Origin of the sequence: Pseudomonas sp. CBS (assembly GCF_024734645.1) — a bacterium.
GTDB lineage: Bacteria > Pseudomonadota > Gammaproteobacteria > Pseudomonadales > Pseudomonadaceae > Aquipseudomonas.
The window spans coordinates 5711263-5767993 of record NZ_CP102929.1; the positions used below are offsets into that span (position 1 = coordinate 5711263).

General features: G+C 60.9%; 52 protein-coding genes and 1 pseudogene (2 of these 53 running past the window's edge). 33 read left to right on the forward strand and 20 right to left on the reverse strand.

All coding sequences use genetic code 11. The features are described from left to right. From NVB75_RS26005 to NVB75_RS26070, 14 genes are all read left to right on the forward strand, one after another. Nucleotides 1–940 carry the 3' portion of a CheR family methyltransferase gene (locus NVB75_RS26005; RefSeq protein WP_258343950.1) on the forward strand. It extends 311 nt beyond the left edge of the window, so only the last 940 of its 1251 coding nucleotides appear in the window; its start codon lies off the left edge, out of view; its stop codon occupies nucleotides 938–940. Then, entirely contained in the window at nucleotides 937–1623 is a 687-nt protein-coding gene (locus tag NVB75_RS26010) for a chemotaxis protein CheW (RefSeq protein WP_258343952.1), read from the forward strand. The genes NVB75_RS26005 and NVB75_RS26010 overlap by 4 nt, the downstream gene beginning before the upstream one ends. After that, nucleotides 1620–3911, forward strand: coding sequence for a hybrid sensor histidine kinase/response regulator (locus NVB75_RS26015; protein ID WP_258343953.1), 2292 nt, complete (start codon nucleotides 1620–1622; stop codon nucleotides 3909–3911). The genes NVB75_RS26010 and NVB75_RS26015 overlap by 4 nt, the downstream gene beginning before the upstream one ends. Beyond that, a complete protein-coding gene (locus NVB75_RS26020) occupies nucleotides 3908–4918 on the forward strand; it encodes a chemotaxis response regulator protein-glutamate methylesterase (RefSeq protein ID WP_017479456.1) in 1011 nt (336 codons plus the stop codon). The genes NVB75_RS26015 and NVB75_RS26020 overlap by 4 nt, the downstream gene beginning before the upstream one ends. 51 nt (nucleotides 4919–4969) lie before the next feature. After that, nucleotides 4970–5971: a diguanylate cyclase domain-containing protein gene (locus tag NVB75_RS26025; RefSeq protein WP_258343956.1), complete on the forward strand. Its 1002-nt coding sequence runs from the start codon at nucleotides 4970–4972 to the stop codon at nucleotides 5969–5971. 309 nt (nucleotides 5972–6280) lie between these two features. After that, a protein-coding gene (gene prfB / locus NVB75_RS26030) for a peptide chain release factor 2 (protein ID WP_258343958.1) occupies nucleotides 6281–7376 on the forward strand; the annotation gives its coding sequence in 2 pieces (ribosomal slippage) (nucleotides 6281–6352 and nucleotides 6354–7376; 1095 coding nt in all). An 80-nt stretch (nucleotides 7377–7456) separates the two neighbouring features. Beyond that, the gene (gene lysS / locus NVB75_RS26035) at nucleotides 7457–8959 is read left to right on the forward strand and encodes a lysine--tRNA ligase (protein ID WP_258343960.1); all 1503 of its coding nucleotides are present in this window, start codon (nucleotides 7457–7459) and stop codon (nucleotides 8957–8959) included. Between the two features lie 151 nt (nucleotides 8960–9110). After that, on the forward strand, nucleotides 9111–9827 hold the full coding sequence (locus tag NVB75_RS26040) for a TetR/AcrR family transcriptional regulator (RefSeq protein WP_177047402.1): 717 nt from the start codon (nucleotides 9111–9113) through the stop codon (nucleotides 9825–9827). 16 nt (nucleotides 9828–9843) lie between these two features. Beyond that, nucleotides 9844–10392 carry a hypothetical protein gene (locus NVB75_RS26045; protein WP_258343962.1) on the forward strand — a complete coding sequence of 183 codons (549 nt, stop codon included), beginning with the start codon at nucleotides 9844–9846 and terminating at the stop codon, nucleotides 10390–10392. 21 nt (nucleotides 10393–10413) lie between these two features. Further along, on the forward strand, nucleotides 10414–11691 hold the full coding sequence (locus NVB75_RS26050; RefSeq protein ID WP_076017484.1) for a flavohemoglobin expression-modulating QEGLA motif protein: 1278 nt from the start codon (nucleotides 10414–10416) through the stop codon (nucleotides 11689–11691). Between the two features lie 172 nt (nucleotides 11692–11863). Continuing rightward, nucleotides 11864–12769: an alpha/beta hydrolase gene (locus NVB75_RS26055; RefSeq protein WP_258343963.1), complete on the forward strand. Its 906-nt coding sequence runs from the start codon at nucleotides 11864–11866 to the stop codon at nucleotides 12767–12769. After that, nucleotides 12766–13092 carry a hypothetical protein gene (locus NVB75_RS26060; RefSeq protein WP_003219233.1) on the forward strand — a complete coding sequence of 109 codons (327 nt, stop codon included), beginning with the start codon at nucleotides 12766–12768 and terminating at the stop codon, nucleotides 13090–13092. Before NVB75_RS26055 ends, NVB75_RS26060 begins: the two co-directional genes overlap by 4 nt. A 111-nt stretch (nucleotides 13093–13203) precedes the next feature. Further along, a complete protein-coding gene (locus NVB75_RS26065) occupies nucleotides 13204–13503 on the forward strand; it encodes a hypothetical protein (protein WP_258343964.1) in 300 nt (99 codons plus the stop codon). 220 nt (nucleotides 13504–13723) lie between these two features. Next, a complete protein-coding gene (locus NVB75_RS26070; RefSeq protein WP_167664205.1) occupies nucleotides 13724–13891 on the forward strand; it encodes a hypothetical protein in 168 nt (55 codons plus the stop codon). Nucleotides 13892–13920: 29 nt separating this feature from the next. Here NVB75_RS26070 and NVB75_RS26075 read toward each other — a convergent pair whose 3' ends face one another. The 3 genes from NVB75_RS26075 to NVB75_RS26085 all read right to left on the reverse strand — a co-directional run bounded on the left by NVB75_RS26075 (nucleotide 13921) and on the right by NVB75_RS26085 (nucleotide 15819). Then, nucleotides 13921–14706 (reverse strand): OmpA family protein, encoded by a 786-nt coding sequence (locus tag NVB75_RS26075; RefSeq protein ID WP_258343965.1) that lies wholly within the window; start codon nucleotides 14704–14706, stop codon nucleotides 13921–13923. A gap of 55 nt (nucleotides 14707–14761) precedes the next feature. Beyond that, the gene (locus tag NVB75_RS26080) at nucleotides 14762–15190 is read right to left on the reverse strand and encodes a DUF4398 domain-containing protein (RefSeq protein ID WP_010176788.1); all 429 of its coding nucleotides are present in this window, start codon (nucleotides 15188–15190) and stop codon (nucleotides 14762–14764) included. Between the two features lie 284 nt (nucleotides 15191–15474). Next, nucleotides 15475–15819 (reverse strand): hypothetical protein, encoded by a 345-nt coding sequence (locus NVB75_RS26085; RefSeq protein ID WP_010176787.1) that lies wholly within the window; start codon nucleotides 15817–15819, stop codon nucleotides 15475–15477. 187 nt (nucleotides 15820–16006) lie between these two features. Between NVB75_RS26085 and ppc the strand changes: the two genes are divergently transcribed. The 7 genes from ppc to NVB75_RS26120 all read left to right on the forward strand — a co-directional run bounded on the left by ppc (nucleotide 16007) and on the right by NVB75_RS26120 (nucleotide 23236). Beyond that, nucleotides 16007–18652, forward strand: coding sequence for a phosphoenolpyruvate carboxylase (ppc, locus tag NVB75_RS26090; protein WP_258343967.1), 2646 nt, complete (start codon nucleotides 16007–16009; stop codon nucleotides 18650–18652). 268 nt (nucleotides 18653–18920) lie between these two features. Continuing rightward, the gene (adk, locus tag NVB75_RS26095; RefSeq protein WP_258343968.1) at nucleotides 18921–19568 is read left to right on the forward strand and encodes an adenylate kinase; all 648 of its coding nucleotides are present in this window, start codon (nucleotides 18921–18923) and stop codon (nucleotides 19566–19568) included. Between the two features lie 89 nt (nucleotides 19569–19657). Beyond that, nucleotides 19658–20344: a tRNA (adenosine(37)-N6)-threonylcarbamoyltransferase complex dimerization subunit type 1 TsaB gene (gene tsaB, locus NVB75_RS26100; RefSeq protein ID WP_258343970.1), complete on the forward strand. Its 687-nt coding sequence runs from the start codon at nucleotides 19658–19660 to the stop codon at nucleotides 20342–20344. A 160-nt stretch (nucleotides 20345–20504) separates the two neighbouring features. After that, nucleotides 20505–20816 carry a hypothetical protein gene (locus NVB75_RS26105; RefSeq protein WP_258343972.1) on the forward strand — a complete coding sequence of 104 codons (312 nt, stop codon included), beginning with the start codon at nucleotides 20505–20507 and terminating at the stop codon, nucleotides 20814–20816. Further along, the gene (locus NVB75_RS26110; RefSeq protein WP_258343974.1) at nucleotides 20816–21676 is read left to right on the forward strand and encodes a DUF72 domain-containing protein; all 861 of its coding nucleotides are present in this window, start codon (nucleotides 20816–20818) and stop codon (nucleotides 21674–21676) included. The genes NVB75_RS26105 and NVB75_RS26110 overlap by 1 nt, the downstream gene beginning before the upstream one ends. Before the next feature lie 27 nt (nucleotides 21677–21703). Further along, on the forward strand, nucleotides 21704–22531 hold the full coding sequence (locus NVB75_RS26115; protein ID WP_258343975.1) for an oxaloacetate decarboxylase: 828 nt from the start codon (nucleotides 21704–21706) through the stop codon (nucleotides 22529–22531). 6 nt (nucleotides 22532–22537) lie between these two features. Further along, the gene (locus NVB75_RS26120) at nucleotides 22538–23236 is read left to right on the forward strand and encodes an extensin family protein (protein WP_258343977.1); all 699 of its coding nucleotides are present in this window, start codon (nucleotides 22538–22540) and stop codon (nucleotides 23234–23236) included. 3 nt (nucleotides 23237–23239) lie between these two features. Here NVB75_RS26120 and NVB75_RS26125 read toward each other — a convergent pair whose 3' ends face one another. After that, entirely contained in the window at nucleotides 23240–23860 is a 621-nt protein-coding gene (locus NVB75_RS26125; protein ID WP_258343979.1) for an energy transducer TonB, read from the reverse strand. Between the two features lie 96 nt (nucleotides 23861–23956). Here NVB75_RS26125 and NVB75_RS26130 point away from each other — a divergent pair, with 96 nt between their 5' ends. Then, nucleotides 23957–24739, forward strand: coding sequence for a class I SAM-dependent methyltransferase (locus NVB75_RS26130; RefSeq protein WP_258343980.1), 783 nt, complete (start codon nucleotides 23957–23959; stop codon nucleotides 24737–24739). Nucleotides 24740–25570: 831 nt separating this feature from the next. Here the strand turns inward: NVB75_RS26130 and NVB75_RS26135 are convergent. Further along, a complete protein-coding gene (locus NVB75_RS26135; RefSeq protein WP_093201173.1) occupies nucleotides 25571–26209 on the reverse strand; it encodes a TetR/AcrR family transcriptional regulator in 639 nt (212 codons plus the stop codon). Between the two features lie 92 nt (nucleotides 26210–26301). Here NVB75_RS26135 and NVB75_RS26140 point away from each other — a divergent pair, with 92 nt between their 5' ends. Beyond that, nucleotides 26302–27402, forward strand: coding sequence for an efflux RND transporter periplasmic adaptor subunit (locus tag NVB75_RS26140; RefSeq protein ID WP_258343981.1), 1101 nt, complete (start codon nucleotides 26302–26304; stop codon nucleotides 27400–27402). A 6-nt stretch (nucleotides 27403–27408) separates the two neighbouring features. Beyond that, complete coding sequence (locus tag NVB75_RS26145) at nucleotides 27409–30474, forward strand: efflux RND transporter permease subunit (RefSeq protein WP_258343982.1); 3066 nt, start codon at nucleotides 27409–27411, stop codon at nucleotides 30472–30474. Between the two features lie 409 nt (nucleotides 30475–30883). Here the strand turns inward: NVB75_RS26145 and NVB75_RS26150 are convergent, their stop codons facing one another. The 3 genes from NVB75_RS26150 to plsB are packed head-to-tail and all read right to left on the reverse strand — an operon-like array spanning nucleotide 30884 to nucleotide 34559. Then, complete coding sequence (locus NVB75_RS26150) at nucleotides 30884–31573, reverse strand: DUF4197 domain-containing protein (RefSeq protein WP_093201165.1); 690 nt, start codon at nucleotides 31571–31573, stop codon at nucleotides 30884–30886. 28 nt (nucleotides 31574–31601) lie between these two features. Continuing rightward, complete coding sequence (locus NVB75_RS26155; RefSeq protein WP_017479432.1) at nucleotides 31602–32003, reverse strand: YbaY family lipoprotein; 402 nt, start codon at nucleotides 32001–32003, stop codon at nucleotides 31602–31604. Nucleotides 32004–32054: 51 nt separating this feature from the next. Further along, on the reverse strand, nucleotides 32055–34559 hold the full coding sequence (gene plsB, locus NVB75_RS26160) for a glycerol-3-phosphate 1-O-acyltransferase PlsB (protein ID WP_258343983.1): 2505 nt from the start codon (nucleotides 34557–34559) through the stop codon (nucleotides 32055–32057). 193 nt (nucleotides 34560–34752) lie between these two features. On the opposite strand from plsB, the gene NVB75_RS26165 reads away from it, so the two are divergent. Then, on the forward strand, nucleotides 34753–34962 hold the full coding sequence (locus tag NVB75_RS26165; protein WP_017479430.1) for a cold-shock protein: 210 nt from the start codon (nucleotides 34753–34755) through the stop codon (nucleotides 34960–34962). Nucleotides 34963–35084: 122 nt separating this feature from the next. Here NVB75_RS26165 and NVB75_RS26170 read toward each other — a convergent pair whose 3' ends face one another. From NVB75_RS26170 to NVB75_RS26190, 4 genes are all read right to left on the reverse strand, one after another. After that, nucleotides 35085–35462, reverse strand: coding sequence for a hypothetical protein (locus NVB75_RS26170; protein WP_258343984.1), 378 nt, complete (start codon nucleotides 35460–35462; stop codon nucleotides 35085–35087). Nucleotides 35463–35539: 77 nt separating this feature from the next. Continuing rightward, the gene (locus NVB75_RS26175; protein ID WP_063032925.1) at nucleotides 35540–36349 is read right to left on the reverse strand and encodes a putative RNA methyltransferase; all 810 of its coding nucleotides are present in this window, start codon (nucleotides 36347–36349) and stop codon (nucleotides 35540–35542) included. Beyond that, nucleotides 36349–37500 (reverse strand): succinyl-diaminopimelate desuccinylase, encoded by a 1152-nt coding sequence (dapE, locus tag NVB75_RS26180; protein ID WP_167665520.1) that lies wholly within the window; start codon nucleotides 37498–37500, stop codon nucleotides 36349–36351. Before dapE ends, NVB75_RS26175 begins: the two co-directional genes overlap by 1 nt. 217 nt (nucleotides 37501–37717) lie before the next feature. Then, on the reverse strand, nucleotides 37718–40309 hold the full coding sequence (locus NVB75_RS26190) for a glycosyltransferase (protein WP_258343985.1): 2592 nt from the start codon (nucleotides 40307–40309) through the stop codon (nucleotides 37718–37720). Nucleotides 40310–40528: 219 nt separating this feature from the next. On the opposite strand from NVB75_RS26190, the gene tcdA reads away from it, so the two are divergent. Then, a complete protein-coding gene (gene tcdA, locus NVB75_RS26195) occupies nucleotides 40529–41353 on the forward strand; it encodes a tRNA cyclic N6-threonylcarbamoyladenosine(37) synthase TcdA (RefSeq protein WP_167665521.1) in 825 nt (274 codons plus the stop codon). 102 nt (nucleotides 41354–41455) lie between these two features. On the opposite strand, the gene NVB75_RS26200 is transcribed toward tcdA, so the two are convergent. The 4 genes from NVB75_RS26200 to NVB75_RS26215 all read right to left on the reverse strand — a co-directional run bounded on the left by NVB75_RS26200 (nucleotide 41456) and on the right by NVB75_RS26215 (nucleotide 44571). Beyond that, nucleotides 41456–41869, reverse strand: a complete 414-nt coding sequence (locus NVB75_RS26200; RefSeq protein WP_258343986.1) for a SufE family protein — start codon at nucleotides 41867–41869, stop codon at nucleotides 41456–41458. Beyond that, nucleotides 41866–43071 (reverse strand): aminotransferase class V-fold PLP-dependent enzyme, encoded by a 1206-nt coding sequence (locus NVB75_RS26205; protein ID WP_258343987.1) that lies wholly within the window; start codon nucleotides 43069–43071, stop codon nucleotides 41866–41868. The genes NVB75_RS26200 and NVB75_RS26205 overlap by 4 nt, the downstream gene beginning before the upstream one ends. Nucleotides 43072–43140: 69 nt before the next feature. Beyond that, complete coding sequence (gene dapD, locus NVB75_RS26210) at nucleotides 43141–44175, reverse strand: 2,3,4,5-tetrahydropyridine-2,6-dicarboxylate N-succinyltransferase (protein WP_258343988.1); 1035 nt, start codon at nucleotides 44173–44175, stop codon at nucleotides 43141–43143. 33 nt (nucleotides 44176–44208) lie between these two features. Continuing rightward, nucleotides 44209–44571 (reverse strand): ArsC family reductase, encoded by a 363-nt coding sequence (locus tag NVB75_RS26215; protein WP_330208626.1) that lies wholly within the window; start codon nucleotides 44569–44571, stop codon nucleotides 44209–44211. A 213-nt stretch (nucleotides 44572–44784) separates the two neighbouring features. Here NVB75_RS26215 and NVB75_RS26220 point away from each other — a divergent pair, with 213 nt between their 5' ends. Beyond that, complete coding sequence (locus tag NVB75_RS26220) at nucleotides 44785–46428, forward strand: Na+/H+ antiporter (RefSeq protein ID WP_258343989.1); 1644 nt, start codon at nucleotides 44785–44787, stop codon at nucleotides 46426–46428. A 109-nt stretch (nucleotides 46429–46537) separates the two neighbouring features. Here the strand turns inward: NVB75_RS26220 and NVB75_RS26225 are convergent. From NVB75_RS26225 to map, 4 genes and pseudogenes are all read right to left on the reverse strand, one after another. Then, a pseudogene (locus tag NVB75_RS26225) lies at nucleotides 46538–47131 on the reverse strand (peptidase M12); the annotation flags it as partial. 133 nt (nucleotides 47132–47264) lie between these two features. After that, a complete protein-coding gene (gene dapC / locus NVB75_RS26230) occupies nucleotides 47265–48464 on the reverse strand; it encodes a succinyldiaminopimelate transaminase (protein WP_258343990.1) in 1200 nt (399 codons plus the stop codon). Nucleotides 48465–48509: 45 nt separating this feature from the next. After that, complete coding sequence (locus tag NVB75_RS26235; protein ID WP_258343991.1) at nucleotides 48510–51212, reverse strand: [protein-PII] uridylyltransferase; 2703 nt, start codon at nucleotides 51210–51212, stop codon at nucleotides 48510–48512. 61 nt (nucleotides 51213–51273) lie between these two features. Then, nucleotides 51274–52056 carry a type I methionyl aminopeptidase gene (map, locus tag NVB75_RS26240; RefSeq protein ID WP_258343993.1) on the reverse strand — a complete coding sequence of 261 codons (783 nt, stop codon included), beginning with the start codon at nucleotides 52054–52056 and terminating at the stop codon, nucleotides 51274–51276. Between the two features lie 385 nt (nucleotides 52057–52441). Here map and rpsB point away from each other — a divergent pair, with 385 nt between their 5' ends. The 6 genes from rpsB to NVB75_RS26270 form a co-directional block, all read left to right on the forward strand. Further along, nucleotides 52442–53179, forward strand: a complete 738-nt coding sequence (gene rpsB / locus NVB75_RS26245; RefSeq protein WP_003219330.1) for a 30S ribosomal protein S2 — start codon at nucleotides 52442–52444, stop codon at nucleotides 53177–53179. A 192-nt stretch (nucleotides 53180–53371) separates the two neighbouring features. Then, nucleotides 53372–54235 (forward strand): translation elongation factor Ts, encoded by an 864-nt coding sequence (gene tsf / locus NVB75_RS26250; RefSeq protein WP_008432237.1) that lies wholly within the window; start codon nucleotides 53372–53374, stop codon nucleotides 54233–54235. 211 nt (nucleotides 54236–54446) lie between these two features. Then, on the forward strand, nucleotides 54447–55190 hold the full coding sequence (pyrH, locus tag NVB75_RS26255) for a UMP kinase (RefSeq protein WP_003219327.1): 744 nt from the start codon (nucleotides 54447–54449) through the stop codon (nucleotides 55188–55190). Continuing rightward, nucleotides 55187–55744: a ribosome recycling factor gene (gene frr / locus NVB75_RS26260; RefSeq protein ID WP_010176756.1), complete on the forward strand. Its 558-nt coding sequence runs from the start codon at nucleotides 55187–55189 to the stop codon at nucleotides 55742–55744. The genes pyrH and frr overlap by 4 nt, the downstream gene beginning before the upstream one ends. 17 nt (nucleotides 55745–55761) lie before the next feature. Continuing rightward, the gene (gene uppS / locus NVB75_RS26265; protein WP_003219323.1) at nucleotides 55762–56517 is read left to right on the forward strand and encodes a polyprenyl diphosphate synthase; all 756 of its coding nucleotides are present in this window, start codon (nucleotides 55762–55764) and stop codon (nucleotides 56515–56517) included. After that, a protein-coding gene (locus NVB75_RS26270; protein ID WP_258343994.1) for a phosphatidate cytidylyltransferase crosses the window boundary here: on the forward strand, nucleotides 56517–56731 show its beginning. The gene runs 592 nt beyond the window's last position; 215 of the gene's 807 nt are visible here — the first part of the coding sequence; its start codon is at nucleotides 56517–56519; its stop codon lies off the right edge, out of view. Before uppS ends, NVB75_RS26270 begins: the two co-directional genes overlap by 1 nt.

Here is a 56731-nt window from a genome sequence, read left to right on the forward strand (position 1 = left end):
ATGTTCCACCGGCGAAGAACCCTATTCGATTGCCATGGCCTTGCTCGACGTCGGGCTGGCGCCGCATCAGTTCAAGGTTCAGGGCATGGACGTCAGCCCGCTGTCGGTGGAGCGCGCCCGCCGTGGGGTGTACGGCAAGAATTCGTTTCGCGGCCAGGACATCGAGTTCCGCGATCGCCACTTCACCGAGCAAACCGACGGCTACCGAATTGCCGACCGGGTACGTGAGCAAGTGCGCCTGCAAGTGGGCAACTTGCTGGACCCCACACTGCTGGCCAATGAGCCCAGCTACGATTTCGTGTTCTGCCGCAACCTGCTGATCTACTTCGACCAGCCCACCCAGAAGCAGGTGTTTGAAGTGCTCAAGGGCCTGACCCACGTCGACGGCGTGCTGTTTATCGGGCCTGCCGAAGGCAGCCTGCTGGGGCGCCTGGGCATGCGCTCGATGGGTGTGCCGCAGTCGTTTGCCTTCAGTCGCCACGCTGAACCTGCGCCGGAACCGGTATTTGTGCCGATGCCTGCGCCGATCCCCCAGCGCAGTGCCGCGCCTATCCCGACCAAGCCCCGGCCGTTCAGCACGATCAGCGCGCAACCCGTCGTTCCGATCAAACCGCCGCCCGCGCAGTCGGACGCTGCCGATCTGCTCAGTCAGATTGCAACCCTGGCCAATGAAGGCAAAAGCCTTGAGGCCCGTGCCGCCTGCGAGCGTTATCTGCAAACGCACCCGCCAGCAGCCCAGGTGTTTTACTGGCTGGGCCTGCTCAGCGATGTGGCCGGCAGCGCCCTGGAAGCCCAGGGTTATTATCGAAAAGCCTTGTACCTGGAACCCCAGCACCCGCAGGCTTTGATGCACCTGGCGGCGTTGCTCGAATCCCAGGGCGATGTCGCCGGCGCACGCCGTTTGCAGGCCCGTGCCGCCCGCAGTGAGCGTAAACAATGACCCTGGATACCGCGCTGAACCTGGCCCTGGCCGACACCCAAGCCATCGACGACTGCTGGAACCGTATCGGCATTCACGGCGACAAGTCTTGCCCGTTGCTGGCCGAACACATCCATTGTCGCAACTGCTCGGTGTATTCCGCCGCCGCCACGCGCCTGCTCGACCGCTACGCCTTGCAGCAGGACGATCATCGTCACGTAGCGGCGCCGGAAGTCGAAGGCGATGTGGTCACCCGTTCGCTGTTGATGTTCCGCCTCGGTGAAGAATGGCTGGGCATCGCCACCCGCTGTCTGGTGGAAGTGGCGCCGCTGCAACCGATTCACTCCTTGCCACATCAGCGTTCGCGCGCCCTGTTGGGCGTGGCCAATGTGCGCGGCGCGCTGGTGGCGTGCCTGTCCCTGGTGGAATTGCTCGGGCTGGACGACGCCAGCAACGGCCCCAGTGGCGGGCGAATCATGCCGCGCATGCTGATCATCGCGGCGCAGGACGGGCCGGTGGTGGTGCCGGTGGACGAAGTGGACGGCATCCATGCCATTGATGAACGCACCTTGAACGCGGCGTCTGCCTCGGGCACCCAGGCCAGCGCCCGCTATACCCAAGGCGTGTTGCAGTGGAAAGGCCGCAGCCTGCGCTGGCTGGACGAGGCGCAATTGTTGTCTGCCGTGACCCGGAGCCTCACATGACCCCCGACCAGATGCGCGACGCCTCGCTGCTGGAACTGTTCAGCCTGGAAGCAGACGCCCAGACCCAGGTGCTCAGCGCCGGCCTGCTGGCCCTGGAGCGCAACCCGACTCAGGCCGACCAGCTCGAAGCCTGCATGCGCGCCGCCCATTCCCTGAAGGGCGCGGCGCGGATTGTCGGGGTGGACGCCGGTGTCAGCGTCGCCCACGTGATGGAAGATTGCCTGGTCAGCGCCCAGGAAAGCCGGCTGTACCTGCTGCCGGAACATATCGACGCGCTGCTGCAAGGCACCGATTTGCTGATGCGCATCGCCACGCCGGGCAACACCGTGGGCGCGGCGGACATCGAGTCCTACGTGGCGCTGATGGAGCGTTTGCTCGACCCGTCGCAAAAAGTCGCGCCGCCCGTTGCGCCACCGCCAGCACCCGCGCCGGAACCTGAATTGTCGATGGAAGCGCTGCTGACCCTGCCGCCGGAGCCCGAACCCGCGCCGCCCGTCAGTGCCGAGCTGCCTCGCCAGAACAAGCGCATGACCGAAGGCGGCGAGCGGGTGCTGCGGGTCACCGCCGAACGCTTGAACAGCCTGTTGGACCTGTCCAGCAAATCCCTGGTGGAAACCCAGCGGCTCAAGCCTTACCTGGCCAGTTTGCAACGCCTCAAGCGCATCCAGAGCAACAGTGCCCGGGCTCTGGATAACCTCGACGGCCACCTCAAGACCGTCGACCTGAGCCTGGAAGCCCAGGAAGCCCTGGCCGACACCCGCCGCCTGTTGAGCGAGGCCCAGGCGTTGCTCGCGGAAAAAACCGCCGAAATCGATGAGTTCGGCTGGCAGGCCGGGCAGCGCGCCCAAGTCTTGTACGACACCGCGCTGGCATGCCGCATGCGACCGTTTGCCGACGTGCTGGCCGGGCAGGTGCGCATGGTGCGTGACCTCGGCCGCAGCCTCGGCAAACAGGTGCGCCTGGAAATCGAAGGCGAGAAGACCCAGGTCGACCGCGACGTACTGGAAAAGCTTGAAGCGCCGCTGACTCATTTATTACGCAATGCCGTCGACCACGGCATCGAAATGCCCGAGCAACGCTTGTTGGCCGGCAAACCCGCCGAAGGCTTGATCCGCCTGCGAGCGTCCCACCAGGCGGGCCTGCTGGTGCTGGAACTGAGTGACGACGGCAACGGTGTCGACCTGGAGCGCCTGCGGGGCACCATCGTCGACCGGCATTTGTCGCCGCTGGAAACCGCCCTGCGCCTGAGCGAAGAGGAACTGCTGACGTTCCTGTTCCTGCCGGGGTTCAGCCTGCGGGACAAAGTCACCGAGGTTTCCGGGCGCGGGGTCGGTCTGGATGCGGTGCAGCATATGGTTCGCCAGTTGCGCGGCGCGGTGGTGCTGGAGCAAACGGCGGGGCAGGGCAGTCGCTTCCATCTTGAAGTGCCGTTGACCCTGTCGGTGGTGCGCAGCCTGGTGGTGGAAGTCGGCGAAGAGGCCTACGCCTTCCCGCTGGCCCACATCGAACGCATGTGTGACCTGGCCCCCGACGACATCGTGCAACTGGAAGGTCGCCAGCATTTCTGGCACGAAGGCCGGCATGTCGGCCTGGTCGCCGCCAGCCAGTTGCTGCAGCGCCCGCCCGGGCAGGGCAATCAGGAAACCCTCAAGGTCGTGGTGATCCGCGAGCGCGATGCCGTCTACGGGATTGCCGTGGAGCGTTTTATCGGCGAGCGCACGCTGGTGGTGCTGCCCCTGGATGCCCGGTTGGGCAAGGTCCAGGACATCTCCGCCGGTGCCCTGCTCGATGACGGCTCGGTGGTGTTGATCGTCGACGTTGAAGACATGCTGCGTTCAGTGGACAAGCTGCTCAATACCGGTCGTCTGGAGCGCATCGCCCGGCGTACCCAGCAAACCCAGGAAGCAGCGCGCAAGCGTATTCTGGTGGTGGATGACTCACTGACCGTGCGCGAGCTGCAACGCAAACTGTTACTTAATCGCGGTTACGAAGTTGCCGTGGCGGTCGATGGCATGGATGGCTGGAACGCGCTGCGCTCCGAAGACTTCGACCTGTTGATCACTGACATTGATATGCCTCGCATGGATGGTATTGAATTGGTCACACTCTTGCGCCGTGATACTCGCCTGCAATCCCTGCCGGTGATGGTTGTTTCCTACAAAGATCGGGAAGAAGACCGCCGCCGTGGACTGGACGCCGGCGCCGACTATTATCTAGCCAAGGCCAGCTTCCATGACGACGCGTTGTTGGACGCGGTGGTGGAGCTGATTGGAGGAGCCCGGGCATGAGGATTGCGATCGTCAATGACATGCCCATGGCTGTGGAAGCCTTGCGCCGGGCGCTGAGTCTTGAGCCGGCCCATGAAGTGGTGTGGGTCGCCAACAATGGCCTGGAGGCGGTGCAGCGCTGCGCCGAGCTGACGCCGGACCTGATTCTGATGGACCTGATCATGCCGGTGATGGACGGCGTGGAAGCCACCCGGCAGATCATGGCCGAGAGCCCTTGTGCGATTCTTATCGTCACTGTCGACCGGCAGGCCAACGTCAGCCGTGTGTTTGAAGCCATGGGTCATGGCGCCCTGGATGTGGTCGACACCCCAGCGCTGGGTGTGGGTAACCCGAAGGACGCCGCGGCGCCGCTGTTGCGCAAGATCCTCAACATCGGCTGGCTGATCGGCCAGCGTGGCAGCCGCGTGCGGGCCGAACCTGCGCCCCAGCGCACCATGGGCAAACGCCAGAGCCTGGTGGCCATTGGTTCGTCCGCCGGTGGCCCGGCTGCCCTGGAATCCCTGCTCAAGGGCTTGCCCCGGGACTTTTCGCCGGCCATTGTGCTGGTGCAGCATGTGGACCAGGTGTTCGCCGCCGGCATGGCCGAATGGCTGAGCAGCGCCTCTGGCCTGCCGGTACGCCTGGCCCGGGAAGGCGAGCCGCCCCAAAGTGGTGTCGTGTTGCTGGCGGGCACCAACCATCATATTCGGCTGCTGAAGAACGGCACGCTGGCCTATACCGCAGAGCCGGTGAACGAGATTTATCGGCCGTCCATCGACGTGTTTTTCGAGAGCGTCGCCAGCCACTGGAATGGCGATGCCGTCGGCGTGTTGCTGACGGGGATGGGGCGTGATGGCGCCCAGGGACTTAAACTGATGCGTCAGCAAGGCTACCTGACCATCGCGCAGGACCAGCAAAGCTGTGCTGTTTACGGCATGCCCAAAGCGGCAGCGGCGATCGACGCGGCTGTTGAAATTCGCCCATTGGACAGAATTGCGCCACGATTGCTGGAAGTATTCGCAAAATGACCGATATCACACGCTGTCCTGGCCTGCAGGTAGTAATTCAGGTGACCGTAAATGAATGATTTACAGCTCGACGACTTCAAGACCGACGAAAACGCCGCCATGGTGTTGCTCGTCGACGACCAGGCCATGATCGGCGAAGCCGTACGCCGGGGCCTGGCCCATGAAGACAACATCGACTTCCATTTCTGCGCCGACCCGCACCAGGCCATTGCCCAGGCGATCCGTATCAAGCCGACGGTGATCCTGCAGGACCTGGTGATGCCGGGGCTCGACGGCCTGACCCTGGTGCGTGAATACCGTAATCACCCGGCGACGCAGAACATCCCGATCATCGTGCTTTCCACCAAGGAAGACCCGCTGATCAAGAGCGCGGCGTTTGCCGCCGGCGCCAACGATTACCTGGTCAAGCTGCCGGATAACATCGAGCTGGTGGCGCGCATCCGTTACCACTCGCGCTCCTACATGACCTTGTTGCAGCGGGACGCGGCCTACCGGGCGCTGCGGGTCAGCCAACAACAGTTGCTGGACACCAACCTGGTGCTGCAACGGCTGATGAACTCCGATGGCCTGACCGGCCTGTCCAATCGCCGGCACTTCGACGAATACCTGGAACTGGAGTGGCGCCGAGCCATGCGTGACCAGACCCAACTGTCTCTGCTGATGATCGACGTAGACTTCTTCAAGACCTACAACGACAGCTTCGGCCACCTGGAGGGCGACGAGGCCTTGCGCAAGGTGGCTGCGACCATTCGTGATGCCAGCAGCCGTCCTTCGGATTTGCCGGCGCGTTACGGCGGTGAAGAGTTTGCCCTGGTGCTGCCGAACACCTCGCCGGGCGGTGCGCGGCTGGTGGCCGAGAAACTGCGCCAGGCGGTGGCGGGCCTGAAAATCCCGCACATAGCCCCGGCGGACGGCTCGAGCCTGACCATCAGTATTGGCCTGGCGACCATGACCCCATTGCAGGGTACCGATTGCCGGCAGTTGATCTCGGCGGCGGACAAAGGCTTGTACCTGGCCAAGCACAATGGGCGTAATCAGGTGGGGATCGAGTAACGACGGCAAAACGCTGGTTGTCGGGAGAGCGCTTGCCGTGGCGAGGGAGCTTACTGTGGCGAGGGAGCTTGCTCCCGCTGGGCTGCGAAGCAGCCCCTAGATCATCACCACGTACCGCCTGAAACACCACAGTCACATTGCAAGGGGCTGCTGCGCAGCCCAGCGGGAGCAAGCTCCCTCGCCACAGGGTTCTCTTGAACTCGCATTTGCTGATGCACCCCGCCTTTTCGGCCAAGCGGGCTGCCGTTCCCGCCCGTTTGTCGTTATACTCGTCGGCTTTCAAAAGTTCGCCAACGAGTGCTGCCCGCCATGGAAATCAACCCGATCCTTAACACCATCAAGGACCTGTCCGAGCGCTCCGAAACTATTCGGGGGTATCTTTGACTACGATCAAAAGCATGAGCGTCTGACCGAAGTCAATCGCGAGCTTGAAGATCCTGCTGTCTGGAACAAACCTGAATACGCCCAGGAACTGGGCCGCGAGCGCGCTGCGCTGGCGCAGATCGTTGAAACCCTCGACGAATTGAACACCGGCCTGGCCGATTGCCGCGACCTGCTGGACATGGCCGTCGAAGAAGACGACGAAGGCGCAGCGGGCGATGTCGTCGCCGAGCTGGCCCGTCTCGAGGAAAACCTCGCCAAGCTTGAATTCCGCCGCATGTTCAGCCACGAAATGGACCCGAACAACGCCTACCTGGATATCCAGGCCGGTTCCGGCGGCACCGAAGCCCAGGACTGGGCCAACATCCTGTTGCGCATGTACCTGCGCTGGGCTGACAAACGCGGTTTCGACGCCACCATCATGGAGCTGTCGGCCGGTGAAGTCGCTGGTATCAAGGGCGCGACCGTGCACATCAAGGGCGAATACGCCTTTGGCTGGCTGCGGACCGAGATCGGCGTGCACCGTCTGGTGCGCAAGAGCCCGTTCGACTCCGGCAACCGTCGCCACACCTCATTCTCCGCCGTTTTCGTCTCGCCAGAGATCGACGACAAGGTGGAAATCGAGATCAACCCGGCAGACCTGCGCATCGACACCTACCGTTCCTCCGGTGCCGGTGGTCAGCACGTAAACACCACCGACTCGGCCGTACGGATTACCCACGTACCGACCAACACCGTGGTCAGTTGCCAGAACGAACGTTCCCAGCACGCGAACAAGGACACCGCCATGAAAATGCTGCGGGCCAAGTTGTACGAGCAGGAAATGCAGAAACGTAACGCCGCGTCCCAGGCGCTGGAAGACACCAAGTCGGATATCGGCTGGGGTCACCAGATCCGTTCGTATGTGCTCGATGCTTCGCGGATCAAGGATCTGCGGACCAACATCGAACGCAGCGACTGCGACAAGGTGCTCGACGGCGATATCGACGAATACCTGGAAGCCAGCCTGAAATCTGGCCTGTAAAGACTCTGTAGGAGCCGGCTTGCCGGCGATCCCCGGCCGCAGGCCGGGGGCAACGAACCTGTGATGGAATTTCAAAAGACATGAGCGACCAACAACTCGACCCGCAAGCCCTGCAACAGGAAGAAAACTCCCTGATCGCCCTGCGCAAGGAAAAGCTTGCTGCCGAGCGCGCCAAGGGCAATGCCTTCCCCAACGACTTCCGCCGCGAAAACTACTGCGATGCCTTGCAGAAACAGTACGCGGACAAGACCAAGGAAGAGCTGGCAGAGGCTGCGATCCCGGTCAAGGTGGCAGGTCGCATCATGCTCAACCGTGGCTCGTTCATGGTGATCCAGGACATGACCGGTCGCATTCAGGTCTACGTCAACCGTAAAACCCTGTCTGAAGAAACCCTGGCCTCGGTGAAAACCTGGGACATGGGCGACATCATTGCCGCCGAAGGCACCCTGGCCCGTTCGGGCAAGGGCGACCTGTACGTTGAAATGACCAGCGTGCGCCTGCTGACCAAGTCGCTGCGCCCGCTGCCGGACAAGCACCACGGCCTGACCGACACCGAACAGCGCTACCGCCAGCGCTACGTTGACCTGATCGTCAACGAAGACGTGCGCCAGACGTTCCGCGTGCGCTCGCAAGTGATCGCCCACATCCGCAGCTTCCTGATGGCGCGTGACTTCCTGGAAGTGGAAACGCCGATGCTGCAAACCATCCCCGGTGGTGCTGCAGCCAAGCCTTTCGAAACCCACCACAATGCGCTGGACCTGGAAATGTTCCTGCGTATCGCGCCGGAGCTGTACCTCAAGCGCCTGGTGGTCGGCGGCTTCGAGAAGGTGTTCGAGATCAACCGCAACTTCCGTAACGAAGGCGTTTCGACCCGTCACAACCCTGAATTCACCATGTTGGAGTTCTACCAGGCCTACGCCGACTACGAAGACAACATGGACCTGACCGAAGAACTGTTCCGCGAACTCGCGCAGTTGGTCCTGGGTTCCACCGACGTGCCGTACGGCGACAAGGTATTCCACTTCGGCGAGCCGTTCGTGCGCCTGTCGGTGTTCGATTCGATCCTCAAGTACAACCCTGAGCTGACCGCTGACGACCTGACCGACATCGACAAGGCCCGCGCCATCGCCAAGAAAGCCGGCGCCAAGGTGCTGGGCTTTGAAGGCCTGGGCAAATTGCAGGTGATGATTTTCGAAGAGCTGGTCGAGCACAAGCTGGAACAGCCGCACTTCATTACCCAGTACCCGTTCGAAGTGTCGCCACTGGCCCGTCGCAACGATGACAACCCGAACGTCACCGACCGTTTCGAGCTGTTCATCGGCGGCCGTGAAATCGCCAATGCCTACTCCGAGCTGAACGACGCAGAAGACCAGGCCGAGCGCTTCATGGCCCAGGTGGCCGACAAGGACGCTGGCGACGACGAGGCGATGCACTACGACGCCGACTTCGTTCGCGCCCTGGAATACGGCATGCCGCCAACGGCCGGTGAAGGGATCGGCATCGACCGGTTGGTGATGTTGTTGACCAACTCGCCGTCGATCCGTGACGTGATCTTGTTCCCGCACATGCGGCCACAAGCGTAACCGTAGCGAAATCCGAAGCCGCCTTTTATAAGGCGGCTTTTTTATGTGGCGTATTTAAGCGTCAAGCTAACAGCGCCAGATGATCGTCCCCACGCTCGGCGGGGGAACGCAGCCCGTGACGCTCCGCGTCACCCTGAAAGGAAGATCCGTCGTGAACCGCGTAATGGCTCAAAAGGGTGCCGCCGGCATTGCCGCTGCCGTGGCTGAAAGTGTTCAGTACCAGGGCCGTAAGGCCAGTCGCCGGGGCAGTGAGCAACGCCGGCAGGACATTCTCGATGCGGCGATGCGCATCGTGGTGCGTGAAGGCGTGCGCGCTGTGCGTCATCGTGCGGTGGCGGCAGAGGCCGGCGTGCCATTATCGGCCACTACCTATTACTTCAAGGACATCGACGACCTGCTCACCGACACCTTCGCCCAATACGTGGAGCGCAGCGCGGCGTTCATGGGCAAGTTGTGGGTGCGTAACGAAGGGCTGCTGCGAGAGATGGTCGCTTACGGCGACGGCAGCCCGCAGTCCCGCTCGCAACTGGCCGACGACATCGCGCGCCTGACCGCCGATTACGTACAGCGCCAATTGCTCAACCGCCGCGAGCACTTGATGGCCGAGCAGGCGTTTCGCCAGGAGGCGCTGCTGAACCCGCGCCTGGCCGAGTTGGTGCGCTCCCACCAGCAAATCCTGTTGCAGGGCACTTGCCAGTTTTTCCAGGTATTGGGTTCGCGCGAACCGCAACAGGATGCCAAAGTGTTGACGGCGATTATCGGTCGGATGGAATATCAGGGCCTGCTGGGCGGTGCAGAGCCTCTGACCAGCGACGAAATGCTTGAGATCCTCAAGCGTTACATGCATTTGGTGTTGGCTTCGGTCTGACACTGGGGAGTGTCCAATGAAAGCCTGGCGTGTCGTTGTGATCGCCTTGTCGTTCCTGTTGCTCAGCGGTTGCCTGGTGACGTTCAAGGACCCGTTGCCGGCCAGCGAGGCGGCGCCTGATGGCCTGATTGGCAGATGGGCCAGCAAAAATGCCTGGGGCGAGCCCCTCAACCTGCAAATCAGCCGTGTGGGCAAACATCGCTACAAAGCCGTGAGCTACCCTAAAGCCAAGCCGGGCCAGCGGGATGAATACCTGTTCACGGTTTCCCGCCATGGCAGCCGCTGGTATTTGTCGGCACCGCTGCCGGCCAAGTTTGGCGGGCATTTCATCCTGGCAGGCTTCGAGCTCAACGATGAACACGAATTGGTGGTCTACAACCTCGACCTGGACCAGATCCACCAGGCTGTCGGCCAGAAAGTCCTTGGCGGCAGCACTGTCGAAACCGTCGAAGGCGACGGCGTATTGATCAACAGCCCCATGGCCCAGGTGTTTGCCTACCTGGATGACCCGGCCAATGCCGACGTGTTCGTCGAAGCCGTGCGCTACCAGCGCGCGAGCAAATAACGTTTAAAGAGGAAGTACCGGGTGGACGATTACCAGCAGACGATACGCACCTTGTCCGATCGCATTGTGCTGGCGCAAACACCGATTCGCGTCCTCGACGCCGTGAAGTGGGACGAGAATATTCGCCAGGGATTTCTCAAAGCCAAGGGCAAGGAAATGCCGGCGGTGGACCGTGATTACTACCTGAATCGGCCACTGTCGTTCGATTCCAGCGCGGTGAAGCTGGAGTTCCAGAACATCGAGCGTGACATCACCCGCCAGCTGGGCCAGTTCAACCCGGTCGGGCAGATCATGCGGCGCATGTGCAAGGAATACCGCATGGTGGTGCGCATGCTCGAAGCCCGTGGCACCGAGGATTTCGGCCTGATTTCCCAGGAGCTGTATGGCGCGGCCTCCGATGCGTTCCATGCCGGTGACCCGACCCTGGCCGACCTCGGCCTGATGATGTCCGACTATCTGAATAACATCGATGGCCGCGGCGACCTCAAGGACGAAGCCAAGACCCTGACCGCCAAAGACGCCGTCGGCCTGCTGCAAAGCCGCCTGAACAAGGTATTCGGCGAGGCCGAGGAAACCATTCGGGTGTTCGAGTCTGACGGCATCGTGGCCGACGCAGCGGCAGGTGCCGACTACATCAAGATCCGCGCCGACGCGATGTTCAACGACCGCGACGTGCGTGCCCTGGAGGTCCATGAAGGCCTGGTGCATGTGGGCACCACCCTCAATGGCCAGAACCAGCCGATCTGCACCTTTCTGTCCAAGGGCCCGCCCTCGTCGACGGTGACCCAGGAAGGCCTGGCGATCCTGATGGAAATCATCACCTTCGCCTCCTACCCCAGCCGCCTGCGCAAGCTGACCAACCGTACCCGCGCCATTCATATGGTGGAGCAGGGTGCCGATTTCCTGCAGGTGTTCGAATTCTTCCGCGAGCAGGGCTTTGAAATGGCGGAAAGCTACGGCAACGCCAGCCGGGTTTTCCGTGGGTCGACGCCTACGGGTCTGCCGTTTACCAAGGATTTGTCCTACTTGAAGGGCTTTATCATGGTTTACAACTACATTCAGTTGGCCGTGCGCAAAGGCAAACTGGAGCAAGTGCCGCTGCTGTTCTGCGGCAAGACCACCCTGGAAGACATGCGCACCCTGCGCCAACTGGTGGATGAAGGCCTGGTGGTACCCCCCAAATACCTGCCGGATCAGTTCCGTGACATGAATGCGTTGGCGGCGTGGATGTGTTTCTCCAACTTCCTCAACCATTTGAGCCTGGACCGGATCGAGGCGGATTACTCCAATATCCTTTAACGATATCTCTGAAGGAACTCAGTCAAAAGGTGGGAGCGGGCTTGCTCGCGAATGCGGTGTATCAGCAACAGATGTGTTTACTGAACCACCGCATTCGCGAGCAAGCCCGCTCCCACCTTTGATCTCCATAGGTCTTAGGATCGTTTCAAACCCACTCACGAGGCTTCAACGGATGAGAATCCTCGGCATTCTTTGCCTGTTACTGACCCTGAACGGCTGCAGCTCCTTATTGTTCTATCCGGAGCGCGGCTTGCCGTTCACCCCGGAAAAGGCGCACCTGCAATACCGTGACGTCACATTAACCACCGCCGATGGCCTCAAGCTGCACGCCTGGTGGCTGCCGGCCAAGGCCGGTGTGCCGCTCAAGGGCACGGTGCTGCACCTGCACGGCAACGGCGGCAACCTCGCCTGGCACCTCGGTGGCAGTTGGTGGCTGCCGGAGCAGGGCTATCAAGTGTTGCTGGTGGACTATCGCGGTTACGGCCTGTCCGAAGGTGAAGCTTCGCTGCCGGCGGTTTACCAGGACATCGACGCCGCCTTCAACTGGATCGACAACGCCCCCGAAACTCAGGGCCAACCGTTGATCGTGCTGGGTCAAAGCCTGGGCGGTGCGCTGGTGGTGCACTATCTGGCGGCGCATCCCGAACGTCAGCCGCAACTCAAGGCACTGGTGCTGGACGGTGTGCCGGCCAGTTATCGTGACGTAGGACAATTCGCCCTCAGCACCTCCTGGCTAACATGGCCGTTCCAGGTACCGTTGTCGTGGCTGGTGCCGGATGCCGACAGTGCGATTAACGCCATGCCCCGGTTGACCGGGGTGCCGAAGTTGTTGTTCCACAGCCTCGATGATCCGATCGTGCCGCTGTCCAACGGCATCCGCCTGTATCAAGCTGCGCCGCCACCGAGGGTGCTGCAACTGACCCGGGGTGGTCACGTGCAGACCTTTGCCGACAAGACCTGGCAAACCGTGATGCTGCGCTACCTCGACGACCCACAGCACTTCAACGGGCTGCGCCGCCTGGGGGAAATCCCCAATTACCCGACGGCCCCGAATTCCAACGCAGAGAGCCCGCAATGAGCGAAGAACGCAACATGATCCCCCTGATCCTCACCGGCATCGGCACCATCATCGGCACCGTCGGCTGCCTGTGGTACTACGGTTATTTGCATTTCGCCAAGCCTGAGGATGCATTGCTGCTCAGCGACTTCACCATGCTCAAGACCGTGCCGGGCGAGGACTACAAGATCTCCCTGACCCCGGCTGCCCAAGTGGCGCAGTGCGTTGATGGCGTGCTGGTGCTATTTGATACCGAACAGAAAGGCTTGACCGGCGTACTGGTCAACAGCAAGAAACAGGCGGTGCGTTGCATGGGGCAGGAAACGCCACAATTGGAACAGTAGTACGAATGAAGTGGGAAAGATCTGGAACCGTTTTAAGTGGGTTACCACAGATTCTGCACTGGCCAGCGGCGCTGTTCAGTTATATCTGCTACTTATTTTGGAGTCAGTCATATGACAAGTCCCATCTCGAGCAACACACCTTCTTCCAGTATTGCGGGTGCGGGAGGAGATAATTCGCGCATTCAGCAATTGGAGCAACAAATTCAGAAACTGCAGGACCAAGTTTCCCAAGGGGGCGGTGGCGCGCAGGGGGCGGGGGGCGGCGAAGGCCTTGAGGCGTTGATCAAGAAACTGCTGCAAGAGCTGGCACAACTTAAAGGTCAGGGTGCTCAACAGCAGGGCGGAGACCAGGGCGGTGATAACAAGATAAACGCTGTGTCGGAAAACAACCCGGCGCAAGCAACCTTCTGATCCCCATGTTCTTGAAGCGCGCTAAGACCTCGTGATTCTTGGGGCTGCCAATAAAAGAATCCCGTCAATTGGCGGGATTCTTCATGCAGCTACAAACGGTCGGTCGGCGACGGCATGGGCAGCGTGCTGTTACGGACTAGTTCGTGACAGGACTCTCTGGAACCGTATTGCCTAAGAAACCACAGAAAGCGATGTAACTTGCACAGAGTGGGGCGAGAAGGTGGATATTCCTCTAATAACCAGAATGGCGGCCATCGTCTGGGCGCATAAAGAGCTGGACATGCGAGACGCTGAGGATCAAAAACTCAAGCGACTGATGGACAAGCTGCCGGCCGAGGATACAAACCGCCCGGTCCAATTCGACAAGACCAAAAAAAACCCACCGTGAGGTGGGTTTTCTTATCCAGCATCAATCGATCAGTTGGCCATCGAAGAACGTGGCTTGACCGGCTGGTTGTCGTTGGAGATGGTCACTTCAACGCGGCGGTTCATGGCACGGCCCGAAACGCTGCCGTTATCGGCAACCGGGTATTCCTTGCCATAACCCTGGGTCACGATGCGCGAGATATCCACGCCTTGCTGAGCCAGTGCGCGCTGTACGGAAGCGGCGCGGCGCTCGGACAGGCTCTGGTTGTAAGAGTCGGAACCGGTGCTGTCGGTGTAGCCTTCGACAATCACTTTACGGTCCGGGTTATCACGCAGGAACTGCGCCAGCTTGGTGATGTTCACCAGGCCGCTCGACTTCAGGTCCGACTTGTTGGTAGCGAACAGCACGTCACCAAAGGTCACCAGCGTACCGCGATCAGTCTGCTTGGCGTTCAAGCTGTCTTGCAGTTGCTTGATCTGCGCGTCACGGGCTTCCAGCAGGGCGCGGGCACGTTCGTCGCCGGCGTTTTTCAGCTTGGCTTCGGACTCACGCAGGACGATGGTGTCCTTGGCCACTTCAACGCGCTGGTTGGTCAGGTAGGCCAGTTGGTCGACCTTCTTCTGGTCTTCCTTGTCGCGGTAGGCCTTGTCAGCCTTGTCCAGCCACTCGCTGGCGTCTTTGGTTTCCAGCGCCGCTACTTTAGTAGCCTGCGGGTTGGCTTGCAGGGCCGAGAAGTTGGTCCGAGCGTTTTCCAGGTTCGCGTTCGGCGGGGTGGAGCACGCCGCCAGAGCAACGCTCATCGCCAGCAGGGCAGGGATCATCAATTGTTTACGCATAGTCGTGTCGTCCTTTCAATTCGGTTTCGGGTGCAAAGCAATCAGAGGTAACGGCTTATTGCTGCGGCTTGATAACAGCCGGACGCATGCCTTCCTGACGCAGCTCCTGAACAGCTTTCTGGGAATCCTTCACAGCCTGTTCGGCCTTGGCAGCCTGGGCTTTACGCTCTGCTACGCGAGCGTCCCACTCGGCTTGTTCGGCCAGGCGACGGGCCTCGTCGTAGTTCTTGTCGTGCATGGCGATTTCAGCTTGCTTCAGTTTGTCCTGGGCAGACTTCATCTCCACGGCTGCGAACTCGGTACCGCCGGCGCTGACAGCGCTGTTCACCGCAGATTGGGTAACAGCGTATTGCTCGGTCGGCGGGTTGCCGGCGCAGCCAGCCAGTACGAAGCTGGTGCCGATTGCCAGCGCGGCCAATTTAAGCCCGCGCAGGTGGTTAAACGAGGTTTTGGCAGTGCTGGTCTTCATCGTCTTCAACTCCATTAGGTAACTCCTGAAAAACATCAAATCCATCTCCGGCTTGCAGTGTCTGCGGGGCCCGGCGGTTAGCTCAGGACGCCTATTCAAACGGCTGTTCCAAGTGATGGCTTACTGGCTGTGACCGGAGGCTTTTTTGAATAGTTCAGCGAAGATGGCGATTTGCCTAAAAAAATATCTGACTGAACGGTCAGCGTTTAAAAGTTGGAACTTTTGCACTGCGCAGCGGTATCCAGGGCCTATGGGAGGCCCTGAATACGGGGGGTTAAGGGTTTTGAAGCGGAGGTTTACTAGTGTTTCTGCTTGTCGGACTGAGCTGACAGATCGTGCAGATAACGCCGTGACAGCGTGAGAAACCGTGGGGTTGGGCCGACGTCTTCGTACAGCGGATCGCCTTCCTCATCGGTGGCAATCACCTGCTTGCCCTTGATATAGGGAAAGCTCGCTTCCAGCTCTTCGAGGGCGGCACCGATCAACTCGCCGAGCAGTTCCTCGGTATGGCGTTTGGGGTACATCTCGGAGATCGCCGCCAGCCTGGCAGCGGCTTCCACGTCCAGATGGATGGCGTATTCGGTTTTGGTCAGGCGACCCTTGGCGTTTTCTTCCCAATGCTGGGCCAGTTCTCGGATTTTCATGGCAACCTCAATGGAGCCCACGGTACGCGGGCGATGATGAGTGACCAGCCGGCCAGCGCGGATAACGCTGCGGCTTACTGTTGAGACTAGCTGCAACTCACAAGGTTTAAAGTTCCTTGTAAGACGTCGCCGTGGGCGGCACTCTTGAGGATCAAAGCGTCCCGGATTTTCTGCTGGAGATTGGCTGATGAGCGATATCGATGCACGTTTGCGTGAGGATGTTCACCTGCTGGGTGAGCTGTTGGGCAACACGATTCGAGAGCAGTACGGCGATGAATTCCTCGACAAGATCGAGCAGATCCGCAAAGGCGCCAAGGCCGACCGCCGTGGCGCGGCCTCGGAGCAGGTGGCCGGCGAAGAGCTGAGTGCCAGCCTCAATCAACTGAAAGAAGATGAGCTGCTGCCGGTGGCGCGGGCCTTCAACCAGTTTCTCAACCTGGCCAACATCGCTGAGCAGTACCAGTTGATCCACCGTCGCGATGAATCAACGCCTGCGCCGTTTGAGTCGCGGGTGCTGCCGGAACTGCTGGCGCGCTTGCAGAGTGAAGGGCACAGCAGCGAATCCCTGGCGCGCCAGTTGGGCCGGCTGGAAATCGAGCTGGTGCTTACCGCTCACCCCACCGAAGTCGCCCGCCGCACCCTGATCCAGAAATACGACGCCATCGCCGCACAACTGGCCCTGCAGGATCACCGCGACCTCACCACCGCCGAGCGCGAGCAGATCCGCAATCGCCTGCAACGCCTGATCGCCGAAGCCTGGCACACCGAAGAAATCCGCCGCACCCGGCCCACGCCTGTGGACGAAGCCAAGTGGGGCTTTGCGGTGATCGAGCATTCGTTGTGGCACGCCATCCCGAATTATTTGCGCAAGGCTGATCATGCCTTGCATGCGGCTACCGGTTTGCGCCTGCCCCTGGAAGCCGCGCCGATTCGCTTCGCTTCCTGGATGGGCGGCGACCGCGACGGCAACCCCAACGTCACCGCCCCGGTCACCCGCGAAGTGTTGCTGCTCGCGCGCTGGATGGCCGCTGACCTGTACTTGCGCGATATCGATCACCTGGCGTCCGAGCTGTCGATGCAACAAGCCAGCCCGGCATTGCAGGCCAAGGTGGGTGACAGCGTCGAACCTTACCGGGCGTTGCTCAAGCAATTGCGTGAGCGGCTGCGCGCCACACGCCAATGGGCCCACACCTCGTTGACCAGCACCACGCCGGCGCCCGCCGATGTGCTGCAAAACAACCGCGACCTGCTCGAGCCTTTGCAACTGTGCTACGAGTCGCTGCATAGCTGCGGCATGGGCGTGATTGCCGACGGCCCGCTGTTGGATTGCCTGCGTCGGGCGGTGACATTTGGCCTGTTCCTGGTACGCCTCGACGTACGGCAGGACTCCACCCGCCACTGCGCGGCCATGACCGAAATCACCGATTACCTGGGCCTTGGCCGTTACGAGGATTGGGACGAGGAGGCGCGCATCAGTTTCCTGATGAAGGAACTGGCCAACCGTCGCCCCTTGTTGCCGGGTTACTTCAAACCCTCGGCGGACACCGCCGAAGTGCTGAACACCTGCAAGGAAATCGCCGCCGCACCTGCTGCGTCCCTGGGTTCCTACGTCATCTCCATGGCCGGCGCCGCGTCGGATGTGTTGGCTGTGCAGCTGCTGCTCAAGGAGTCCGGCGTACAACGACCGATGCGCGTGGTGCCGTTGTTCGAGACCCTGGCTGACCTGGACAACGCAGGCCCGGTGATCGAAAAACTGCTGCTGTTGCCGGGTTATCGCGCCCGTCTGCAAGGCCCGCAGGAAGTCATGATCGGCTACTCGGATTCGGCCAAGGACGCGGGCACTACCGCCGCCGCCTGGGCGCAATACCGGGCCCAGGAACAGTTGGTGGAAATCTGCCGCGAACAACAAGTCGAACTGCTGCTGTTCCACGGTCGCGGCGGCACCGTTGGCCGTGGCGGCGGCCCGGCTCACGCGGCGATTCTGTCGCAGCCACCGGGTTCGGTCGCGGGGCGTTTCCGCACTACCGAACAAGGCGAGATGATCCGCTTCAAGTTCGGCCTGCCGGACATCGCCGAGCAAAACCTCAACCTGTACCTGGCAGCGGTGCTGGAGGCGACCTTGCTGCCACCGCCACCACCGGAACCGGCGTGGCGCCACTTGATGGACGAATTGGCCGCCGACGGTGTCAGTGCTTACCGCGCCGTGGTGCGGGAAAATCCGCAATTTGTCGAGTATTTCCGCCAGTCCACGCCGGAGCAGGAGTTGGGCCGCTTGCCGTTGGGCAGTCGCCCGGCCAAGCGCCGGGCCGGCGGTATCGAAAGCCTGCGGGCGATCCCGTGGATCTTCGGCTGGACTCAGACACGCCTGATGCTGCCGGCCTGGCTCGGCTGGGAAGCGGCGTTGAGCAAGGCCCTGGAGCGCGGTGAAGGCGAGTTGCTGGGGCAGATGCGCGAGCAGTGGCCGTTCTTCCGTACGCGCATCGATATGCTGGAAATGGTGCTGGCCAAGGCCGACGCCGACATCGCCCGCCTGTATGACGAGCGTCTGGTGCAGCCCGATCTGCTGCCATTGGGGGCGCACTTACGCGACCTATTGTCGCAGGCGTGCAGCGTGGTGCTTGGCCTGACTGGCCAGTCTCAACTGCTGGCCCACAGCCCCGATACCCTGGAGTTCATCCGCCTGCGCAACACCTACCTGGACCCGTTGCACCTGCTGCAGGCCGAATTACTGGCCCGATCACGGCAACAGGAAGCGGCACAGGACAGCCCTCTGGAACAGGCGCTGCTGGTGTCTGTGGCCGGTATTGCCGCTGGTCTGCGCAACACCGGCTGACATTTATGGCGTGTTCTCAATAGCTTGCAGATACATCGCGCCGGTCGCCGTCAAAAAGGCGACCGGCGTTTTGCTGTCAGGGTTGTACCTGCCTATAAAGCCAGCGCGGCGCGGGTTTCTCCTACTTTCGGCGGCTTGTGTGGTTTGGGCCTGCTGTGTATCTTGATCAGCCTTTGGCCGTTTGTGCGGCCTGGACCCAAAATTTCCGAGATTGGCCCCATGCGGCGAATCCGAGCGTCATCTTTATAAAAAATTGAGGAGCACATCGATGCGCGTCATTCTGCTGGGAGCTCCCGGGGCCGGTAAAGGTACTCAGGCAAAGTTCATCACTGAAAAATTCGGCATTCCACAAATCTCCACCGGCGACATGCTGCGCGCGGCCGTCAAGGCTGGCACCGAGCTGGGCCTGATCGCCAAGAGCGTGATGGACAGCGGCGGCCTGGTCTCCGATGACTTGATCATCAACCTGGTCAAGGAACGCATCAGCCAGGACGACTGCAAGAACGGTTTCCTGTTCGACGGTTTTCCGCGCACCATTCCCCAGGCTGAAGCCTTGGTGAAGGCCGGCGTCGAGCTGGACAACGTGGTGGAAATCGCCGTTGAAGACGAAGAGATCGTGCAGCGTATTGCCGGTCGTCGTGTTCACGAAGCCTCGGGCCGCGTCTACCACATCGTCTACAACCCGCCGAAAGTGGCTGGCAAGGATGATGTCACCGGCGAAGAACTGGTGCAGCGTAAAGACGATACCGAAGACACCGTGCGCCATCGCCTGTCGGTCTACCATTCCCAGACCAAGCCGCTGGTGGACTTCTACCAGAAACTCTCGGCCGCCCAGGGCAAGCCGAAGTACAGCCACATCGAAGGTGTGGGTTCGGTTGAAGCCATCACTGGCAAGGTACTGGAAGCGCTGATCTGATCGTTCATCCGCTTGATTGACAACGGCCCGCTTGCGGGCCGTTGTTGTTTATACTGACGCACTTTTTTTCAACGTGGATGCATACACCGATGAGCACCTTGCTGGCCCTGGACACCGCGACTGAAGCTTGCTCCGTTGCCCTGCTGCACGATGGCAAGGTCACAAGCCACTACGAGGTGATCCCGCGCCTGCACGCGCAGAAGCTGTTGCCGATGATCAAGCAGCTGTTGCTGGACGCGGGCACCACCTTGTCGGCGGTGGACGCCATCGCATTCGGGCGTGGCCCGGGTGCGTTCACCGGTGTGCGCATCGCTATTGGTGTGGTCCAGGGCCTGGCGTTTGCGCTGGAGCGTCCGGTGTTGCCGGTGTCCAACCTGGCGGTGCTGGCGCAGCGGGCATTTCGCGAACACGGCGCCAACCAGGTCGCGGCGGCCATCGATGCGCGCATGGATGAAGTGTATTGGGGCTGCTACCGCGAAACCGCTGGCGAAATGCGCCTGGTGGGGGCTGAAGCTGTGCTGTCGCCGGAAACGGCGGCTTTGCCGGATGATGCCAGCGGCGACTGGTTCGGGGCCGGCACTGGCTGGGGCTATGGCGAGCGCATTGGCGTGACGCTTGCCGGCCAGGATGCCGCAATGTTGCCCCATGCCGAAGACCTGCTGGCCCTTGCACGCTTTGCCTGGGAGCGGGGCGAGGCGATTCCGGCGGACCAGGCAGCCCCTGTGTACCTGCGGGATAAAGTGGCGCAGACCAAGGCTGAACGCGGCATTATTTGACGTCAAAAATGCGGGCAAATTCAGGCAAAAATCGCCAATCGTCAGAATTTGCCCGCGTTTTTAAACCTTTTACCAATTATGTGTTCTAGTTATCACCAGAGCATTTGCGCGCCATGGAAAGCGCCACTAAAATGCCATCACCGATACCGAGTTCGCATGTATGCGCATAGACGGCTTTTCATCACAGTCCTACCCCCTCAAGCGTAAGCCTCGCAAGGCGAACGTGACGGTAGACGACTCCGTCGAAGACTCGCCCGACTTTGTTGAAATCCAGTCCGATACCTCCGTTGTTTCAACGCGCTCCCAAGCGTCCGGCGGTGCACGCACCAGCGGTGTTCCTGCCCGCCAGCAAGACATGGTCTTCCCGCGCTCCATGAGCAAAAACGTCGCCAATGCCCTGGCCAGCTACCTGACCACTGCCGGCTTTGTCGAATGGGATATGGAAGTGCTGGGCCTCGATATCCATATCTGATGCTGTTGCCTTATTACCTTGGTTGTCCGTCCTGGAGTGAAAACGCCTGGCGCGACTACCTGTATCCCGCCGACGCCCGTTCCAGCGATTACCTCGCCCTGTATTCCCACGTCTTCAACGCCGTTGAGGGCAACACCACGTTCTATGCCCGTCCTTCCGTCGCCACCGTGCAGCGCTGGGCTGAAATCATGCCCGAACATTTTCGCTTCACCGCCAAGTTTCCGGGTGACATCAGCCACAGCGGCAACCTGATTGAGCAGTTGCCGGCGGCGGAGAGTTTTCTTGGCTTGATGAGCCCGCTGGGCGAGCGAATTTCGCCATTGTGGCTGCAACTGCCGGCCAGTTTTACCCCGCAGCGCCTGGGCGAACTGGCGGGTTTTATTGACGGCGTGGAGCGACCGTTGGCGGTGGAAGTGCGTCACTTGGAGTTTTTCGCCAAGGGCGACGCCGAGCGCAGTCTCAACCGCTTGCTGCGCGACCGCGGTGTTGAGCGCATCTGCCTGGACCCGCGTGCGCTGTTCAGTTGCACGTCCACCTCGGCAGCCGTGCTGCATGCCCAATCGAAAAAGCCCAAGGTGCCGCCTCGCCCGGCGGCGCTGACGCAGTTTCCGCAAGTGCGCTTTATTGGCCATCCGGAGCTGGAAGCCAATGACCCGTTCCTGGTGCCCTGGATTGAAAAGGTCGCCGGCTGGATCGAAGAGGGTCGCACGCCCTATGTCTTTCTCCACACCTCTGACAATCGCCTGGCCGCCCAACTGGCTTTGCGCTTTCACGAAAAGCTGATGGTGCGTTTGCCCGGCTTGCCGGCCTTGCCGCAGATTCATCGAGAACCCGAAGCGGAGCAACTGGGGTTACTCTAAGGCTCCTTTTCCCGACAGGAGTCAGTCATGGATGCCCAAACCCTTCGCGCCGAAACCTTCAAGGCCCTGCATGAGCGTGACCGTGCCTTCGTGATGCCCAATCCGTGGGATGCCGGCTCCGCAAAAATGCTCGCCAGCCTGGGTTTCGAAGCCCTGGCCACCACCAGCGCCGGCTTCGCCTTCAGCCTCGGCCGCCCGGATGCCGAAGGGGCGCTGTCCCTGGAGGACACCTTGGGCAACGCCGGGATGATCGTCCAGGCCACCTCGCTGCCCGTCGCCGCCGACCTGGAAAACGGGTTCAGCGATACGCCCCAAGGCTGCGCCGAGACCATCCTGCGCGCCGCAGCGACTGGCATTGTCGGTGGCTCCATCGAAGACGCCACCGGGATTGCCGTCGACCCGATCTATCCCTTTGACTTGTCTGTCGAGCGCGTCGAAGCCGCGGTCGCCGCTGCCCGCAGCTTGCCATTTCCCTTCACCCTGACCGCCCGCGCGGAAAACCTCCTGCATGGCCGGCTGGACTTGCCCGACACGATCCGCCGCCTCCAGGCCTACGCCGAAGCCGGTGCCGATGTGCTGTATGCGCCGGCCCTGCGCAGTGCCGAGGAAGTGTTGGCCGTGGTGAAGGCGGTCGCGCCAAAACCGGTGAATATCTTGATGTCGGGCGCCCTGAAACTCAGCGTGGCGCAGTTGAGCGAGCTGGGTGTCAAACGCATCAGCGTCGGCTCGGCCATGGCCCTGGCGGCTTATGGGGAGTTCTTCAGGGCGGCCCGGGAGGTTCATGAACTGGGGACGTTTACCTTTACCGAACGCTCGATGCCGTTCAGCCAGGCCAATCAACTGTTCAAGGGTTGAGGGACCGTGCGTTTCTTCAACGTGCTGGGAGTGTTGCTCGTGTTGGCGGGCGGTCTGTTTGTCGGCGTGTGGCGAGGCTGGGTGCCGCTGCCCGATGACTGGAACCCGTGGGCACCGCTGGACGTACGCGCAAGCCCGAACCTGTTGACCCGGTTCAAGCTTGGGCGCCTGCAGGATGACCCTGCGCTGTGTGACCAGGTGCTGAAAACCTCCGGGCTGCGGATCACCCATCAGGCAGACAGCCCTGCCGATGCCGCCTGCCCGCTGCGCAATACCTTGCGGGTTCAAGGCGCTGATGTCGGCTTGAGCAGCAGCTTTCTCGCCAGTTGTCCGCTGGCCGTGGCGTTCGCCCTGTTCGAGCGCCACAGCCTGCAACCGGCGGCCCAGGCGGTGTTTGGCCAGGCGGTGACACGGGTCGATCATCTCGGCAGCTTTGCCTGTCGCAACATCTACAACCGGGCCGATGGGCGCCTCAGCCAGCACGCGTCGGCCAACGCCCTGGACATTGCCGGGTTTCGCCTGGCGGACGGGCGCACCATCAGCGTGCTCAAGGATTGGCCGGGTGACGGCGAAAGTGCGCGTTTCCTGCGGCAGGCACGCGACGGCGCCTGCAAGGATTTCAACGTGGTGTTGAGCCCGGATTACAACGCCGCCCACCGAAACCACTTTCATCTCGACATGGGGCGTTGGTGGGTGTGTCGCTGAGCGTCAGGCTGCCAGGCGCAGGTTGTGGATAATCAGCGGGCGAGCCCAGCGGCTGTCGAAGTCCAGGGCTTTCTGTTGCTCAACCAGCTCTTCTGCCGGGAATGGCGGCGGTGGCGGTGGCAGCAGGTCCAGTTCGAATTCGGCAATCGGCAAATGCAGTGGGCGTGGCTGAGGCGCCGGGCCAGGCACGGGCAGCGGTTGGCCGGCGGTCAGCACGATAGGGCGCACCCAACCGCTTTCGAAGTTCTGCTGCTTTTGCTGGGCGAGCACTTCTTCCGCCGGGTACGGAGGCGGGGCCGGTGGCAGCAACTCCAATTCGAATTCGGCGATCGGCAGGAACAGCGGCTCGGGCGGGGCGATCTCGGTGTCTTTCACGTCACACGCGCGTTGGGTGACGATCTGCGACAGCAGGTCACTGCCTTCACTGGGTTCAACCGATGGATCTACCGGGATTGCCACGGACTTGGCGAGCGCGCCGGGCGTGTCGCCGAGCTGTTCGGCCAATGCCTGGGCGAAGAAGTCCTGCCACACATGACTGACCCCGGCCAGCGCTTGGGTATTGCGCAGGCCGAAGTGGTTGTGGGTCGGCAGTACACCGGTAAATAGCGAAGGAATGTCTGACATTTCTCTCGATCGTCGCTCAGCTCTGGCAAAATGCCTGATCCTTTTTTTTATCGGCCGCTTTTCGCCGATCCTTAATATTTTTGAGCGTAGTCACCGATGAGCGAACAACCAGCGGCCAGCCGCATTCGGGTCGAGGCCTTGGCCGAAGGTTTTCAGGCCCGCGCCCAGCACTGGGCCGAGCAGCTTGGGTTGCCTTTGCAGCTGGATGAGGCGGACTTTGCCTTGCAGGTGGGGGAGCAGGGGCTGCAGTTGCAACAACTGGGGCCTGACGCGCCTGGGCCGGTGCGGGTGGATTTTGTGGAGGGTGGTGCGGCGCACCGGCGTTTGTACGGTGGTGGCAGCGGGCAGATGATTGCCAAGGCGGTGGGCGTGGCGCAGGGCGTGCGGCCGCGGGTGTTGGACGCTACGGCGGGGTTGGGTAAGGATGCTTTCGTACTGGCCAGTTTGGGGTGCGAGATGAGTCTGGTTGAGCGTCAGCCGTTGATTGGGGCGTTGCTGGAGGATGGTCTGGCGCGCGGGGCCGAGGATTTTGAGGTGGCGCCGATTGTGGCGCGGATGAGGTTGCTCAAGGGTAATTCGATTGAGGTGATGCGCAGTTGGGAGGGGGAGCCGCCTCAGGTGATTTATCTGGATCCGATGTTTCCTCATCGGGAGAAGACTGCGTTGGTGAAGAAGGAGATGCGGTTGTTTCGGCCCTTGGTGGGGGATGATCCGGATGCGCCGGCGTTGTTGGCGGCGGCGTTGGCTTTGGCCAGCCATCGGGTGGTGGTTAAGCGGCCGCGTAAGGCGCCTTGCATTGAGGGGGTGAAGCCGAGTCATGCGTTGGATGGGAAGTCCAGTCGGTATGATATTTATCCGAAGAAGGCGTTGAAGTCCTGAGGGTTGAGTACATATCCGTTGCTGCGGTAACGGCCACTTATGGTTCCGCTCTTACAGCGGGTCACTTTTGGCAAACGCCCCAAAAGTAACCAAAAGGTCTTTGCCCCACCACTCGGTGCCTCGCCTAGGCTCGGCATGCCCGCACTCCGGCCCGGTTCCGCGGGCCGCCGCGACGGGCCATCCATGGCCCGGCGCGGCTAAATCGGCATCCCTGCCGATTTACCCGCTCCACCGTGCCTACTTGCGGCCATCGTGGTTGACGGGGCCCGCAGATCAAGATCAAAAGCAGATCAAGATCAAAGGCACGCAGCCTCGCTGGCGCTCGACAGCTGCTACGGTCGGGGTGGCTCTGCTTTTCTGTGGGAGCGGGCTTGCTCGCGAAAAACCTGAGAGCGCCGCGTTCATTCAGAATGCCCGCGTCATCGTTAACGACCTTCGCGAGCAAGCCCGCTCCCACATTTTTTGGACCGTGCCCGCTTTAGATTTTGATTTTGGCTTTTGCTCTTCAACACTCAAGCCGGCCGGTAGGCCGCTGTGCTCTTGCTTTTGATTTTGATCTTGATCTTAGGCGCCCCGTTAAACCACGCTGGCCGAACGCAGGCTTTGGAGCGTGGGTAACCCGGCAGGACGCCGGGTTAGCCGCGCTGGGCCAAGGATGGCCCATCGCGGCGGCCCACGGTCCAAAGCCGGAGTGAGGGCACACCGAGCCTAGGCGAGGTGCCGAGTGGTGGGGCAAGAGCGTTTTGCTTACTTTTGCGCTCTTCAAAAGTGAGCCGCTGTAAGAGCGGAACCCTAAGTGGCCGTTACCTAAATAACGGATATGTACTCAGTTCAAAAAGCCCGATAAGCCCGCATAAACAACCCCACAACCTCCTGCACATGCTCCTCGGCCGCCTCAGCGCTCAGTTGCCCCCCACACCCATACAACAAACAAAAATTCGCCGTCCCCTTGAGCAAACAGAAAAAATGCTCCGCCGCGGTGAACGGCTTGGCAATACGCAATGCGCCACTCTGGTCGATCTTACAAAGCAGCCGCTCCATCCCCTGCAACATACGCATCGGCCCAGCTTCGAAAAAGATCTGCGACAACTTCGGATCCTGACTCCCGGAAGTCATCATCAACCGATGCAAATTCACCGACTCCTCGCTGTTGATCAGCACATGAAACCCGCGCGCGATATTAAGCAGTACCTTCTCCACCGGCATACCTTCGGGCAGCTCGAAATACATCACCGGTAACTGCTCTTCGCACTTGGCGACCACCGCCGCCGAGAACAGCGTCTCCTTGTCGGTGAAATGGCTGTACACCGTCAGCTTCGACACCCCGGCCTCCACCGCCACCGCATCCATGCTGGTACTGGCATACCCATTACTCAAAAACAGGATTTTCGCCGCATCGAGGATCGCCTGGCGTTTTGCCATGTCCTTGGGACGCCCGGGGCTATTGGTGTTTACAGGATTGTCGGACATTTTCACTTTATTACTGGACTGGTGAGTTTGGTATTAATAACATACTGGCCAGTATAATTATTCCTAGCACCATTAGCGAAAGGTCCTTCAGCATGCGCAGCTATTTCCTGCCACTCGCGTTGCCTGCCAGCTTGTTACTCCTGTTGGCTGCCTGTGGCCATGAAGAAGCCGCGCAAACCACCGTCCGCCCGGCCATGGTGGTTCAGCCAGAGCCTTCGGCGCAGGCTTCCGACAGCTACCCGGGCGAGGTGCGCGCCCGTTATGAACCCGACCTGGCCTTTCGCATCGGCGGCAAAGTCAGCCGACGACTGGTGGAGGAGGGCGAGCGGGTCAAGGCCAACCAGCCCCTGGCAGAGCTCGATCCCCAGGACGTACGTCTGCAACTCGAAGCCACCCGCGCCCAGGTTGCCGCCGCCGAGGCCAACCTGAGCCTGGTGCGCGCCGAGCGTGACCGCTACAAGACCCTGATGGACCGTCAGATGGTCAGCCGTTCCCAGTACGACAATTCCGAAAATCTCTACCGCTCCGGTGAAGCCCGTCTCAAGCAGATCAAGGCCGAATTCGACGTGGCTAATAACCAGGCGGGTTACGCCGTGCTACGGGCGCCCCAGGATGGCGTGGTCGCCAAGCGTGCGGTGGAAGTCGGCCAGGTGGTGTCTGCCGGCCAGACCGTATTCACCCTCGCCACCGATGGCGAACGTGAGGTGCTGATCAGCCTGCCGGAGCAAAGCTTCGGGCGCTTCAAGATTGGCCAGCCGGTGTCCGTGGAGTTATGGAGCCAGCCCGACCAGCGCTTCAACGGTCGTATCCGCGAACTGTCGCCCGCCGCCGACCCAAAGTCGCGAACCTTCGCTGCCCGTGTCGCGTTTACCGGCGGCAAGGTGCCTGCTGAACTGGGCCAGAGCGCTCGCGTATTCATACAGGCCGACGGCGTGATTCCTTTGGCAGTGCCACTGTCTGCCCTCAGCGCGGAGAACGGGGCGTCCTACGTCTGGGTGGTACAGCCCGACAACACCCTCAAGCGCACACCGGTGCGCATCGGTGCCTTTGGCGAGAAGACCGTGCCGGTGCTGGAAGGCTTGAACCCCACTGATTGGGTGATCGCCGCCGGCGTGCATGTACTCCATGAGGGCCAGCAAGTGCGCCCGGTGGATCGCGCCAACCGAGTGGTAAGTCTGGCGGCCAAGGAGTAGTCCCCGATGGGTTTCAATCTTTCCGAATGGGCGTTGCGTAATCGCCAGATCGTACTGTTCCTGATGATCCTGCTGGCAGTGGTCGGCACCTTGTCCTACACCAAGCTGGGACAAAGCGAAGACCCGCCGTTTACCTTCAAGGCCATGGTGATCAAGACCAATTGGCCGGGGGCGACCGCCCAGGAAGTCTCGCGTCAGGTCACCGAGCGTATTGAAAAGAAACTGATGGAGACCGGCGACTACGAGCGCATCGTTTCCTTCTCGCGCCCCGGTGAATCCCAGGTCACCTTCATGGCCCGGGACTCGATGCATTCCGCGCAGATCCCGGACCTCTGGTACCAGGTGCGCAAGAAGATCAGCGATATTCGCCAGACCTTGCCGCCGGATATCCAGGGCCCGTTTTTCAACGATGAATTCGGCACCACTTTCGGCAATATCTACGCCCTGACCGGCGACGGCTTCGACTATGCCGTGCTCAAGGACTACGCCGACCGCATCCAGATTCAGCTGCAACGGGTGCCGGATGTCGGCAAGGTCGAACTGCTGGGTTTGCAGGACGAGAAGATCTGGATCGAGCTGTCCAACCTCAAGCTCGCCACCCTCGGCTTGCCGCTGGCTGCCGTTCAACAGGCGCTGCAAGAGCAGAACGCAGTGTCGACCGCCGGCTTCTTTGAAACCTCGAGCGAGCGTGTGCAGCTAAGGGTTTCCGGCAACTTCAAGACCGTTAAAGAGATTCGCGACTTCCCGATCCGCGTCGGTGATCGCACGTTCCGCATCGGCGACGTGGCCGAGATTCATCGCGGCTTCAACGACCCACCGGCACCGCGCATGCGTTACATGGGCGCCGATGCCATCGGCCTGGCCGTGGCCATGCGCGACGGTGGCGACATCCTGGTACTGGGCAAGGCCCTGGAAAGCGAATTCGCACGCCTGCAGAAGAACCTTCCTGCGGGCATGGAACTGCGCAAGGTGTCGGACCAGCCGGCAGCGGTAAAAACCAGTGTCGGCGAATTCGTCCAGGTACTGGCGGAGGCCCTGGCGATTGTGTTGTTGGTGAGCTTCTTCTCCCTGGGTGTGCGCACCGGCATGGTGGTCGCCCTGGCGATTCCGCTGGTGTTGGCCATGACCTTTGCCACCATGTATTACCTTGGCATCGGCCTGCACAAAATCTCCCTCGGCGCACTGGTGCTAGCGCTGGGCTTGCTGGTGGACGACGCAATCATCGCCGTGGAAATGATGGCGATCAAAATGGAACAGGGGTACGACCGGCTCAAGGCTGCGAGTTTCGCCTGGACCAGCACCGCCTTCCCGATGCTGACGGGCACGCTGATTACAGCGGCGGGTTTCCTGCCGATTGCCACGGCGCAATCGAGCACCGGTGAATACACCCGTTCGATCTTTCAGGTGGTGACCATCGCACTGCTGGCCTCGTGGGTCGCAGCGGTGGTGTTCGTGCCGTACCTGGGGGAAAAACTCCTGCCGGACCTGGCGAAGATTCATGCGGCCAAGCATGGCACCGACGGGCCGGATCCCTACGGCACGCCGTTCTATCAGCGCGTAAGGCGCCTGGTGGAATGGTGCGTGCGTCGCCGCAAGACGGTGATCGTCCTGACCTTGCTGTTGTTTATCGGTTCGGTGGCGCTGTTTCGCTTTGTGCCTCAACAGTTCTTCCCGGCTTCCGGGCGACTGGAACTGATGGTCGACCTGAAACTGGCGGAAGGTGCGTCCTTGAGCAACACGGCGGACCAGGTCAAACGCCTTGAAGCGTTGCTCAAGGAACATGCGGGTATTGAAAATTACGTGGCGTATGTAGGGACGGGCTCGCCACGTTTCTACCTGCCGCTGGACCAGCAACTGCCGGCCGCCAGCTTCGCCCAGTTTGTGGTATTGGCCAAAACCATCGAGGAGCGCGAAAGCCTGCGCACCTGGCTGATCGAGACCCTCAACGAACAATTCCCGGACCTGCGCTCGCGGGTCACGCGCCTTGAAAACGGCCCCCCCGTTGGCTACCCCGTGCAGTTCCGGGTGACGGGCGAGCACATCGAAGAAGTTCGGGCCCTGGCGCGGAAAGTGGCGGCCAAGGTTCGCGAAAATACCCACGTGGTCAACGTGCATCTGGACTGGGAGGAACCGAGCAAGATCGTCTACCTCAACGTCGACCAGGACCGCGCCCGCGCCCTCGGGGTGAGCACTGCCAACCTGTCGAAATTCCTCCAGAGTTCCCTCACCGGTTCCAGCGTCAGCCAGTACCGCGAAGACAACGAGTTGATCGAAATCCTGCTGCGCGGCACTGTTCATGAACGTACTGAACTGTCGCTGCTGCCAAGCCTCGCGGTGCCGACCGACAACGGCAAGAGCGTTGCGCTGTCGCAGATCGCGACCCTGGAGTACGGCTTTGAAGAAGGCATCATCTGGCACCGCAACCGTCTGCCAACGGTGACCATCCGCGCGGATATCTACGGCAAGGAACAACCGGCGACCCTGGTCCAGCAGATCCTGCCGACGCTGGAAGGCGTGCGCGCTGAACTGCCGGATGGATACCTGTTGGAAGTCGGCGGCACGGTCGAGGATTCCGCCCGTGGGCAGAACTCGGTCAAGGCCGGTGTGCCGCTGTTTATCGTGGTGGTGTTGACCTTGCTGATGCTGCAACTGCGCAGCTTCTCGCGCACGGCGATGGTGTTTCTCACCGCTCCGTTGGGCTTGATCGGGGTGACACTGTTCCTGCTGGTGTTCCGCCAACCCTTTGGGTTCGTGGCGATGCTGGGGACCATCGCGTTGTCGGGGATGATCATGCGCAACTCGGTGATCCTGGTGGACCAGATCGAACAGGACATCAAGGCGGGCCTGGCACCCTGGCAGGCAATTATCGAGGCGACGGTACGACGCTTCCGGCCGATTGTGCTGACCGCGCTGGCGGCCGTACTGGCGATGATCCCGCTGTCCCGCAGTGTGTTCTTCGGGCCGATGGCCGTGGCGATCATGGGCGGTTTGATTGTGGCGACGGCGTTGACGCTGTTGTTCCTGCCGGCCTTGTACGCGGCTTGGTTCAGGATCAAGAAGGACGTGGCGTAAGGCGGGCAGCCTTCATATTCCAAGGCAGGGCACGGAACGTTTTCGGACGTTCCTTCCACTTAGGGACTACCTGATTGCAGGTATTTTGATCTGCCGGTTCTGGCGGTCGCTGGAGCTGGTAAGTGAAGACGTCTAAATGGATTGAAGGATTGCCCTATGTGTATTTGTTCCATCATACGAATGATTGCCCGCCCTCCTAAACCGCCACAGCCCGAGTGCTCGAAGCCAAAGCCGTGCGAGACAAGGCCGCCAGAGCCCGCATGCCCGCCGAAACCCTGTTCAACGAGTTCTGACTACCACACAGGAAAAATCAACTTCGGGCTGGTTGCGATGGGGTCGTTATCCCTCGTTCGCAGCGCATAGCAACAGAGAAAGGGATCGCCCCGGGCAGAGGGGCGATCCTGTTGGCTCACAAGCTGCCAAACACCTTCTTTGCCAAGCTGGTAGCCGCGGCTGCCGGGTTCTTGCGAATGGTCTCTTCCTGCTGCGCAATCATCTTGAACAGCCCGTCCAGCGCCTGTTCGGTCACGTAGCTTTCGACGTTGGCACTCTTGGCATCAATCGCGCCAAAGGTCGCCGCCTTGCCCGCCAGGGCGTTGTACTGCTGGGCAACGCCAACCTTGTCGGTGGCCGCCTTGACGATCGGCAGGAACTTGGCCCGAATCTCGTCACGGCTGCTTTTGTTCAGGTACTGGGTGGCCGAGTCCTGGCCGCCGGTGAGGATGCCCTTGGCGTCGGTCACGCTCATGTTTTTCACCGCATTTACCAGGATCGGCTGAGCCTGGGTCACGGCAGACTCAGCCGCCTTGTTCATGCTGGCTTCCAGTTGGTTGACCTGGTCACCCATGCCGAACATTTTCAGTTTGTCGGCGACTTTGCCCAACTTGCCCGGCAGGCCGATCTTCACTTCGGGGTTGTTGCTGAAACCGCCGGGCACGCCCAGTTGTTTCACGGCAATCTGCGCGCCTTGGGTCAGTGCATCCTTGAGGCCGCCGGCGGCGTCGCCCTGGGACAGGCTGCCGAGGGACAAGGCCATGGCGTTGGCACCGAGCAGCAGGCCGGCGCACAGGGCCGTTAGGCGAAGGGAGTTACGGAGCATGGACGCTTCCTTATGTTCGAATTTTTAATCAGTGTGCAACCGCATCCACGCGTACGCGCAGCGGTTGTGGATCCTGGCCATTCAACTGCACAGAGTGCCGTTCGGTGGTGATAAACAGTAGCTTGCCATCCAGTTCGATGCGAGCGCTGACCGAGTAACTGTGGCCGGGCTTGACCTGGGCCGGGTCATAGCTCAGATGGAAGGGCAGCGGCACCTGGCCTTTCACCGGGCCTTTCTGCTCGGCCAGGGTCACGGCCGGGGCGTCCATCAAGGACACGTCTTGCAGGGTCACACTCAAGGTGGCGGCGGGCGGCAGGGCGATGCGTTGCAGGTAGAACACTTCGCCGTCGAGGCTGGCTTTGGGGGCGGGGCTCATGGTCTGGCAGGCTCCCAGCAGGGCGGTGAGGCCCAGGAGGATGATTTTTTTCATGGTACAGCTCCTTGTCAGCGGCGCCAGAAACACCCTGGCGCCTCGGTCACTCTAGTGTGTTTCTTCGGGTGCGACGGGCTTGTCTGCCGCGTCTTCGCTGCGATGCAGGGCCACCTGGCGAATTGACAGGCGAATATCTGCCGGCAATACGCGCTTGGCCGCGCCCTCGGCCAGCTCGCCCAGCAGCGGGTGATAGCTCAGCTTGCCGGCCTCGTCGCGGCGCAGCACATCCTGCTCCAACAACGTCTGGATGAAATGTCGGAAAAGGCTCTTGTCGAAGAACTCCGGGGCATTCAGGCCATGGAGGATCGACAGGCGCTGGGCCATGACCGTGCACAGGTCTTCCAGCTCTTCGGCACTGATGCTGTTCTGGCCGCTGTTGAGCAGCAGCGAGATGGCCATGTAGAAACGTTGCAGGGTCTGGGCGATGCTCTTGGACAGCAGCGTCAGCAGTACAAAGTGCCGCGAACTCGGGGCCGGGCGCAGGTACACCTCGTTCTCGAAGCGCAGCAGGCCTTGTTCGACGAAGGCTTCCAGCCACTGATCGACCACCGCGTCCAGCTCGTCCAGGGTCCAGCGGATAAACAACTCCGATTGCAGGTACGGGTAGAGCGCGCGGGTATAGCGCAGGATTTGTTCGCGGCTCATGCGCGAGCTGCTCTGGAAGAAACTCGCCAGCAGCGCCGGCAGGGCGAAAATGTGCAGCACGTTGTTGCGGTAGTAGGTCATCAGGACGGCATTTTGCTCGTCCAGATAAAGGATTTTGCCCAGGGCATCGCTCTGCTCCGACAGCAGTTTCATGTCCTTTACATGGTTGATCAGCGCCAGGCCATCCCCCTCGGGCAAGGTGGTGTGGGGCGAGTAGGGCACCTTGCGCAGCAGCGCCAGGTACAGATCCAGCTGGCGCGCCATGGCTTGTTCGTCCAGGGCCAGGCGGGTGGTGGACAGTAGCGCCAATGCCACCAGGTTCACCGGGTTGATCGCCGCCGCTTCGTTCAGGTGTTGCGCCACCCGTTCGCCGAGGCGGTTGGTGGTTTCATTGAGCCAGGCCGGCTTGTAGTTCGGACCCAGTTCCTGGGCGCGCCAGTCGGGCTGCTCGCTGTCGAGGAATTCCGCCAGCTTGATCGGTTCGCCGAAGTTCACCGCGACCTGGCCAAAGCGCTGCTTGAGGGCGCCGACCACTTTGAAAATATCGAAAATCGACTCTTTCTTCTTGCTCGCGCCGCGCAGCTCGCCGAGGTAAGTCCGGCCTTCCAGCACTCGCTCATAGCCGATGTACACCGGCACAAACACGATGGGCATGCGCGAGGAGCGCAGGAAACTGCGTAGGGTGATTGCCAGCATCCCGGTCTTCGGTTGCAGCATGCGCCCGGTGCGCGAACGTCCGCCTTCGACGAAGTACTCCACCGGGAAACCCTTGGTGAACAAGGTGTGCAGGTATTCGTTGAACACCGAGGTGTACAGCGGGTTGCCCTTGAAAGTGCGGCGCATGAAAAACGCCCCGCCACGGCGCAACAGGCTGCCGATCACCGGCATGTTCAGGTTGATCCCGGCGGCGATGTGCGGCGGTGTCAGGCCATTCTTGAACAGCAGGTACGACAGCAAGAGGTAATCGATATGGCTGCGATGGCACGGCACATAGATCACCTCGTAGCCCTGAGCGACCTTTTGCACGCCCTCGATGTTGTTGACCTTGATGCCGTCGTAGATCTTGTTCCAGAACCAGCTCAGCACCACTTCCAGGAAGCGGATGGCGGTGTAGGTGTAGTCCGAGGCGATTTCGTTGCCGTAGCGCAGGGCCTGGGCCTTGGCTTTTTCGGGGGTGATTTTCTCGCGTTCCGCCTCGTCGAGGATCGCCTGGCGCACCAGTGGCATGTTGACCAAGCCCTTCACCAGGTTGCGCCGGTGGGACAGGTCGGGGCCGATCACGGCGGTTTTCAAGTTGCGAAAGTGCACCCGCAGGATGCGTTGGGCCATGCGCACGGTGCGTTCGTGGCCTTTATTGTGCTCGATCAATTCACGCAGGTTGATGGGCGCGGAGAATTGCACCCGGGTCTTGCGACCCAGGATCAGGATGCTCAGCAGCCGGCGCAGGCGGCCAGTGACGGCCCAGCTGTCGGCGAACAGCAGTTTCCACGGGCTGGACTCACTGTCGGGCGACTGGCCCCAGAACACGCTGACTGGAATGATCTGTGCATTCTCTTCGGCGTGTTCGGTGAGTACGTCCACCAGGCGGGTGAGGGTGGGCGGTGCGCCACGCTTGTCCTGGCGGCCGAGCCAGTCGGGGTCGGGCGTCAGGTAGAAGAAGGCCGCCGGTTCCATCAACGGGCCGACCGATACCGGCAGCACCGGGCGCGGCAGGCCGGCCTTGGTACATTCGGTATCAACCACCGCCAACTCGGTGAGGGACGGGGATTGCAGGACGTAAAACACCGGACGACTGCGGTCGAGGTTCAGGGTAAGGGACGACTGGTTGATCGTCTCTGAGCGAACCCAGAGGTACAACAGCCGGCGCAAGGTGCCAAATACCAGACGGCGAAAGGGAGAGCGGGTCATACGGCTTCTGCTTTGAGTGGAAAAAACCGAGCGGTTGCTCGGTGCGCTAGTGTGCAGTATTAGCCGAAAATCGGCAAAAAAGCGGCGAAGTAATCTTGAGTTGAAGCTTTTTGAGCCTGTCTTATACTCGGCAGTTCAACTGCGACGACTCAACAATAAACGTACTTATAAAAAGCATGTGGGAGCAAAACAGATGGCAACGCGCGAAACCGGCAATGTGAAGTGGTTCAATGACGCCAAGGGTTACGGCTTTATACAGCGGGAAGATGGCAAGGATGTGTTTGTGCACTACCGCGCCATTCGCGGTGAAGGGCACCGTTCGTTGTCTGAAGGCCAGCAGGTGGAGTACGCCGTGGTGACGGGCGAGAAGGGCTTGCAGGCTGAGGATGTGGTGGGCCTGTAACCTTGGCGTGATCGTTCCCACGCTCTGCGTGGGAATGCTTCTTTGGACGCTCCGCGTCTGCTTTTAATCGTGACGCGGAGCGTCACAGGCTGCATTCCCACGCAGAGCGTGGGAACGATCCCTCAGGTTGTTTTCCAGGTGATCTGCTCTTCACCGTCTTCGCTGATACGAATCCAGGTATCCGCGCTTTCTTCACCTTCTTCCTCAACCCAGCTGCCCGGCGCGCAACGCACTTCGACGTTCAGCGCGGCAAAGGCCGCACGGGCGCAGGCGATGTCGTCTTCCCACGGGGTCTGGTCGCTTTCCAGGTACAGGCTGTTCCATTTGCCTACGGCTTTCGGCAGCCAGGTGACCGGTACGCTGCCGGCTTTGCACTTGTAGGTCTGGCCGCGCTGGACCCAGTCGGTGCACGGGCCCAGGGCAGCGCCCAGCCAGGCGGCGATGGCCTTGTGGTCGACGTCGGCGTCCTTGAGGTAAATCTCGATATCTGGTTGGCGCATGGATGTTCCTCATTGCGGGATTTTGAAAATCCATTCGCGGATTCAGCGCAGGCCCCGAGAGGCCCGCAAATAATGGGTTATTGAAGCACGAAATAGTCGTAGCGCATCGACACAGTGACCAGCAGCGGTTCGGCCGCCTCGATCACCTGGGCGCGGCGCTCGGCACTGGCGCGCCAGCCGTGGGGTGTCATCGCCAGCAGATTGGCGCGGTCCTTGGGATCGGCCAGGCTGAGCTTGAACTCCAGGGTTTCACTGTGTTGCAGGCTCATGCCGTCCGGTACCAGCGCCAGGTGCTTGTCGTCGGTGTACTCGCGCACTTCGTCGTACAAACGCTCACGCAGTTCCATCAGGTGGCCGCTCGTGGGGCCGACTTTCATCAAGCCGCCGCCCGGGCTGAGCAGGCGCTTGGCCTCCAGCCAGTCCAGCGGGCTGAAGACACTGGCAAGGAACTGGCAGCTGGCATCGGCCAACGGCACCCGGGCCATGCTGGCGATCAACCAGGTCACCGTGGGGTTGCGCTTGCAGGCGCGCTTGACCGCTTCCTTGGAGATATCCAGGGCATAACCGTCAGCGCGCAGCAGGGTGTCGGCGATTTGCGCGGTGTAGTAACCCTCGCCACAGCCGATATCCAGCCAGCGCTGGGGTTTGCGTTCCGCAGCCAGTTCGGCCAGGCGCCTGGCCACCGGGGCGTAGTGCCCGGCGTTGAGGAAGTCGCGGCGCGCTTCCACCATTGCCAGGTTGTCGCCCGGGTCGCGGCTGTTCTTGTGCTGCACCGGCAACAGGTTCAGGTAACCCTGGCGCGCGCGGTCGAAACGGTGCCCGACCGGGCAGGCCACGCCGTTGTCCACTTCATGGAGCGGTGCGCTGCAAATGGGGCAAGCGAGCATCAGGCGAGCAACTTGATCAGGGTCTGGTAGTAGATTTCGGTCAGCACATCGAGGTCGCTGGCGAGAATGCGCTCGTTGACCTGATGGATGGTCGCGTTGACCGGGCCCAGCTCCACCACCTGAGTGCCGAGGGTCGCAATGAAGCGCCCGTCGGAAGTGCCGCCGCTGGTGGAGGCCTTGGTCTCGCGGCCGGTGACGGCCTTGATGCTGGCGGAGACGGCATCGAGCAACGCGCCCGGTTCGGTGAGGAACGGCAGGCCCGACAGCGCCCACTCCACATGCCAGTCCAGGCCATGCTTGTCGAGAATCGCCGCGACCCGCTGCTGCAGGCCTTCAACGGTGGACTCGGTGGAGAAGCGGAAGTTGAACACCGCCGTCAGGTCACCCGGGATCACGTTGGTGGCGCCGGTGCCGGAATTGAGGTTGGAAATCTGGAAGCTGGTGGGCGGGAAGAAGCTGTTGCCGTCATCCCAATGCTCGGCGGCCAGTTCGGCCAGGGCCGGGGCGGCCAGGTGGATCGGGTTCTTCGCCAGGTGCGGGTACGCTACGTGGCCTTGCACCCCGCGCACGGTCAGGGTGGCGCCGAGGGAGCCACGACGACCATTCTTGACCACGTCGCCCACCAGGGTGGTGCTCGACGGTTCGCCGACGATGCACCAGTCCAGGCGCTCCTTGCGGGCTGCCAGGCGTTCGATCACGGCCTTGGTGCCGTGGTGCGCCGGGCCTTCTTCGTCACTGGTGATCAGGAAAGCCACCGAACCCTTGTGGTCCGGGTAGTCAGTGACGAAACGCTCGGAGGCGACCAGCATCGCGGCCAGGCTGCCTTTCATGTCGGCCGCGCCACGGCCGCAGAGCATGCCGTTTTCGTCGATCAATGCGTCGAACGGGTCGTTCTGCCAGGCCTTGACCGGACCGGTCGGCACCACGTCGGTGTGGCCGGCGAAGCACAATACCGGGCCTTCGTGTTTGCCGTGGGTGGCCCAGAAGTTATCCACATCCTCGATGCGCATCGGCTCAAGCGCAAAACCGGCGTCGCCCAGGCGCTGCATCATCAGCTTCTGGCAATCGGCGTCGATCGGCGTCACCGACGGGCGACGGATCAGGTCGATAGCGAGTTGGAGGGTCGGCGAAAGGTCGGCGTGGGCCGTCATGTAAAAACTCCAGAAATCGAGGCGGCGACGTTCTAATTGTAGGAGCGAGCTTGCTCGCGAAGGTCGTTAACGATAACGCGCCCTGTCTGGATGCACGCGTCGATCTCAAGTGCTTCGCGAGCAAGCTCGCTCCTACAGTCATGTGCAAGGCAAAAGGGCCGTTATCTTATAGCAAAACGGCGGCCAGAGGCCGCCGTTTAGTGCATTGCGCAGGATTTTAAGCCGCGGCCACAGCCTCTTGCTTCGGTGCCGGTTTCGGCAGCGAAGACAGGAACGCCATGATCAGCGCCGCCACATACGGCAGCGACTGCACCAGCAACATCACCACCCAGAAGCGTATGTCGTTGCTCGGCAGGCCCTGCACCAGGTAAATCCCCAGTGCCGCGCCCCACAACAGCAGCATGATGAACATCTCTTCCCGGGCTTCGGAAATCGCCACCCAGAAACCGTGGTTATCGGCGTTCTTCGGTGTACGAAAGAACGGAATGCTGGTGGTGAAGAAGCCGTACAGCACTGCCTTGGCGATGGTGTGGGACAACGCCAACCCGGCCAACGCCGCGCAGAACGCATCTTTCAGGTTCACACCCACCGCACGGCGGTAGAGGAAGATGATCTTGCCGACCTTGAACACGAACAGCGCCAATGGCGGAATCGCGAAAATCAGCAGCGGCGGGTCAACCCGCGTCGGCACGATAATCATCGCCGCCGACCACAACAGGGCGCCCACGGTGAAGAAGATGTTCATGCCGTCGGCCACCCACGGCAACCAGCCCGCGAGGAAGTGGTAGCGCTGGCCGCGGGTCAGCTCGGTGTCCTTGCCGCGCAACAGGCTCGCGGTGTGACGCTTGATGATCTGAATCGCCCCGTAGGCCCAGCGGAAACGCTGTTTCTTGAAGTCGATAAAGGTATCGGGCATCAGGCCCTTGCCGTAGCTGTCGTGGTAGTACGCCGCCGACAGGCCTTTCTCGAATACCCGCAGGCCCAACTCGGCATCTTCACAGATGCACCAGTCGGCCCAGCCCAGCTCTTCAAGCACCGAGCGACGGGTCATGGTCATGGTGCCGTGCTGGATGATCGCGTCACGGTCGTTACGGGTGACCATGCCGATGTGGAAGAAGCCTTTGTATTCCGCGTAGCAGAGCTTCTTGAAGGTGCTTTCGTTCTGGTCGCGATAATCCTGTGGCGACTGCACCACGGCGATTTTCGGGTCGGCGAAGTGCGGCACCATGTGCTTGAGCCAGTTCGGCGACACGCAGTAATCGGAGTCGATCACCGCGATTACTTCGGCATCCTTGGCGGTATGCGGGATCAGGTAGTTCAGCGCGCCGCCCTTGAAACCGGCCAGGGGCGAGACGTGGAAGAACTTGAAGCGCGGGCCCAGGGTTTCGCAGTAGTCGCGCACCGGCTCCCACACGGCCGGGTCCTTGGTGTTGTTGTCGATGATCAGGACTTCGTAGTCCGGATAGTCGAGGGCGGCCAGGGCGTCGAGGGTCTGTTTGACCATCTCCGGCGGCTCGTTGTAGCACGGCACGTGGATCGAGACTTTCGGGCGGTAGTCCGAATCCCCTTCAACCGGCAGGAATTCACGCCGGCGTTTGTGAGTCCAGACCGCTTCTGCCAGTTCGTGGGCCTCGGTCAGCAGCACAATGAATACGCCCAGGGCGCCGAGGGCCAGGAGGATGCCCACGGTAACGCTGAACCAGGTGCTGTATTGCTGGCTGTAGTCGTAACCGATCCACACCAGCACCGAACCGCACAGGAACGCGATGAAGGTCAGGAACGTCCGGCCTCGCTGGCGCAGGGCCGAGCCGTCGATCATCAGCAACGTCAGGGACAGCAGCGCAAGCACCACCGAACCGATGGCCAGCACCCGCCATTGCGGGATCGCTACCACCGGCCCTTCAAAGTTGAATTTCTGCTGGCGCGCGGCGTTGAACACGCCCCAGTAGGCGCCCGCCGAGCCTTCATCGCTGACTTTCCACGGTTGGTCGAACGCCTCGATCACGAAGTAGTTGTAGCCCTGGCGATTGAGCTTGTTCACCAGTGTGCGCAGGTAAATTGCCTGGTCGGCCGGGGACGTTTCATTGCCACCCCGCATGCGGCCGTTACTCGGCCAGCCAACCTCCGACAGCAACAGCGGCTTTTTCGGGAACAATTTCTTCAGGTCCCGGGCGCGGTCGAGTACGTACTGGCCGGCCTTGTCCATCGGAATAAATTCCCAGAACGGCAGGATGTGCGCGGCGATCAGGTCGACGTGCTTGGCCAGTTGCGGGTTCTTTTCCCAGATGTGCCATTGCTCGGAAGTCGTCACCGGTACTTTCACGGCGGCGCGCACCCGGTCCAGCAGCACGATCAGCGCTTCCGGGGTGATTTCTTCACGGAACAGGGCTTCGTTACCCACCACCACCCGCACGACGCTGCGGGAGTTGTTGGCGATTTCGATGGCACGCTGGATCTCGCGCTCGTTGCGCTCGAGGTCCGGGCTGATCCAGATACCCAGGGTCACCCGCAGGCCGAACTCTTCCGCCAGCTTGGGGATATCCCCCAGGGTGCCGTCGACCGAGTAGGTACGGATGTTGTCCGTCAGCTTGCTCATGATCGCAAGGTCCTGACGCATTTGATCATCAGTCGGATACTGGTCTTTCTGTGGGAACTGGCCTTGCTGGAACGGCGAGTAGGAAAAACCGGAGATCTGTTCAGGCCAGTTAGGGGCGGTGACCGGGCGGTTGATCAGCGCCCAGAAGCCGGTGAACAGCGCGGCAATTGCCAGCACTACCACCAGGTTGAGTCCAAATTTACGCGATGACATGGCTATTTCGGGTTCCAAAGGGTGTGGAACGAAAAGAGGTGTCGGCCTACGCCGAACGGCGCGCATCCTACACTGGCCTTTCACCGACCGTACAGCAAGCCGAGAAAAACCGGACATTGGGCAGTGCAACTCGTCGTAAGTTCTCTTACTTGTAGCTTGTAGCTTAAAACTTGTCGCTGCGTAGCCCTATAATGCGCGCCGGTTTTTGGGGTAATGGTCATGAGTACAGAAGATCCACGGTTTGCCGGCGTCGCCCGCTTGTATGGCATTGAAGGCCTGGAACGCTTGAAGGCGGCCCACGTGGCCATCGTCGGCGTGGGCGGGGTGGGCTCGTGGGCGGCGGAAGCCATCGCCCGGTGTGGGGTGGGCGAGATTTCGCTGTTTGACCTGGATGATGTGTGCGTCAGCAACAGCAACCGTCAGTTGCATGCGCTGGACAGCACGGTGGGCAAGGCCAAGGTCGAGGTCATGGCTGAGCGCCTGAAGGGCATCAACCCGGATTGCACCGTGCACGCGGTGGCGGATTTCGTCACCCGCGAGACCATGGCCGAGTACATCACTCCGAACATTGATTGCGTGATCGACTGCATCGACAGTGTGAACGCCAAGGCCGCGCTGATCGCCTGGTGCAAGCGGCGCAAGATCCAGATCATCACCACTGGCGGCGCGGGTGGGCAGATTGATCCGACGCTGATTCAGGTGTGTGATTTGAACCGCACGTTCAATGACCCGCTGGCGTCGAAAGTGCGCTCCACCCTGCGCCGCGACTATGGCTTCTCGCGTACCGTGACCCGCCATTACAGCGTGCCCTGCGTGTTTTCCACCGAACAACTGCGTTATCCGAAGCCGGACGGCAGCATCTGTTTGCAGAAGAGTTTTGTCGGGGACGGCGTGAAACTGGACTGCGCCGGTGGGTTTGGCGCGGTGATGATGGTCACCGCGACTTTCGGCATGGTGGCGGCGACCAAGGCGGTGGACAAGATAGTGGCCGGGGTGCGCCGGCCTGCTGACAGAGTTCAGGCAACACCGATCTCTGCACCCTGAAAAGATCAAAATGTGGGAGCGGGCTTGCTCGCGAAAGCGGAGTGTCAGTCACCAGACAGGTCGACTGATACACCGCTTTCGCGAGCAAGCCCGCTCCCACATTTAGTTTTGTGTGAGGCTCAGCTGCCGCATGCGCTGCAGCACCGCATTCAACCCATTGCTGCGCGACGGCGATAACTGCCGCGACAGACCCAGTTGTTCAAACCAGTCGGGCAAGTCGACCGCCTGCAACTCGGCGGCAGACAAACCGTTAACCCGTGCCAGCAACAGCGCCACCAGCCCGCGTATCAGCCGCGCATCGCTGCTGGCGGCAAACTGCCAGTGGTCATCCTGCAAGCGCCCCACCAGCCACACCAGGCTTTCACAGCCCTGCACCAGGTTGGCGTCCACCTTGTCTTCATCCGGCAAGGCGGGAAGACGCTCGCCCCACTGCATCAGCAGGCGGGCCCGTTGTTCCCAACTGCCGACTGCCTGAAACGTCTCCAGCGCGATAACAGCCTGCGGCGGCAAATTCATCGCAACATATCCAGGGCTTGATCCAGCGCTTCAAAAAAGCGCTCCAGGTCATCGGAGTCGTTGTACAGCGCCAGCGACACCCGAATCGCCCCCGGCAACCCCATCTGCTTGAGCAATGGCATCGCACAATGATGGCCAGCGCGTACGGCAATCCCTTGTTCAGTCAGCAAGTGGGCAAGGTCGGCGTTGTGCACGCCTTCCACCACAAAACTGGCCAGGGCTACTTGCGGCGAACCCAGCAGGCGCACGCCGTTGCGGGCTTGCAGGCCGCGCAACAGGTAGTCGTGCAAGGCGGCTTCGTGGGCCGTCACCGCGTGTTGATCCAGGGAACTCAGGTAATCCAGGGTTGCGCCCAGGCCGATCACGCTGGCGATCGGCGGTGTTCCGGCTTCGAAACCAAGGGGAGCGGCGCGGAAGCTGGCGCTTTGATAGTCAGCCAGTTGCACCATCTCGCCGCCAAACTGCCAGTGGCGCAGGTGATGCAGGGCTTCGGTGCGACCGTAAAGCACGCCAACACCATCCGGCCCGTAGAGCTTGTGGCTGGAAAACACGTAGAAGTCGCAGCCCAGGGCCTGCATGTCGTGGCGACCATGGACGATGCCCTGGGCGCCATCGACCACCGTCAGTGCATCGTAGGCCTTGGCCAGCGCCAGCAATTGCGGCAACGGCTGCCAGGCGCCAAGCACATTGGACAGTTGGCTCACCGCCAGCAGGCGGGTGCGCGGGCCGATCAGTTCGGCGGCGGCTTGCAGGTCGATCAAGCCGTCATCGTTAAGCGGCAGTACCACCAACGACAACTCGCGACGCTTGGCCAGTTGCTGCCACGGCAGCAGGTTGGCGTGGTGTTCCAGGGCGCTGATGACAATCTCGTCGCCCGGGTTGAATAGGTGCTCAAGGCCATAAGCCAGGAGGTTCAGCGCTGACGTCGCGCCGTGGGTGAAGATGATTTGCCCGTTGTCACCGACGTTCAGCCACTGCGCCACCTTGTTGCGACTGTCCTCGAACGCCTGGGTCGCATGGGCGCCCGGCAAATGCTGGGCACGGTGCACATTGGCTGCGCCATTGGCGTAGTAATGGCTGATGGCGTCCAGCAAGGCTTGAGGTTTTTGCGTGGTGGCAGCGTTGTCCAGATAGGTCTGGTCTTGCCGTTGCAGGGTGGCGATGGCCGGAAAATCGGCGCGCCAGGGAGAGGGCACAAGCATGGTGATCAAGGCTCGTATAAACGGCCCGCACCGGTCAGGTGTGGGCCGTCAGTGGCATCGAGTCGCTGCTTAGTTGTGAGCGTGCAGCGCTGCGTTCAGTTCGATGGCCGATTTGTGGGTTTTGCACTCCACGGCACCGGTCTCGGAGTTGCGGCGGAACAGCAGGTCCGGTTGGCCGGCCAGCTCACGGGCTTTGACCACTTTGACCAGCTGGTTTGCTTCATCCAGCAGTGCAACCTTGGTGCCGGCGGTGACGTACAGGCCCGACTCCACGGTGTTGCGGTCGCCCAACGGGATACCGATACCGGCGTTGGCGCCGATCAGGCAGCCTTCGCCGACCGTGATCACGATGTTGCCGCCGCCCGACAGGGTGCCCATGGTGGAACAACCGCCGCCCAGGTCCGAACCCTTGCCGACGAATACGCCAGCCGACACACGGCCTTCGATCATGCCCGGGCCTTCGGTACCGGCGTTGAAGTTGACGAAACCTTCGTGCATCACAGTAGTGCCTTCGCCCACGTAGGCGCCCAGGCGGATGCGCGCGGCATCAGCGATACGCACGCCGCTCGGCACCACGTAGTCGGTCATTTTCGGGAACTTGTCCACCGAGAACACTTCCAGCAACTCGCCACGCAGGCGTGCTTCCAGTTGACGCTCGGCCAGTTCGGCGATGTCGATCGCGCCCTGGCTGGTCCAGGCCACGTTCGGCAACTGCGGGAACACACCGGCCAGGTTCAGGCCATGTGGCTTGACCAGGCGATGGGACAGCAGGTGGAGCTTGAGGTAGGCCTCAGGGGTGGAAGTCAGCGCGGCGTCTTCGGCCAGCAGGGTGGCGACCAGCGGCGTGTGGCTTTCAGCCAGACGGCTCAACAGGGCGGCTTGGGCGGCATCGACGCCTTTGAGCGCGTCAGCCAGTTGCAGGGCCTGGGTGACGGTGAAGGTGATCGCCTGGTTGCCTTCGGTGTAACCGAGGATCGGCGCGATGGCCGCGATGATTTCAGCCGATGGATTGAGCAGCGGTTGTGCGTAAAACACTTCCAGCCAAGCACCTTGGCGGTTCTGAGTGCCGACGCCGAAGCCCAGGCTGAACAGGGAATTGGACATGCTGTTACCTCTACAAAAATGGAGTGGGCTGGCCTACTTGAGGGCCGCCGAATAACTATCTGGCTTGAAGCCAATCAGGGTTTTGTCGCCGAGATCAAGCACGGGGCGCTTGATCATCGAGGGTTGCGCGAGCATCAATTCAATGGCTTTCGCTTGGTCGAGATCGGCTTTGCGTTCGTCTTCGAGTTTGCGAAAGGTGGTGCCCGCACGGTTCAAAACCACCTGCCAACCGTGCTCATTGCACCATTGGGTCAAGTGTTCGCGGTCGATACCGGCCGTTTTGTAGTCATGAAACTCATACTGGATAGCGTGTTCATCGAGCCAGGTGCGCGCCTTTTTCATGGTGTCGCAGGCTTTGATGCCGAAAAGGTGCAACGTTTTGCTTGAATCGGTCAAGGAATTGCCCCCCTTTGGGCTGACGCAGATGAAAGGTCAAGGATTATGCCATGGCCAGCGGCTTTCGGCGCCGCTCGTCAACATTACGTTTTGCTCGCGTGCGACTTTTGTGCAAAGGCCATCGCGCAGCATAGGCGGCTAATATGGCACTTCAACGGCGAGTTGTTGCCTGATGTGTGTTGTTGCAAGTTGATTGTCTGGGAATCCCGCGTTATGCAAACCGCCTACACCGTACTTATCCTGCTGATGCTGGTCAGCGTTTCGCGCCTTGTAGGGCGCATCATCCCACTGCCGTTGCCACTGGTGCAGATCGCCGCCGGTGCCTTGCTGGCGTGGCCGACCTTGGGCCTGCACGTAGCCCTTGATCCCGAGTTGTTTCTTTTCCTGTTTCTGCCGCCACTGCTGTTCTCCGATGGCTGGCGTATGCCCAAGCGAGAACTGTGGCGCCTGCGCGGGCCGATCCTGACGCTGGCGGTGGGCCTGGTGCTGTTCACCGTGGTCGGTGCCGGGTATTTCATTCATTGGTTGTTGCCGAGTATTCCACTGCCGGTGGCCTTCGCCCTGGCGGCGGTGTTGTCGCCGACGGATGCCGTGGCGGTGTCAGCCATTTCCCAGAACCGCTTGCCGACGCCACTGATGCACATGCTCCAGGGCGAGGCGTTGATGAATGATGCCTCGGGCCTTGTGACCTTCAAATTCGCCCTGGCGGCGGCGCTGACCGGAGTGTTCTCGCTGGCGGATGCGAGCCTCACCTTTGTGCTGGTGGCCGTGGGTGGCCTGGCGGTCGGTGTGGCCTTGAGCTGGCTGGTCGGCCGCCTGCGTGCCTGGATGATCGCCCGGGGCTGGGACGACCCGGCGACGCACGTGGTGTTCATGTTGTTGCTGCCGTTTGCTGCCTACGTGCTGGCCGAACGCCTTGGCGCCTCGGGCATCTTGTCGGCAGTGGCCGCGGGGATGATGCAAAGCTGGCTCGACCTGCTGCCGCGCCAGACCAGCACCCGGTTGCTCAACCGCAGTGTCTGGTCGCTGCTGGAGTTTGCGTTTAACGGCTTGATCTTCCTGTTGCTGGGCCTGCAATTGCCGGACATCATCAAGGCGGTGGTCAGTCACGAGCCGACGCTGTGGCCGACGTTGTTGTATCGCTGCCTGGACGTGATCGCGATTTTCCTGGTGCTGGTGGTGTTGCGGTTTATCTGGGTGCAGAGCATCTGGCGCCTGTCGGGTTTATTACGCCGGATTCGTGGGAAAAGTGAGCTGACACTGGTGCCCACCGCGCGGTCCTGCTGGCTGCTGACCGTCGGTGGCGTACGCGGTGCCGTGACCCTCGCGGGTGTGATGTCGGTACCGTTACTGCTTGCGCCGGGGCAGGATTTTCCCGAGCGCGACCTGCTGATCTTCATCGCCGCCGGTGTGATCCTGCTCTCGCTCGTCGCGGCCTGCATCGCGTTGCCGCTGCTGTTACGCGGCATCGAGAAGAGCCCGGATGAGAAACGCCACAATGAAGTGCGCGAGGCCTGGAAGAAGACCGCCGTGGCTGCTATCCATGCACTCGAAACCGAAGATCCCGCTGAAGCTGCACCTCTGGATGCCGCCCAGGCAGCCTTGGCCACCGAGCTCAAGGCGCGGTTGATGTCGGAGTATCGTCATCAATTGGAGGTGTTCAATGATTCGGCCGAAGCCCAGGCGCTGGCGTTTCAGATGGACCAACTGGAGCGCAAGTTGCGGCTCAAGGCACTCCGAGCCCAGCGCCTTGAGTTGTACAGTCTGAGTCGGCATCACGCCATCGGCGATGATGTTTTGCGAGAAGTGCTGGCTGAGCTGGATATGAGCGAGGCGAATCTGGGGCAGGTGAAGTAACCGACTTTGCCTCATGCGCCATCCTGGGATACGCCTTGCTCACCAGAGCAATATCCCCGGCACTGATTTGCGGGCTCTCCGGTTGCTCCCATTTTCCATCGGTGGTGACCTTGTTGATGTCGTAATGCATGATCGAATGGCGATCATAGGGCTCATAGTGATAGGTGCTTTTGCGGGGTTTGGGCAGGATCTGTTCGTCGACGTCAGTCCTGGACTTGCCTAAGCCGAAGCTGTAGAGCAGATACGCCCTGGGCCTGTTCCAGGGTATTTCGGTGTCAGGATGTTGATGCGCATGCAGCGCCCCGAGCACATGCCCGAACTCGTGGGTGACAACATAAGCAAACCTTGGGTCCTGATGATCATGGGGCAGCAGCAGGGTGGGTTCGTCTGCCGGCACTTTCTGTGCATCGGTGCCTATTGCCGAGCTGCCTTGCTTGCTGGTGAAGGTTTGCGCGATCCGAATATCTCCCTGGCTGCCGGATACAAAATCAAATTTGAGGTTGATATGCGGCAGCCATTTTTCGGCTGCGCTTTTTACCGTCTCGATAAAAGCGTCACTGGCCCCGTACATGGCGACTTTCAGGGTCGCTCCCTGTGGCCAGTACTTTTCGGAGTCCGCGACGTTGCGCTTGGTTCTTGAAACGCTCTCGGGTGCTGCCGGGCTTGGCAGGTGGGGCAGGGCGGGAAGGATGGGGGATATCATCGTCGCTGGGTTCTCTGGTTAGCCGTTGTGGTCCTTGAGTGGCCTGCCTATCAGAGATGTTCCGAGCGGAGTGCTGCGATATATATGTTTCTTCAGACTCGCACCCCATTGCAGGGTGCGAGCCCCCAGGGACTTACCGATTGCGCTGAATAAAGTCGCGAATCCGCGTCGCCGCTTCCACACACTCCGCCAGCGGCGCAACCAGTGCCAGGCGCACGCGCCCGGCGCCCGGGTTGACCCCGTCCACTTCCCGCGACAGGTACGAGCCCGGTACCACGGTCACGTGTTCTTCCACGAACAAGTCCCGGCAGAACGCCGCATCGTCGCCCTTCACGTTCGGCCACAGGTAGAAGCCGCCGTCCGGGTTTTGCACGTCCAGCACCGGCTTGAGGATCGCCAGCACGGCATCGAACTTCTCCCGGTACAGATCGCGGTTGGCCTGCACGTGGGCTTCGTCCTGCCAGGCGGCGATGCTCGCCAGTTGGGTTTGCACCGGCATCGCGCAACCGTGGTAGGTGCGGTACAGCAGGAAGCCCTTGAGGATTTCGGCGTCGCCGGCCACAAAGCCCGAACGCAGGCCCGGCAGGTTGGAGCGTTTGGACAGGCTGTGGAACACCACGCAGCGCTTGAAGTCCTGGCGACCCAGTTCGACGCAGGCGCTGAGCAGGCCCGGCGGCGGGGTTTGTTCGTCGAAGTACAGCTCGCTGTAGCACTCGTCGGCGGCGATTACGAAGTCGTATTCGTCGGCCAGGGCAATCAGCTTTTTCAGAGTGTCGACGGGAATCAGTGCGCCGGTCGGGTTGCCTGGCGAGCACAGGAACAGGATCTGGCAGCGTTTCCAGATGTCCGGCGACACGGCGTCGAAATCCGGGTTGAAGCCGTTTTCATCCAGGCACGGCAGGTAGTGCGGCTTGGCCCCGGCGAGGAACGCCGCGCCTTCGTAGATCTGATAGAACGGGTTCGGGCTGACCACCAGCGCGTCGTCGCCACGGTTGACCACGGTCTGGGTGAAGGCGAACAGCGCTTCACGGGTGCCGTTCACCGGCAGGATATTGCGCGCCGGGTCCAGCCAGCCCTTGGGCACGCTGAAACGACGTTTGCACCAGGCGCCAATGGCTTCGCGCAGGGCGGGAATGCCCAGGGTGGTGGGGTACACCGCCATCTGGTCCAGGTTGTTGGCCAGCGCGTCGGCGACGAACTGCGGAGATTTATGCTTCGGCTCGCCGATGGAGAGGGCGATCGGACGCTTGTCCGGGTTCGGCGTGACGCTGCCCAGCAGGACGCGCAATTTCTCGAACGGGTAGGGCTGCAACTGGTTCAGGGCATTGTTCATCGATAAATCTCGTTCAATTCATTGGAAGCTGAAAATGGCGGTCGGTCAGATGCTCAAGCGTGACATCTCGACGCCGGTTTCCTGGTTGACACTCAACTGCTGGACGATGGCTTCCTGCAAGCGTCGGCACAGTTCAGGGTCGGAAAGCGGCTGGTTGTCGGCATCGGTGATAAAGAACACGTCTTCCACCCGTTCGCCCAGGGTCGCAATCTTGGCGTTCTGCAACGACAGGTCGAATTCCAGGAAGATTGTGCCGATCCGCGCCAGCAGGCCCGGGCGGTCCGGCGCGCTGAGTTCCAGCACCGTCACCGGGCGTTGGGCGTCATTGTGGATGGTCACCTCGGGGGCAAACGCAAAGTGCTTGAGCTGGCGCGGTACCCGGCGCTGGATGATGGTCGGGTAGTCGTCAGGGTTGCGCAGCGCGTCGGTGAGGCCTTTGCGGATCTTTTTCACTCGCTCCGGGTTGTCGCCGATGGACTCGCCTTCCGTGTCGAGCACGATGTAGGTGTCGAGGGTGAACTGGCTGCTGGAGGTGATGACCCGGGCGTCGTGAATGTTCAGGTTGAGCTGGTCCATCGCGGCCACGGTCACGGCGAAGAAGTCGTGCTGGTCGGGTGCGTAGATGAAGATCTGCGTACCACCCTCGAACTCGCGCTGGGTGGTTTCCTTGATCAGCACCAGCGGCCCGCCATCGGCCGGCTGCTGCAGAATCGCGTCGCTGTGCCAGGCCACGTCGCCAGCGGTGTGGCGCAGGAAATAGTCGTCCCCCAGTTGCGACCAGAGTTGCTCGACGTCGTCCGGGTCGTTGCCGCCACGCACCAGAATATCCAGGGCCGCGCTTTGGGTGCGGCGGATCTGCTCTTCGCGGTCCACCGGGTTCTCCAGGCCGCGACGCAGCGCGCGCTTGGTCTCGGTGTAGAGCTGGCGCAACAGGCTGGCGCGCCAGGAATTCCACAGCGTCGGGTTGGTGGCGTTGATGTCGGAGACGGTGAGCACGTACAGGTAGTCGAGACGGGTTTCGTCGCCGACGGCCTGGGCGAAATCATGGATCACCTGCGGGTCGGACAAGTCCTTGCGCTGGGCGGTGGTGGACATCACCAGGTGGTTTTGCACCAGCCACACAATCAGACGGCTGTCCCACAGCGGCAACTGGTGGCGCTGGCAGAACGCTTCGGCGTCCACCGCACCAATTTCCGAGTGATCACCGTGCCGGCCCTTGCCGATGTCGTGGTACAGGCCGGCAAGGTAGATCAGCTCAGGCTTGGGCAGCCGCGCCATGAGCTTGCTGGCCAGCGGGAATTTCTCTGACACCTGGGTGTACTGCAACTTACGCAGGTGCTTGATCAGGTTCAGGGTGTGGGCGTCCACCGTATAGATGTGGAACAGGTCGTGCTGCATCTGCCCGACAATAAAGCCGAACTCCGGCAGGTAACGCCCCAGGATCCCGTAGCGGTTCATGCGCCGCAGGTTGCGGTGGATGCCGATCTTGCACTTGAACAGCTCGATAAACAGGCTGGTGTTGCGAATGTCGTGACGGAAGTCGTCGTCGATCAGGTGACGGTTTTCCCGCAGCAAGCGAATGGTGTCGGCGCGTACGCCTTTGATTTCCGGCTGTTGGGCCATCAGCACAAAGATTTCCAGCATGGCGAACGGCGTGCGTTTGAACACGTTGTCGTTGCGAGCCTCGATGTAGCCATCGTGGAGCTGGAAGCGCGAGTTGATCGGCTGCGGCGGTGCTTCGTCTTCCGGGGCCAGAATCACTTCTTCGAAGTGCTGGATGATCAGGTCGCTGAGCTGGGCAATGCTCATCACCACCCGGTAATACTGCTGCATGAAGCTTTCGATGCTGGTCTTCGCGTCTTCGCCTTCAAACCCCAGCAGGGTGGCGATGGAGCGCTGGTGATCGAACAGCAGGCGGTCTTCGGAGCGGCCGGCCAGCATGTGCAACGCGTAGCGCACTTTCCACAGGAATTCCTGGGAAGAGGCCAGCAGGGCGTTTTCGCTCTCTACCAGGAAGCCTTCCCCGGCCAGGGCGCGCAGGTTCAGGGTGCCGTACTGGCGACGCGCGACCCACAAAATCGTCTGGATATCCCGCAGTCCGCCGGGGGAGCCTTTGACGTTGGGTTCCAGGTTGTATTCGGTGTCGTTGTATTTGTGGTGCCGGGCTTTCTGTTCGGCACGCTTGGCCAGGAAGAAGTCCTTGCTCGGCCACATGTGTGCGGTGCTGGTGACTTCCAGCATGCGCTGGCGCAGGCGCTCGGGGCCGGCGATGGTGCGGCTTTCCATCAGGTTGGTGATCACCGTCAGGTCGGCGCGGGCTTCCTGGGCGCACTCGTCCACCGAGCGCACGCTTTGGCCGACTTCCAGGCCAATGTCCCACAACAGCGTCAGAAAACGCTCGATGGAATCGCGAAAAATCTCGTGATCGGCGCTATCGAGCAAAATCAGCAGGTCGATATCGGAGTAGGGGTGCAGTTCACCACGGCCGTAGCCGCCGACCGCCACCAGGGCGATATCGGCGTCTTCACTCCAGCTGAACTGTTCCCAGGCTTTCTGCAGGATGTTGTCGACGAACCAGGCGCGGTCCTCGATCAGGCGGCGGATGTCCCGGCCCGTGCGGAAGCGCCCGTCGAGCACCTCGCGGGCCTGACGAATGGCTTTCTTGAAGGCGGCGATGGGGCTGGCCTTCAGCGCCAGTTCCGCCTGGAACTGGCCACGGTCGAAGAGTTCGGGATCCACCTGGGGCATCGATCGGTTTTCCTTTCTATCTATGGGTCACAGCGTTGCTATTAGAAAACCGGTGCAAACATTACGCCGAAACGCGAGGAATCGTGTCGTCGGCACGCAGGGTGAAGATCTCGTAGCCGGTGTCGGTGACCAGCAGGGTGTGTTCCCACTGCGCCGAGAGCTTGCGGTCCTTGGTGATGGCGGTCCAGCCGTCGCCCAGTACCTTGGTGTCGGCCTTGCCCTGGTTGATCATCGGCTCGATGGTGAAGGTCATGCCTGCCTTCAGCTCCATGCCGGTGCCGGCACGGCCGTAGTGCAGGATCTGCGGCTCTTCGTGGAATACCTTGCCGATGCCATGGCCGCAGAATTCGCGCACCACCGAGAAGCCGTTCTTTTCAGCGTGCTTCTGGATGACTTCACCGATGTCGCCCAGGCGGCAGCCAGGCTTGACGATCTCGATGGCCTTGTACATGCATTCCTGGGTGACTTGCGACAGACGCTCGGCCCAGACCGGCACGTTGCCGACGTGGAACATGCGGCTGGTGTCGCCGTGGTAGCCGTCCTTGATCACGGTGACGTCGATGTTCAGGGTGTCACCGTCTTTCAACGGCTTGTCGCCGGGAATCCCGTGGCATACCACGTGGTTGATCGAGGTGCAGATCGATTTGGGGAAACCCTTGTAGTTCAGCGGCGCAGGGATGGCCTTTTGCACGTTGACGATATAGTCGTGGCAAATGCGGTCCAGCGCTTCGGTGGTGACGCCGGGCTTGACGTGTTCGGCAATCATTTCCAACACGTCGGCAGCCAGTTTGCCGGCAACACGCATGCCAGCGATGTCTTCGGCGGTTTTGAGGGTGACGGTCATACAGGCTCTCTCTAGCGCGAGGCGCTGAAATCAATACGGTTTACGGGTGTGCGACAAAAGGTTGCAGAATTCGCACAAGCCCAAAAAACGCGATTCTAGCAGACGCAGGGGTGAAACCATGAGCGTCTGGCGATCGCTTCTGTCTATAAGGATGGGGGCATTCTGGCTCTATTCAAAGGCTTAGGCAAAAGCGACTGGCGGCAAATGTGATTGCGGGTTTCGTTTTTGCAAGCTCTGTGGTATAAAATGCGCCGCTTTCCGGGGATACCCCGCAAAGCTTAAATCCACACACGTGTCGACACGATGACCTGGGTGCCGGAGGCGAATGCCGCTGGTTGGTCATTGGGATACGTGGAGGCCAAACCCGACTTATTAAGGAACTATCATGTCCCAAGTCAACATGCGCGATATGCTGAAGGCCGGTGTGCACTTCGGTCACCAGACCCGTTACTGGAACCCGAAAATGGGTAAGTACATTTTCGGCGCGCGTAACAAGATCCACATCATCAACCTTGAAAAAACCCTGCCAATGTTCAACGAAGCTCTGACTTTCGTAGAGCGCCTGGCCCAGGGCAAAAACAAGATTCTGTTCGTCGGCACCAAGCGTTCCGCTGGCAAGATCGTTGCTGAAGAAGCAGCACGTTGCGGTTCGCCGTACGTCGATCACCGCTGGTTGGGCGGCATGCTGACCAACTTCAAAACCATCCGTGCTTCCATCAAGCGTCTGCGTGACCTTGAAGTGCAAGCCGAAGACGGTACTTTCGCCAAGCTGACCAAGAAAGAGGCGCTGATGCGCACTCGCGACCTGGAAAAGCTCGATCGTTCCCTGGGTGGTATCAAGGATATGGGCGGTCTGCCTGACGCACTGTTCGTTATCGACGTTGATCACGAGCGCATCGCGATCACCGAAGCCAACAAGCTGGGCATCCCGGTTATCGGCGTAGTCGATACCAACAGCAGCCCGGAAGGCGTTGACTACATCATCCCAGGCAACGATGACGCAATCCGCGCTATCCAGCTGTACATGGGTTCGATGGCTGACGCTGTAATCCGTGGCCGCAACCACGTTGCTGGCGGCACCGAGCAGTTCGTTGAAGAAGCTCCGGTAGCAGCAGCTGAGTAACTGACGCCTTGGCGTTGACTCAGTAAGCAAAAAGGGGGCTTGGCCCCCTTTTTGCCACCTCGAAAACCATTTGTCGGCAGCGCAGCTACAACATCTGTAACGTGCAGCGGCCTACAAGGGTGATTCGGGAAGAATTGATCGCCCGTTCAATCGGGTGGAATGGTTGAAAACCTATCCAAGAGGATTTTGAAAATGGCAGAGATTACTGCAGCGTTGGTTAAAGAACTGCGTGAGCGTACCGGCGAAGGCATGATGGATTGCAAAAAGGCCTTGACCAAGGCCGGCGGCGACATCGAAAAAGCCATTGATGACATGCGTGCTTCGGGCGCCATCAAGGCTGCCAAGAAAGCAGGCAACGTAGCTGCTGAAGGCGCTATCGCAATCAAGGAAGACGGCAAATCCGCCGTTATCCTGGAAGTTAACTCGCAGACCGACTTCCTGGCCCTGCAAGACGACTTCAAAAACTTCGTCGCTGCCAGCGTTGAAAAAGCGTTCGCTGACAAACTGACCGACGCCGCTCCGCTGATCGAAGCTCAAGAAGCTGATCGTCTGGTTCTGGTGGGTAAAGTAGGCGAGAACGTTAACATTCGTCGCCTGACCCGCGTTGAAGGCGATGTTGTGGGTGCTTACCTGCACGGCAACAAAATCGGTGTTGTGGTTGCCCTGAAAGGCGGCAACGTTGAACTGGCCAAAGACATCGCTATGCACGTAGCGGCCAGCAACCCTGAATTCCTGCTGCCATCTGAAGTTTCTGCTGAAGCCATCGAACGCGAGAAAGCCGTGTTCCTGCAGCTGAACGAAGAAAAAATCAAAGGCAAGCCTGAAAACATCGTTGAAAACATGGTCAAAGGCCGTATCAGCAAGTTCCTGGCTGAGGCTTCCCTGGTTGAGCAGGCGTTCGTCAAGAACCCTGAAATCAAGGTTGGCGAACTGGCCAAGAAAGCCGGTGCTGAAATCGTTTCCTTCACCTACTACAAAGTAGGCGACGGCATCGAGAAGCCGGTCGACAACTTCGCTGAAGAAGTTGCTGCCCAGCTGGCTGCCACCAAGAAGTAAGACAGTTTTTAACTGTCGCCCAAAAGAGGCTGCCCGCTTACGCGCGCAGCCTCTTTTCAAATGGGGTGATCGATTTTTATTGGTTTCCCTTTGGAACTGGCTTACAAAGCCGTGTTCCGATGGCGCTGTGACAGCGTCAAGCTAGAGTGAACGCAGGCCGCAAACGGCTTGCCAAGAATTTTCAAAAAATACGCCGCAGGAGAGATTCGCAATGGCTCAGCAGGGCAGTGGTCATCAGGCTCGCTATAAACGCATTCTACTCAAGCTTAGCGGCGAGGCCCTGATGGGCTCGGAAGAGTTTGGGATCGATCCCAAAGTACTCGATCGCATGGCGCTGGAAGTCGGCCAACTGGTCGGTATCGGTGTTCAGGTCGGTCTGGTGATCGGCGGCGGCAACCTGTTCCGTGGTGCGGCACTGAGCGCTGCCGGCATGGATCGGGTGACGGGCGACCACATGGGCATGCTGGCCACTGTGATGAACGCCCTGGCGATGCGTGACGCCCTCGAACGCGCCAACATCACCGCGATCGTCATGTCGGCTATTTCCATGGTGGGCGTAACGGATCACTATGATCGTCGCAAAGCCATGCGTCACCTGGATGCCAAAGAGGTAGTGATTTTTGCTGCCGGTACCGGCAACCCGTTCTTTACCACCGATTCGGCAGCTTGCCTGCGTGGTATCGAGATCAACGCGGACGTGGTGCTCAAGGCCACCAAGGTTGACGGTGTTTACACGGCAGACCCATTCAAAGACCCGCATGCCGAGAAGTTCGATCATCTGACTTATGATGAAGTGCTGGATCGCAAGCTGGGCGTGATGGACCTGACGGCAATCTGCTTGTGCCGCGACCACAAGATGCCGCTGCGCGTATTTAACATGAACAAGCCCGGCGCCCTGCTGAACATCGTACACGGCGGCGCGGAAGGGACTCTGATCGAGGAAATCGAACAATGATCAACGAAATCAAAAAAGACGCTCAAGAGCGCATGCAGAAATCCCTGGACTCTCTGAACCATGCATTTGGCCAGATTCGTACCGGCAAGGCTCACCCAAGCATTCTGGGCAGCGTGATGGTGCCGTATTACGGCGCTGATACCTCGATCACTCAAGTGGCCAACATCACTGTCAAAGATTCGCGCACCCTGCAAGTCGTAGCCTTTGAGCGCAACATGCTCGGCGCCGTCGACAAAGCCATCCAGAGCGCCGGCCTGAACCTCAATCCGACCAACCTGGGCGAATTGCTGCTGATCTCCATGCCTGCCCTGACCGAAGAAACCCGCAAGGGCTTCACCAAGCAGGCGCGCAGCGCCGCTGAAGATGCGCGTGTTGCCGTGCGCAACATTCGTCGTGATGCCTTGGGTGACCTGAAGAAGCTGGTCAAGGACAAGGAAATCAGTGAAGACGAAGAGCGCCGTGCCGTCGCCGATATCGACAAGCTGACTAAAGACGCCGAGGCCCAGATCACCAAGGCCACGGAAGATAAAGAAAAGGACCTGATGGCCGTATAAGGGGTCAGGACGCCTTCATGGAAAAGACCAAGCAGACTGTGCCTTCCGTGGTGCCGCGCCATGTCGCGATCATCATGGACGGGAATAATCGCTGGGCGAAGAAGCGCTTTATGCCGGGCGTTGCCGGGCATAAAGCGGGTGTCGATGCGGTGCGTGCCGTGATCGAGGTGTGTGCCGAGGCCAAGGTCGAAGTATTGACCTTGTTCGCGTTCTCCAGTGAAAACTGGCAGCGCCCGGCCGAGGAAGTCAGTGCCTTGATGGACCTGTTCTTCAAGGCATTGCGTCGTGAGGCCAAGCGCCTCAACGAGAACAACATCAGCCTGCGCATCATCGGCGACCGTTCGCGGTTCCATCCGGAGCTGCAAGCGGCCATGCGCGAAGCCGAGGCGATCACTGCCGGCAGCAACCGTTTTGTGCTGCAGATCGCAGCCAACTACGGCGGCCAGTGGGATATTGCCCAGGCAGCGCAGCGCCTGGCGCGGGAAGTGCAGGCCGGCCATCTGCGCCCGGAAGACATCACGCCCGAGCTGTTACAAACCTGTCTGGTAACCGGCGACCTGCCATTGCCCGACCTGTGTATTCGTACCGGTGGCGACCATCGCATCAGCAACTTCCTGTTGTGGCAGTTGGCCTATACCGAACTGTACTTCTCCGACCTGTTCTGGCCGGACTTCAAACACGATGCCATGCGCAATGCGCTGGCCGATTTCGCTTCCCGTCAGCGTCGCTTCGGTAAAACGAGCGAGCAGATCGAAGCTGGAGCCCGGGTTTAATGCTTAAACAACGAATCATCACGGCGCTGATCCTGCTGCCTATTGCCCTGTGCGGGTTTTTCCTGCTTGAAGGTGCAAACTTCGCACTGTTCATTGGCCTGGTCGTGACGCTGGGTGCCTGGGAATGGGCACGCCTGGCGGGTTTCGCCGCACAGTTGCCTCGTGTGGTGTACGCCGCTGTCTTGGCGCTGTTGATGTTCCTGATGTACATCCT

Coding starts and splice junctions, on each gene's coding strand:
- NVB75_RS26010 (WP_258343952.1), top strand. CDS start 937: ATGACCCTGGATACCGCGCTGAACCTGGCCCTGGCCGACACCCAAGCC.
- NVB75_RS26015 (WP_258343953.1), top strand. CDS start 1,620: ATGACCCCCGACCAGATGCGCGACGCCTCGCTGCTGGAACTGTTCAGC.
- NVB75_RS26020 (WP_017479456.1), top strand. CDS start 3,908: ATGAGGATTGCGATCGTCAATGACATGCCCATGGCTGTGGAAGCCTTG.
- NVB75_RS26025 (WP_258343956.1), top strand. CDS start 4,970: ATGAATGATTTACAGCTCGACGACTTCAAGACCGACGAAAACGCCGCC.
- lysS (WP_258343960.1), top strand. CDS start 7,457: ATGAGCGACCAACAACTCGACCCGCAAGCCCTGCAACAGGAAGAAAAC.
- NVB75_RS26045 (WP_258343962.1), top strand. CDS start 9,844: ATGAAAGCCTGGCGTGTCGTTGTGATCGCCTTGTCGTTCCTGTTGCTC.
- NVB75_RS26055 (WP_258343963.1), top strand. CDS start 11,864: ATGAGAATCCTCGGCATTCTTTGCCTGTTACTGACCCTGAACGGCTGC.
- NVB75_RS26060 (WP_003219233.1), top strand. CDS start 12,766: ATGAGCGAAGAACGCAACATGATCCCCCTGATCCTCACCGGCATCGGC.
- NVB75_RS26065 (WP_258343964.1), top strand. CDS start 13,204: ATGACAAGTCCCATCTCGAGCAACACACCTTCTTCCAGTATTGCGGGT.
- NVB75_RS26075 (WP_258343965.1), bottom strand. CDS start 14,706: ATGCGTAAACAATTGATGATCCCTGCCCTGCTGGCGATGAGCGTTGCT.
- NVB75_RS26080 (WP_010176788.1), bottom strand. CDS start 15,190: ATGGAGTTGAAGACGATGAAGACCAGCACTGCCAAAACCTCGTTTAAC.
- NVB75_RS26085 (WP_010176787.1), bottom strand. CDS start 15,819: ATGAAAATCCGAGAACTGGCCCAGCATTGGGAAGAAAACGCCAAGGGT.
- ppc (WP_258343967.1), top strand. CDS start 16,007: ATGAGCGATATCGATGCACGTTTGCGTGAGGATGTTCACCTGCTGGGT.
- adk (WP_258343968.1), top strand. CDS start 18,921: ATGCGCGTCATTCTGCTGGGAGCTCCCGGGGCCGGTAAAGGTACTCAG.
- tsaB (WP_258343970.1), top strand. CDS start 19,658: ATGAGCACCTTGCTGGCCCTGGACACCGCGACTGAAGCTTGCTCCGTT.
- NVB75_RS26105 (WP_258343972.1), top strand. CDS start 20,505: ATGCGCATAGACGGCTTTTCATCACAGTCCTACCCCCTCAAGCGTAAG.
- NVB75_RS26110 (WP_258343974.1), top strand. CDS start 20,816: ATGCTGTTGCCTTATTACCTTGGTTGTCCGTCCTGGAGTGAAAACGCC.
- NVB75_RS26115 (WP_258343975.1), top strand. CDS start 21,704: ATGGATGCCCAAACCCTTCGCGCCGAAACCTTCAAGGCCCTGCATGAG.
- NVB75_RS26125 (WP_258343979.1), bottom strand. CDS start 23,860: ATGTCAGACATTCCTTCGCTATTTACCGGTGTACTGCCGACCCACAAC.
- NVB75_RS26130 (WP_258343980.1), top strand. CDS start 23,957: ATGAGCGAACAACCAGCGGCCAGCCGCATTCGGGTCGAGGCCTTGGCC.
- NVB75_RS26135 (WP_093201173.1), bottom strand. CDS start 26,209: ATGTCCGACAATCCTGTAAACACCAATAGCCCCGGGCGTCCCAAGGAC.
- NVB75_RS26140 (WP_258343981.1), top strand. CDS start 26,302: ATGCGCAGCTATTTCCTGCCACTCGCGTTGCCTGCCAGCTTGTTACTC.
- NVB75_RS26145 (WP_258343982.1), top strand. CDS start 27,409: ATGGGTTTCAATCTTTCCGAATGGGCGTTGCGTAATCGCCAGATCGTA.
- NVB75_RS26150 (WP_093201165.1), bottom strand. CDS start 31,573: ATGCTCCGTAACTCCCTTCGCCTAACGGCCCTGTGCGCCGGCCTGCTG.
- NVB75_RS26155 (WP_017479432.1), bottom strand. CDS start 32,003: ATGAAAAAAATCATCCTCCTGGGCCTCACCGCCCTGCTGGGAGCCTGC.
- plsB (WP_258343983.1), bottom strand. CDS start 34,559: ATGACCCGCTCTCCCTTTCGCCGTCTGGTATTTGGCACCTTGCGCCGG.
- NVB75_RS26165 (WP_017479430.1), top strand. CDS start 34,753: ATGGCAACGCGCGAAACCGGCAATGTGAAGTGGTTCAATGACGCCAAG.
- NVB75_RS26170 (WP_258343984.1), bottom strand. CDS start 35,462: ATGCGCCAACCAGATATCGAGATTTACCTCAAGGACGCCGACGTCGAC.
- NVB75_RS26175 (WP_063032925.1), bottom strand. CDS start 36,349: ATGCTCGCTTGCCCCATTTGCAGCGCACCGCTCCATGAAGTGGACAAC.
- dapE (WP_167665520.1), bottom strand. CDS start 37,500: ATGACGGCCCACGCCGACCTTTCGCCGACCCTCCAACTCGCTATCGAC.
- NVB75_RS26190 (WP_258343985.1), bottom strand. CDS start 40,309: ATGTCATCGCGTAAATTTGGACTCAACCTGGTGGTAGTGCTGGCAATT.
- tcdA (WP_167665521.1), top strand. CDS start 40,529: ATGAGTACAGAAGATCCACGGTTTGCCGGCGTCGCCCGCTTGTATGGC.
- NVB75_RS26200 (WP_258343986.1), bottom strand. CDS start 41,869: ATGAATTTGCCGCCGCAGGCTGTTATCGCGCTGGAGACGTTTCAGGCA.
- NVB75_RS26205 (WP_258343987.1), bottom strand. CDS start 43,071: ATGCTTGTGCCCTCTCCCTGGCGCGCCGATTTTCCGGCCATCGCCACC.
- dapD (WP_258343988.1), bottom strand. CDS start 44,175: ATGTCCAATTCCCTGTTCAGCCTGGGCTTCGGCGTCGGCACTCAGAAC.
- NVB75_RS26220 (WP_258343989.1), top strand. CDS start 44,785: ATGCAAACCGCCTACACCGTACTTATCCTGCTGATGCTGGTCAGCGTT.
- dapC (WP_258343990.1), bottom strand. CDS start 48,464: ATGAACAATGCCCTGAACCAGTTGCAGCCCTACCCGTTCGAGAAATTG.
- NVB75_RS26235 (WP_258343991.1), bottom strand. CDS start 51,212: ATGCCCCAGGTGGATCCCGAACTCTTCGACCGTGGCCAGTTCCAGGCG.
- map (WP_258343993.1), bottom strand. CDS start 52,056: ATGACCGTCACCCTCAAAACCGCCGAAGACATCGCTGGCATGCGTGTT.
- rpsB (WP_003219330.1), top strand. CDS start 52,442: ATGTCCCAAGTCAACATGCGCGATATGCTGAAGGCCGGTGTGCACTTC.
- tsf (WP_008432237.1), top strand. CDS start 53,372: ATGGCAGAGATTACTGCAGCGTTGGTTAAAGAACTGCGTGAGCGTACC.
- pyrH (WP_003219327.1), top strand. CDS start 54,447: ATGGCTCAGCAGGGCAGTGGTCATCAGGCTCGCTATAAACGCATTCTA.
- frr (WP_010176756.1), top strand. CDS start 55,187: ATGATCAACGAAATCAAAAAAGACGCTCAAGAGCGCATGCAGAAATCC.
- uppS (WP_003219323.1), top strand. CDS start 55,762: ATGGAAAAGACCAAGCAGACTGTGCCTTCCGTGGTGCCGCGCCATGTC.